Raw genomic sequence first — 57,671 nt, 5'->3', positions numbered from 1 at the left:
GTGACGAGTTGCAGCTTGATCTCTCAGCATGGCAGCATTATATGCATTGGTTTGGGGATTTATTACAACTCAAGTTAGGGCATTCTTTAGTATCTGGGCGCACGGTTTGGGCGGAAATATCACATCAGTTTGGACATACCCTTTCCCTTGCCTTTGTCGCATTGTGTTTTTCGCTGTTACTTGGCCCACCTTTGGGCTTATTTGCTGCGCGAAAACCTCATGGCTATATTGACCATATGACCCTATTAGGCAGCATATTACTGCGATCATTACCTACTTTTGTGATCGGAATTGGTTTGATGACCTTGTTTGCGGTGAAGTTAAACTGGTTGCCAGCTGCCGGTTATGGCAGTTTGGCGCATTTTATTTTACCCGCATTGACCTTGGCGTTCGGTCTGAGTGCGGTGTCTGTGCGAATTAGTCGGCATAGCATGGTGGCGGTTATGCAATCAGATTATTACCAATTTGCGCGCTTAAAAGGCTTGAGTGCATGGCAATGTTTTCGACGACATGGCTTGCGTAATGTGGCCATTCCTATTCTCGCTTATCATTCGGTACAGCTCATTTATTTGATTGAAGGGGTAGTTATTGTTGAAAGTTTGTTTGCATGGCCGGGTAGTGGACATGCCTTAGTGCATGCGGTTATTGCTCGAGATGTGCCCATGATTCAAGGAACCGCGTTAGTCATGGGGACAATTTTCGTTGGGTTAAATATGGTGGTGGATATGATCAGCACCGTGATTGATCCGAGAATCAAGGACAAGAGGGCAGAATAATGTGGAAATTAATGACCGCATCGCAAAAGAGCGGTGTGATTTTACTGATTTTTTTATGTGCTTTTGCTTATTTACAACCCTATTTTTATCCGATGGACGCGGGGTTTCAGAATTTAAATCAGGTATTGCAAAAACCGTCGGCGCTTTATTGGTTTGGTACGGATCATTTTGGCCGAGATATGTTATCACGCTTGGCTTCCGCCATTCGTCTTTCCTTTTCCTTAATTATAAGCTCTGTCTTTTTAGCGTTATTTGGGGGGCTATTATTAGGGATTTGGGCGGGTTATGCCGGTGGCAAAGTGGATGCGCTACTGCGTTTTTGTTGTGACATTATTATGGCATTACCCGGCTTGTTATTAGTGTTACTTTTTGCTGCGATTGCACCAAATAGCTTTTTAGCCTTGTATTTAGGCATTGCTTTAGTGATGTGGGTAGAGTTTTTCCGCGTAATTCGTCTGTTAAGCAGAAGCTTGGCGACAAGTCGAGAAGTGGAGGCATCGCGATTAATGGGGATGGGGCTATTTTATTGTATAAAACGGCATTTTTTGCCGAAACTCGCGCCGGTTATCTTGACATTAAGCGCTTTTTCCGCAGGCAATGCCGTTTTGGCATTGGCGACTTTAGGATTTATCAATGTGGGTTTACAGCCACCCACCCCTGAATTGGGATTGATGATGACAGAGCTTTTCCCTTATTACTATGAGGCGCCTTGGATATTGGTACAGCCAATTATCGCTGTTTTTTTATTGGTACTCAGTTTTCAATTAATTTCGGGGAAAGTAAGGTAATGGATAAATTAATTCGTGTCACCGATTTAACGGTGAAAACAGTCAAGGGTGAATGCTTAGTTGAGCCGATGAGCTTCAGTATTGGTCGAGGGCAAAATTTAACGATTTTAGGCGAAACAGGGTCGGGCAAAAGCTTATTAGCGCAAAGTATTATGGGGTGTTTAGCACCAGAATTAACCGCAACCGGAGAAATAAATATTGAGGGAGAAATGAAGTGTCAATGGGGGAGACAGCTGGCAATGTTGCCCCAAGAACCTTATCGTTCCTTAGATCCGACTATGCCAATAGGGAAACAAATTTGGGAAAGCCTATATTTTGTCGCAGGTGAAAATAAACAGATTGCCCAACAAAAAACGCAACAAAAACTGACCGCACTTGGATTAAATCAATTCGCTCAACATTATCCCCATCAGATTTCGGGCGGTATGGCACAACGAGTGGCTTTTGCCGCGGCCGTGTCAGGAGGGGCTTATATTTTAATTGCAGATGAACCAACAAAAGGGCTGGACTCTCACAATAAACACGCGGTTATTCAAATGTTGCAGTCAATATCTTCTCAAGGTGGGGCATTGCTTACCATTACCCATGATATTGACGTTGCGCAACAACTGGGGGGCGACATTATGGTGATGAAGCAGGGGAAATTGTTAGAGCAGGGAAAGGCCACACAAATATTGAGCAGACCTCATTCGGATTATGCCAAAGCGCTGATTGCAGCCGCTCCTACACGCTGGCCAGCACAACATAAGATAAGCTACTCCGATACGAATTTACTGACAGTAAAAGAACTGACCCTTGCTCGTGAGCAACACATCTTATTTCGCGGTGTAAATTTTTCCTTGAAGAAAGGCGAAATTTTGGGCGTGGTAGGGGAGAGTGGCGTAGGCAAAAGTTCATTAGGCGATGCCTTATGCGGTTTACTTGCGCCAAAGTGCGGTCAAATTACTTGGCATTTTTTGCCTCAACGCCATCAAGTATTAAAGTTATACCAAGATCCACCCGCAGCTTTTGCGCCTAACGTACCGTTACACATTTTACTGAATGACGTGATTAAGCGCCATCAACTCGATAGTCAGCGAATTCCCTATTTGCTTGAACAGTTGAATCTTAATCCTGATATTTTGCAACGAACGGCAGAAAATGTCTCTGGCGGTGAATTACAGCGTGTTGCGATTTTGCGTGCCTTGCTATTTCAACCGGTACTTTTGTTTGCTGACGAAGCCACATCACGGCTTGATCCTATTACTCAAAAAGACACCTTAGATCTATTGGTGGAACAATGCCGATTAACTCACTGCGCTTTGATTTTAGTGAGTCATGATCATGATTTAATTCAACATTATTGTCATCAAGTCATAGATTTAACGGCCTTTAGGGAGGGGTGATTGGGCTTAAGGAATAGGTTATTCCTCATTGCTCAACTTTTTAGCCTATTCCCGTATAAAATGATTTGGTAGAGCAAGCGTAGTGATATTATTTGGATTATAATCATAATGACCGTTTTGACCGAATTGTGAGGGAGTTATGCAAAAGCGCACCGATCTTATTTTACAATCAGTGAATTTGGCTGGAAAAATGCATGTTAACCAATTAGCAGAACAATTTGCAGTGTCTGTTGAAACCATACGACGTGATTTAAATTCACTTAGCAAACAAGGGTTGCTTTATCGCACTCATGGTGGTGCGGTTAGCCGAAAGACGAAGGATATTGGTAGTTCTTTTCAAAGCAGACAGCGTAGCAATTATGATGAAAAACGCCGTATTGCAGAGGCGGCAATCAGCTATGTGTTTGAAGGGGCAGTTATTGGTTTAGATGCAAGTTCGAGTAGTTGGCATTTTGCCCATCTGATTCCTGATATTCCTTGCACGGTAGTGACAAATTCAATGCATAATATTACCGCGTTGGTAAACAAAACCAATGTGACAACTATCGCGACTGGGGGCGTTTATTCAAGTAAGTATGATGCTTTTTATGGACCATTATCTGAGCAGTTATTACTTCGATTGCATATTGATATTGGCATTTTCTCATGTACAGGGCTAGATGAACAAGGCGATATTTGGGAATCCAATGAACTTAATGCTTCTGTAAAGCGTAAAATGATGGATGCGTCGGGGCAAAAATTTCTATTTGTCGATCATTCAAAATTTAATCAAAAGAATCTGATCAAACTAGCGACATTGGATCAAATGGATATTTTGTTTACCAATCAAAAACCGAGTACAGAATTGCAAACTTATTGTGATGCGCATAATGTGTTATTAACCCTTACTTAATATTTTTACCGAAATGCCCGAATTTAAGTGAGAAATGCTATTTTCGGGCATGATTCTTGTTTTAAACCGCCTGTTTTTTGTGATTCAGTTCTCAAAATTTATACAAGATCTGAAAATTTCTTTTTTCACTTACCTATTTTTACCACAATAAATCCAGCTTTTCTCAATCCCTTCAACTTCACTTATAGGAGAAGAATATGGCTATGTCAGTAAAAATTGGTATTCGTCCGACCATTGATGGTCGTCGTATGGGAGTAAGAGAGTCTCTTGAAGTTCAAACAATGAATATGGCGAAATCGGTAGCACGGTTATTAGAAAGCCACATTCGCCACCCAGACGGCTCTTTTGTTGAATGTGTTATTGCGGATTCAACTATTGGTGGTGTCGCGGAAGCAGCCGCCTGTGCAGAGAAATTTAAACTGAGTAATGTTGGTTTAACCATAACCGTCACACCTTGTTGGTGTTATGGTTCAGAAACCATTGATATGGATCCGCATATGCCAAAGGCAATTTGGGGATTTAATGGTACAGAACGTCCAGGCGCGGTGTATTTGGCGGCGGCTTTAGCGGGGCATTCACAGATGGGATTACCCGCGTTTGCTATTTATGGTGAAGAAGTTCAGGACGCAGATGATATTTCGATCCCTGATGATGTTCGGGAAAAGTTACTGCGTTTTGCTCGCGCAGGCCTAACTGTTGCGAATATTCGAGGCAAATCTTATTTATCTATTGGTTCGGTTTCCATGGGGATTGCCGGTTCGATTGTCGACCAACAGTTCTTTCAAGAATATCTAGGTATGCGCAATGAATATGTGGATATGACTGAGATTAAACGTCGTTTAGATCGTCAAATTTACGATGAACAGGAAGTAGAACTCGCAATGTCTTGGGTAAAAAGCTATTGTCAGGAAGGGATTGATGTGAATAATCGATCGCATCCATGCACGCCTGAAGAACGTGAAAAACTCTGGGAAGATGTAGTCAAAATGACGATGATTACTCGTGATTTAATGGTAGGGAATGCCAAATTAGCCGAGCTTAACTACATAGAAGAATCTTTAGGACACAATGCGATTGCGGCTGGTTTTCAGGGGCAGCGCCAATGGACAGATCATTTGCCGAATGGCGATTTTATGGAGGCTATTCTCAATTCAACCTATGATTGGAACGGTGTTCGTTCCCCTTATATTTTAGCAACGGAAAATGACAGTTTAAACGGCGTGTGTATGCTGTTTGGTAATCAATTAACTGGGCAGGCACAAATCTTTGCCGATGTGCGCACCTATTGGAGTCCAAGTGCGGTGGAAAAAGCAACGGGTTTTCGCCCTGAGTCGGGTTTTATTCATCTTATTAATTCAGGTTCAGCAGCCTTAGATGGCACGGGACAACATAGAGATAACAACGGTAAGCCGACTATCAAGCCCGCGTGGGAAGTCACAGAGGAGGAGGGTAAGCGTTGCCTTGAACATACCCGTTGGTGTCCTGCGGTACAGGAATATTTTCGTGGAGGTGGCCTGTCTTCCCAGTTTACGACAAAAGGTGGCATGCCATTTACTATGCATCGTATCAATATTATCAAAGGGTTAGGGCCGGTATTGCAAATTGCAGAAGGTTGGTCAATTGATTTACCAGAACATGTTCATGAAACCTTGATGAAACGCACCAATGAAACTTGGCCTTGTACGTGGTTTGTGCCACGCCTTACGGGTAAAGGCACCTTTACGGATATATATTCTGTTATGGCAAATTGGGGCGCGAATCATTGTGTGGCGACTTATGGGCATGTGGGCGCGGATTTGATTACGCTGGCTGCGATGTTGCGCATTCCAGTCTGTATGCATAATTTGACAGATAAAGAGATTTTTCGCCCAAGTGCTTGGAACAGTTTTGGGCAAGACAAAGAAGGACAGGATTATCGAGCCTGTGCTAACTTTGGCCCGCTATATAAATAAATCCTATCAGTAGGGACGTCCCTGCTTCCTAATCAATTTAGATAAAAAGTGCGGTTGTATAGACCGCGCTTAGGGAGTTTTTATGGCTATTGTTCTGATTTTTGACTGTGGTGCAACAAATTTACGTACTATTGCTATCAATGAAAAGGGCAAAATCTTGGCTTCTTGTCATTTGCCCAATGCTACTCAAACCGGTGCTGAACAGCCGAATTACCATGTTTGGGATTTTGAGGAAATCTGGCAAAAATTGCTCTATTGTGCGGAACGTACATTAGGTCAGCTTAAACAGCGTGCTGAACTTACAGAGGTTGTTGGTATTTCTGTGACGACTTTTGGGGTTGATGGTGCGCCTTTCGATCATAAAGGCAGACAGCTTTATCCTATTATTTCATGGAAATGTCCCCGTACTATTCCCATTATGGCTAACCTTAGCCAGTATCTTGATGTAGAAAAACTCTATCAGCGTAATGGAATCGGTCAGTACAGCTTTAATACATTATTTAAATTGCTGTGGCTAAAAGAGCGACAACCTGAAGTGTTTGCCAATATGGATAAATGGGTATTTATTTCCTCTATGTTAACTCAACGTTTGACAGGGGAATTTACTACGGATCGCACGATGGCGGGAACCTCAATGATGACTGAATTAGCGACCGAAAACTGGGATGTAGAGGTATTAGCCCAGTTGGGTTTAACGCCTAGTCACTTTCCTCGCATGGTCAACACGGGTGAAAAAATAGGTGAATTATCGACCGCACTTTGTAAACAGTTGGGGCTGCATTCTGTGCCTGTTATTTCCTGTGGTCATGATACCCAGTTTGCGATTTTTGGATCTGGGGCCGGGTTGAATCAGCCTGTTTTAAGTTCAGGCACATGGGAGATTTTAATGTCTCGTACTGCTCAAGCTAAGCCATCTTTCGAATTTATGTCACAGGGGTTAACAACAGAATTTGACATCAAACCTACTTATTTCACGCCAGCGGTGCAGTGGGTAGGTTCCGGTGTGATTGAATGGATCGGTAAGTTGCTGTTCCCTGATGTTTTCGGAACGAAAACCTATTACACCACAATGATGGCTGAAGGCGAAAATGCCCATCAAAGTGCGGTTAATTTTGATGGTATTTTTCACCAAATTGGTCAAGGCAAGATAACAGGGCTTTCGGTTTCTACTACGCGGGGTGAAGTCTATCGTGCCGCATTGGAATATATGGCAAATCAATTAAAAAATGGTTTGCAGATGTTACAACAAGTGAGCGATTTCAAGGCGACAAGTATTATTTGCGTAGGAGGCGGATCGAAAAATCCGCTTTGGAATCAAATTCGTGCCAATACACTCAATTTACCCATTGATATTGTTGATGTTGCAGAAAGTACGGTATTGGGTGCAGCAATGTGTACATTAGCCGCTGTTGGCGTTTATGGCTCTCCTGATGAGGCGCAGCAAGCCATGAAACCAAAATATTATCGTATTTATCCTAATCATCATTAAAGGAGGCGTTATGTTAAAAGGTATTCACCCAGCTATTTCACCTGAGCTTTTAAAAAACTTAGCAGAGATGGGACATGGCGATGAAATTGTGCTTGCTGATGCCCATTTTCCCGCACATCAACTACATCACAATGTGATTCGAGCCGATGGTATTACCGTGAGCACATTATTAACGGCAATAAGTCCATTATTTGAGTATGACAGTTATGTCGATGCACCCTTAGTCATGATGGATGCTGTCGATGGAGACAGTCTCGATCAGCAAGTTGAGCAAAACTACCTTCATGCCATTCAACAATCTGTAGGCGCAGCGCCTAATTTAGCACGAATAGAGCGTTTCGCTTTTTATGAACGAGCCAAGCAAGCTTACGTTGTTGTTATTACAGGCGAAACAGCGAAATACGGCAATATTATTTTGAAAAAAGGTGTCACACCTATTCAATAATATCAAGATGAGGAACAGAAAATGAATAATCGAGCAACTCTTTCACGTCAAATTATCCACACCTGTCTTGAAATGACAAGATTAGGGCTAAATCAGGGAACTGCAGGGAATGTTAGCGTACGCTACCAGGACGGTATGCTTATCACGCCAACAGGAATGCCTTATGAGCGTATGACCGAAGAGGCTATCGTTTATGTGGATCAACAAGGTAAACATGAGGCGGGAAAATTGCCTTCAAGTGAATGGCAGTTTCATTTAGCCGTGTATAACGCGCGTCAAGATGTGAATGCCGTTGTCCATAATCATGCCCTTAATTGTACTGCGGTCGCTATCTTGGGAAAACCTATCCCGCCGATTCATTATATGATAGCAGTCGGTGGTTCCGACCATATTCCCTGTGTCCCCTATGCGACTTTTGGCTCGCAGACGTTAGCTAATTATGTCTATGACGGTATTAAAACATCAAAAGCGATTTTACTGGCTCATCATGGCTTAATTGCAGCTGAAGAAAATTTAGATAAAGCCCTGTGGCTTGCTCATGAGGTAGATGTACTTGCCGCATGGTATCTCAAATTACTTGCCACAGGTTTAGACATTCCGGTTTTATCCTCCGAAGAGATTCAAGTTGTATTGGAAAAGTTTAAATCTTATGGACTAAGAATCGAAGAATAGTGATGTTTAACTCATTGTGTAAATTCATTTAAGAAGGAATATCCTATGACCGCAAAAGTACTTGAAAAGAAATATGTTATCCCTTTTATCTTAATTACCAGCTTATTTGCTTTATGGGGATTTGCTAATGATATTACAAATCCAATGGTGGCTGTATTCCAAACGGTAATGGAAATTCCGGCATCTGAGGCTGCCTTAATTCAATTTGCATTCTACGGTGGTTATGGCACGATGGCAATTCCTGCAGCAATTTTTGCTAGTCGCTACAGTTATAAAGCTGGCATTATGTTTGGTTTGGTGTTGTATGCCATCGGTGCGTTTTTATTTTGGCCGGCCGCAAGCTATGAGCAATTTATCTTCTTTTTATTCTCTCTTTATATTTTAACATTTGGTTTAGCGTTTTTAGAAACGACGGCCAATCCTTATATTCTTGCCATGGGCGATCCGCAAACGGCAACACGTCGTTTGAATTTTGCACAGTCTTTTAATCCATTAGGTTCGATCACGGGAATGTTTGTGGCTTCTCAATGGGTTTTGGCTAACTTGGAATCCGACAAACGAGATGCGGCGGGCAACCTCATCTTTAGCACTTTAGATACGGCACAAAAAGCGGTGATTAAAACCCATGATCTTGAAATTATTCGTAATCCTTATGTGATTTTAGGGGTTGTTGTCCTCGTTATTTTGATTGTGATAGGGCTTTATAAAATGCCTGCGGTGAAAGTGGAAGAAAATGCTAAAATTTCCTTTGGCGAAGGATTTAAACGCTTAGTCGCTAACACGAAATATCGTGAAGGTGTGATAGCCCAAGTTTTTTATGTGGGTGTACAAATTATGTGTTGGACGTTTATTGTACAATATGCAGAACGTTTAGGATTTACAAAAGCGGAGGGACAAAATTTCAACATTATTGCGATGGCATTATTTATCTGTAGCCGTTTTATTGCTACGAGTTTAATGAAATATCTTAAAGCCGAATTGATGTTGTTACTTTTTGCCTTAGGGGGCTTCTTGAGTATTTTAGGCGTTATTTTTATTGATGGAATTTGGGGCTTATATTGTTTAATTCTCACTTCTGGTTTTATGTCCCTTATGTTCCCAACGATTTATGGCATTGCATTACAAGGGTTACGAGAAGAATCGACACTGGGTGCCGCAGGATTAGTCATGGCAATCGTGGGTGGGGCGCTTATGCCGTCATTGCAAGGTATGATTATCGATCAAGGTGAAGTGATGGGTATTCCAGCGATTAATTTTTCTTTTGTCTTACCGTTGATTTGTTTTGTTATCATTGCTATTTACGGTTTCAGAACATGGAAAATATTAAAATAATATAAGAAAAAAGGAAGAAAATGTACCGCACTTTCTTCCTTATTTTTACTGTGAAATCACTACATCGAACTCATCTAATTCACCAATATAGGCTTTTTGTACTTTATTTATTTTCGATTGATCAAAGACTAGAATAGTTTGCTTGGCTTTTGCCATTGCCTGATGTTTGATTTTTACTTCATCAAAATTAAAACATGTGACACCGTGTTTTTCATCAACCCCAGCGGCGGAAATAAAGGCTTTAGAGGTGCAAATACTTTTTAATTCATTTGCGACACTGATAGGTGAAAAGAAGGAGTTGCTGCGTGAATATTGTCCCCCACACAAAATAACGTCACATTGGCTTTTTTCCTGCAAAATCATAAAGGTATTTATTGAACAGCAAACGGCTGTAAATTTGATGTCATTGGGGATTTGCGAGGCAATAAAAGGAATAGTCGAGCCGCAGTCGAAAAAAATAATATCATTTTCCTCCACTAAAGCTGCCGCTTTTTTCCCAATTTCCATTTTTTCCGCAATATGTTTGGTTTGTTGTTCTAGAATGAAGTAATTATGGGGATTAACGTGTTGTGAGTCTTTAACAATGTACCCTCCCAATAAAACGAGTGCGCTATTTTGTTGATTCAGATCGCGTCGAATGGTCATTTCTGAAACATTTAAAATTTCAGCCGCATCACGCAGATGGATTTTATCCATCTGCTTAAGCAAAAATTCTAATTTTTGGATTCTTGCACTTACTTTATTGTCCATGGCTAATCCCTAAAATGGTTAATAATTACTGGAATTATCCTGCAAACCGTGAACAATCGCAATCCCTGCACTGGCACCAATACGGGTCGCGCCAGCATTAATCATCGCCATAGCGGTTGCACTATCACGCACGCCACCAGAAGCTTTCACCCCAATATGAGGACCGACAGTATTGCGCATTAGGGCGATATCTTCAACAGTGGCGCCGCCCTTATTAAAACCTGTTGATGTTTTAACAAATCCCACATTCAATGCTTTGCAAATTTCACATGCTTGAATAATTTCTGCTTTGGTTAATAAGCAGGTTTCTAAAATAACTTTGAGCAATACACCGTTACAGGCTTTAAGTACTTGTTCAATATCCTCTTTCACGCCTTGCCAGTTACCCGATTTAATCCAGCCTACATTGATGACCATATCGATTTCCTCTGCGCCCATCTTAATCGCATCTTGGGTTTCAAATGCTTTCACCGCAGTGGAGTTTGCACCTAATGGAAATCCAATGACTGTGCAAATTTTCACATTGCTATGTTGTAGTTTTTGTTTTGCTAATGGAATATGACAAGGGTTAATACAAACAGAGTAAAACTGATGTTCTAGTGCTTCATCACATAATTTAATAATATCCTGCTCGTTTTTTTCCGCAGTTAGAGCCGTATGATCAATGTATTGCGCAATATTTTCTACTTGCATATCTCTTCTCCTTCTTTGAGATTATTTCAGGTTTATTTATATCATACACCATGAATTTTTCAAAACTGTGATCTGTGTAACTTTTTTAACATTTTATTTATTATATAGTATTTTTATTATTATTTGTTATTTTAATAACATTATTATCATTAGGAGGGTAACAATGGATATTGCTGTTATTGGGTCAAATATGGTTGATCTTATCGCGTATATTAATGATATGCCGAAAATGGGGGAAACCTTAGAAGCGCCTGATTTCAAAATGGGTTGTGGTGGTAAAGGGGCAAACCAAGCGGTTGCTGCAGCGACATTAGGGGCAAAGGTTATGATGCTGACTAAAGTGGGCGATGATATATTTGCGGAAAACACTATTCGAAATTTGAAACAATATGGGATTAATACGGACTATGTCGAATCCGTAGAGGGAGTGTCTAGCGGTGTTGCGCCTATTTTTGTGGATCAATCCTCGCAAAACCGGATTTTAATTATCAAAGGGGCAAATCAATATTTAAAGCCTGCTGATATTGATCGCGCAGCAGAGCAGTTAAAACAATGTAAACTCTTTATTCTACAACTCGAAATTCCGTTAGAAACTGTTTATTACGCCATTGATTTTGCCAATTCACATGGTATTCAAGTGATTTTAAATCCTGCACCAGCAAGTAAAACCTTAGATATTCGTTATGCTTGTCATTGTGATTTTTTTATGCCGAATGAAACGGAACTTGAAATTTTAACGGGCTTACCGGTACAAAGCATGGAGGAAATTCAAGCGGCTGCCAGTGTGCTCTTATCTAAAGGGTTAAAAAATTTGATTGTCACATTAGGGGATAAAGGGGCTGTTTGGTTAACGGAGGATAAGAAAGTCTTTATTGAGCCTTATCCGGTTAAGGCGGTGGATACGAGTGGCGCAGGAGATGCGTTTATTGGCTGTTTTGCTTATCACTATATCCAATCACACGATATTGCAGAATCAATGAAAATGGCGTCTTTATTTGCGGCATATAGCGTAACAGGACAGGGCACACAATCTTCTTACCCAAATAAAGATCAATTTGAACAATTGAAACAACAACATCAATGTTAGGGGGAGTTTATGAAAAATATCATTCAAATGCCGGATGGTTATTTAAATAGAACACCGCTTTTCCAGTTTATTTTATTATCTTGCTTATTTCCTCTTTGGGGCGCGGCTGCCAGCTTAAATGACATTCTCATCACCCAGTTTAAAAGTGTATTTACGCTCAGTGATTTCGCGAGTGCATTAGTGCAAAGTGCATTTTATGGTGGCTATTTTCTCATCGCCATTCCAGCTTCATTAGTCATTAAAAAAACCAGCTATAAAATTGCAATACTTATTGGGTTAACACTGTATATTGTGGGCTGTTCCATGTTCTATCCTGCTTCGCATATGGCAACCTATACGATGTTTTTAGCGGCAATTTTTTCTATTGCCATTGGTTTAAGTTTCTTAGAAACTGCGGCGAATACCTATAGTTCAATGATTGGCCATAAAGATTATGCTACATTAAGGCTTAATATCAGCCAAACTTTCTACCCTGTAGGCGCGATTGCCGGTATTTTGTTAGGAAAATATCTTATTTTCCAAGAAGGGGCGAGTTTGCATGAGCAAATGGCTGGTATGACACCTGAGCAAATTCATGACTTTAAATTGGCCATGCTAGAACATACGTTACAGCCCTATAAATATCTGATTTTTGTGCTCATTGGTGTGACTTTATTGTTTTTAATCACTCAATTCCCTAAATGCAAAACAGCGCAAGATACCCTCAATAAAAAAGATATTCATTTTATCGACACTTTAAAGTACTTAGCCAAAAATACACCGTTTAAGAAAGGAATCATCGCGCAATTTTTATATGTGGGAATGCAGGTGGCGGTGTGGTCTTTTACGATTCGTTTAGCGCTGACGCTAAGCGACATGAATGAACGGGAGGCCTCAAATTTTATGGTATATAGTTTTATTGGATTTTTTGTGGGTAAATTTGTAGCCAATTTCTTAATGACTAAGTTCAAATCTGAGTTAGTGCTACTTGGGTATTCCATTTTGGGGGTTATCGCCTTGGCATATACTGCGTTTATCCATGATTTCTCAGCGGTTTATGCGGCCATTTTCGCGAGCGTATTATTTGGGCCTTGTTGGGCAACGATTTATGCTTCAGTGTTAGAAACCGTTGAACAAGAACATCGCGAAGTTGCGGGCGCTGTGGTGGTGATGTCGATTATCGGTGCCGCCGTTGTTCCTGCGATTCATGGCTATGTTTCAGATGTACTCGGCTCATTGCAGCTTGCATTTATTGTGCCGTTATTTTGTTTTGTGTATGTGGGTTATTACTTCTTTGATAAGTATAGAACACAATAATCAGGAGGGAATATGTCTAGCTACATTTATTTATCAAAACAACAGTTTTCTGAAAAACCACAAATTATCTTTCGCAATGGGGAATTTACCGTAACAAGTTTCAAATTTTCTAGTGGTATCGAAGGGCTTAACCTATCAAATAGTCAAGGGTTTATCACTGTGTTACCTTTCTATGGCCAAATCATTTGGGAAGCGGAATTTCGAGGACATAATCTGAAAATGAAGAACATGTTCACCGAACCCAAATGGGGGAATAATATTATTGATACTTATGGTTGTTTCGCTTTTCATTCTGGTTTGATCCGTAATGGTTGTCCAAGTCCTGATGATGATCATGCTTTGCATGGTGAAATGCCTTGTGCGCCTATGGATAAGGCGTGGTTAATTCTTGAAGATAATCGTCTTGGTGTTGGTGGCAGCGTTGAATATGTGAAAGGATTTGGGGACCACTATCTTGCGGAACCTCAAGTTATGTTACATTCCCACAGTACTTTGTTTGATATACGTATGCAAGTCACGAACCTCGCGAATGTAGACATGCCTTTACAATATATGTGCCACATGAATTATTGTTATGAACACGGAGCAACATTTAGTCAAAATATCCCTGACAGTGCGATAGTTTTACGTGAAAGCATTCCGGCACATGTTACGCCTACTGCTCAGTGGTTAGCGTTCAATGAAAAATTGAAACAAGGTGAACATACTTTAAACGGCTTAGAAAATGATGCATTGTATAATCCTGAAATCGTGTTTTTTATGGATAACTTACAGCAATATCAAGCGCATTTAGAGTATAAAATGGTTTCACCGGCTGGGCATAGTTACGTTACACGTTTTTCTTCGGCACAATTTAATTATGCGACTCGTTGGATTTTATATAATGAGGATCAACAAGTGGGGGCTTTTGTTCTGCCGGCAACTTGTCGTCCAGAAGGTTTTTTAGCAGCCAAACAATCAGGGAGTTTGATTATGCTTAAACCACATGAAACGCGATGTTTTGAGGTGACGACTGGGATTGCTTAGTCCCCAGTAGGCAATAAAAAGAAGAAAATGCACCGCACTTTCTTCTTTTTTTAGGCATAGCCTTAGACTTCGTATTTACGCTTATCGCCAATATCAAAATGTAAAGGCATGCGCCATTTTTGTATGCTCAAGAGGAGTAAAAGGGCGGCGATAATGAGAGATAGAATTTGAACACCAATCATAAAATGGGCTTGGAGGCATAACCATAACAAAGCAAAAAATACACTTTGAGCGTTTAATCCGGGTATTCTGAAACAATAATATTCTTTAAAACATAACCCACCTAAGGTGACAAAAGCCCCATCTAACGCAAGATTTGGAAAGCCGAAAACAAAGAGGATTAAGGCGGTCCATGTTGCCATTTGTAGTAGCAAGCGAAATTGCTTGAGATAAATGTGTAATGAGGAAGCACAGCAGCTCGCAGCAAGTAAAATACCGAGTTCTGCACGTGGATAATAGGGCAGTAGTGCGACGGAAAGTGTCGCAATGACAAAGCCTGTGCGGTAAATGATTACGGTAAGATAATCCCAAATGTCCATCGGGGATTGAATATGTGGATCGGCCATAATGTCACCTTAATTTTGCTAATGTTAGATTTCTTAATATTCTCTTAATATTTATGACTATAATAAAACTCATCAAAGCACACAATGTGGTTTGTGTTATTATTCACTGATTTAGGAAATTTAGGAAATCTTTATGAAAAAATTATTAACTGTTACCGCACTTTTAGCGCTTTCAACAACAGCATTTGCAAATTTTAACGATAATGGACAAAACAATGGTGGGTTTGCCGGTCAAGTGCAACAAATGACCGTTGCGCAAGCATTAAAAGCAAAAGATAACAGCTATGTAAGCATTGAAGGAACCATTGCTAAACGTTTGGGCGATGATGATTACTTGTTCCAAGATAATACAGGTACGATTAAAGCTGAAATTGATGATGATGTTTGGCGTAATCAAACGGTAAATCCTACAGATAAAGTTCGTATTTATGGTGAAATTGATAATGAGCGTTTTGAAAAAACCACTATCGATGTGAAACAGCTACAAAAATTAAATTAATTGATGACGCACCGTTTGGTGCGTTTTTTTATATTCATGGAATTTTTTCAACTTTTTTTGAAAATTGCTTGATTTTATATGATATATCTTGTAATTAATGAGTTATGTAAACACATTTCGCATTTTAACTAAAAAAGGAAAGTATCATGAAAAAAGTAGGTTTTGTTGGCTGGCGCGGTATGGTTGGTTCAGTGTTAATGGATCGAATGGTTGAAGAACAGGATTTTGCGAATATTGCGCCAACTTTTTTTACCACTTCACAAGCGGGACAAAAAGCGCCATCATTTGGGGGCAAGGAAGCCGGTGTATTACTCGATGCTAATGACATTGAGGCATTAAAAACTCAAGATATTATCGTGACTTGCCAAGGGGGTGATTATACTAATGCCGTATATCCAAAACTGCGTGCTGCAGGTTGGGAAGGCTATTGGATTGATGCCGCTTCAGCATTACGTATGGAAAAAGAGGCTATTATTGTACTCGACCCAGTGAATCAACATGTGATTTCTGATGGTTTGAAAAACGGTATTAAAACCTTTGTCGGCGGAAACTGTACGGTAAGCCTAATGTTGATGGCAATCGGCGGTTTGTTTGAAAAAGATTTGGTGGAGTGGGTATCGGTTGCCACTTATCAAGCAGCTTCTGGTGCAGGCGCAAAAAATATGCGTGAATTACTCGAACAAATGGGCGAATTGCGTGATGCGGTAAAACCTGAGCTAGCGGATCCGGCTTCTTCTATTTTAGACATTGAACGTAAAGTCACCGCAACTATGCGCGCAGAAGACTTCCCAACGGCAAACTTTGGGGCGGCATTAGGTGGTTCATTGATTCCTTGGATTGATAAATTATTAGACAGTGGCCAAACGAAAGAAGAGTGGAAAGGTTATGCCGAAACCAACAAAATCTTAGGTTTAAGTGATGCGCCAATTCCTGTAGATGGTTTATGTGTGCGTATCGGTGCATTACGTTGCCACAGCCAAGCCTTTACCATTAAATTGAAAAAAGATTTACCATTGGCGGAAATTGAACAAATTATTGCTGCTCATAATGAATGGGTGAAAGTCATTCCAAATGACAAAGAAACGACCCTACGTGAATTAACACCGGCGAAAGTCACAGGCACATTGAGTATCCCTGTCGGTCGCTTGCGTAAACTCAATATGGGGCCTGAATATTTAGCGGCCTTTACTGTAGGGGATCAATTATTATGGGGAGCGGCAGAGCCAATTCGTCGTATTTTAAAACAATTGGTCGTTTAAATGAAAATGGGGTGTGGGGATCACACCCCGATTTATTAATACTCTTTTTATTTTGTGAGGGAATGTTATGCAAGGTCATTGTCTGTGTGGAGCGGTTACATTAACGGCACATTCTAATAAAGCACTCAATGCTTGTCATTGTGGGATTTGCCGTAAGCAAACGGGAGGCGGCGCTGCGTTTTCCCTTCATAGTGAGGGCATTCAGACCACTGGGGACGAGCATATTACCCATTATCAATCTTCTCCGTGGGCAAGTCGCGCGTTTTGTAAAAATTGTGGCACACCATTATATGTACATCTATTGGGGAGTAATGATTATTATGTGGCTGCAGGTATTTTTGATGAACCTGATTTCTCCTTAGCTGCACAACTGTTTATTGATAAAAAGGCGAATTATTATGCTTTGGCTAATGACACGCCTAAAATTACAGAAGCGGAGTTTTTGGCAAAAGTTGCAGCCAAAATGGCACAAAAATCGGAATAATGCACGATCACGATGAGCGTTTAATATGATACGAGAACCTCAATTTTGCGAATTTGCACTCAAAACTTTATTACCATTTGCAGAGCAATTCCCCATTCAGTATCTTCAAGGGCAGCGCCATGTCTCGATTGCTTATCGGCATTTTACCCATGATAGTCCGGAGGTCCGTAAATTATTGATTATTGTTAATGGCCGTGCGGAAAACATGCTGAAATGGACTGAGGTTGCTTTTGATTTTTATCATCAGGGTTATGATGTTCTTGTATTTGATCATCGTGGTCAAGGCTATTCACAGCGTTTGCTTGCGGATCCTGAAAAAGGGTATATCGATGAGTTTCGTTTTTACGCCGAAGATATGCATAAAATTATTGAAAATGTGACCGCACTTTTTCCGTATCAAAGCCAACATTTGCTGGCTCACTCTATGGGGGCATTGATTAGTAGTTTTTATCTGGCAAATTATGATCATCAAATAAAAAGTGCGGTCTTTTCTGCGCCTTTTTTTGGTTTATTATTGCAGCGCCCAATTATCGACGAGTTAGCAATCAATTTAATGATATTATTTGGACAAGGAAAACGTTATGTCTTCGGCAAAACCTCTTATAAACCAGCCCATTTAGACCACAATGATCTGAGTTTCTGTAAAACACGCATGAAATGGCATAATCGAATTCAACGTAAAAATAAGGTTATTCGATTAGGTGGGCCAACCTTTCGTTGGGTACATCTTTGTTTAAACGCCATTAAGCAGTTACCACAGATTTTACCTCGTATTGAAATCCCTGTGCTGATTGTACAGTCGGATCAAGACAAAATTGTGAATAATCAAGACTTGCCTAAATTAACTTCACTTTTACCCAAAGGAGAACTTTGGCGTATCACCGATACAAAGCATGAAGTGCTATTTGAACGTGATTGTGTGCGAGAACAGGCGCTGCAGCGTATTTTTGCGTTCTTTATGTAACAAGCCTAATCGTATATGTTAAAATTGTGTTTTCATTCAACGATAAAAGGGGAAATGCAGTGGCAACAAATACGACACAAAGCGCAGAAAAAATGGATATTCAAGCGCAAATTTCTGCGATTATGGAACAATTGGAGCATATGAACCTCCATTCCTTTTTAACAGATTGGGTTATCCCTTATGGCACAAAAATCCTTTTTGCCATTCTCATTTATTTAGTGGGGAAATCCTTAGCGCGAGTATTGAGCCGCGTGCTCGGCACAGCCGTTGGTCATTCAAGTAAAGATGACATGTTGCAAGGCTTCGTGACTTCAATTAGCTATTTTCTCTTTTTGCTGATTGTCATTATTGCAGCGCTTTCTCAAATCGGGATTAATACTTCCTCTTTAGTCGCTTTAATTGGTGCTGCGGGGTTAGCAGTTGGTTTAGCCTTACAAAACTCACTGCAAAATTTTGCGGCGGGTGTGATGATTTTAATTTTTAAACCTTTTCGTAAGGGAGACTATATCGAAGCCGGTGGGACGGCAGGGAGTGTCCGCCAAATTGGTCTATTGGTTTTAGAATTACGGACAGGGGATAATAAATCGGTATTAGTGCCGAATGGTAAAGTTTTTGCGGATCGTATTACAAATTATTCGCGCAACCAAACGCGACGTGTTGATTTAACATTTGATATTGCCTACGATGTGGATATTGCACAGGCTAAAGAGATTATCAAAAAATGCCTTGAGGAAGAGACACGAATATTAACGAATCCGGCGCCGCTCATTGTGGTGGGTGCATTGACAACCAATTGTGTTCAATTATTTGTGCGCCCTTGGGTGAGAACGGCAGATTATTGGGGCGTTTATTATGGCATAACCGAGAAAGTGAAATTAGCTTTTGATGAAGCCAATATTACGCGATATACCAAATAATTAACTGAATAAGGAATAGAAGTGCGGTCGTTTTTCCATTTATTTTCATTCAAAAAAGGGCTGAAAAATGCCATATTTCTATTACTTATCGTGCAAGGGGCGAGCTTTGCGCTAGATTGGTGGCGCCAGCCTAAAATTCCACAACAAGCGGACCAAATATTATGGCATGATTTGCAACAACGTCCGTTTTTTCTCGCTCAAATGAGTTATGAGCGGCCAACGTTGGTTTATTTTTGGGGAACATGGTGTGGCTATTGCCGGTTGACATCGCCAATGATAAACGAATTATCAGATTCAGGTATACCGGTGGTCACAGTTGCTTTGCGATCCGGCGATAATGCTGCGGTTCAGCACTATTTGGCTGAGCATCAATATCACTTCACAACTGTTAATGATCCCCTTGGACAAATTTCTCAACACTGGCAAGTCTCTGTTACCCCAACCATCATTGCAGTCAAAAACGGTAGAATGCTGTTTGCAACAACGGGGTTAACGAGTAAATGGGGATTAAAAGCGCGGTTATTTTTGGCAGAGTTTTTTGCCTAATACTCCCATGTATCAGGATCAATACCCATTTCACGCATCATGGTTTTCGCCTGCTCAGGGATTTCATCTGAGCGGTCTTTGAGTAAGTCTTGATCTGTTGGCAAAGGCTGTCCAGTAAAAGCATGCAAAAATGCCTCACATAACAACTCACTATTCGTTGCATGGCGTAAGTTTCGAATTTGACGGCGAGTCCGTTCGTTAGTCAAAATTTCTAATACCTTAATGGGAATAGAGACGGTGATTTTTTTGACTTGTTCACTTTTTTTGCCATGCTCTGCATAAGGACTAATATATTTTCCGTCCCAGTTTGCCATAACGTTATCCTAAAGAAATATGAAAATTGTGGATATTCTAAAGAAAAAAACAAAAAATAACAATCTAGACGTCTAGCTTGCTTTTTCTAAATTGAATGAACAGTGGTAAAATAAGTGGCATATCATGCTTAAAAAGCAATTATTCGGATAGCCGATATGAATAAGGTAAGTTTATGAATAGACAATTACATAAATTTGGCGTGACAACGCTTTCAGATGCTGATGGTATTAAACGTATTGTGAGTTTGCTCAAAAAATACGGTCAGCCGAATGATTTAATTGTTGTATCAGCAATGGGAAACACCACATCATTATTAATGAATTGGGTGAATTTATCGAAAGAAAATCCTGTTGAAGCGAACCGCACTTTACAGATGATTCGTCATCAATACCTTATTCATGCCTCAGCGTTATTGAAAAAACCAGAAAGTGTCACTTTGCCATTTTTAGATGATATTCTAACCCTCTCAGCACGATTAGACCAAACACTGACAGAGGCCACCTATGCTGAAATTGTGGGACATGGTGAAATATGGGCAGCACGTTTATTAACCGCCTATTTGAATCAACAGGGAATGCCCGCAGAGTTCATTGATGCACGTCGTTTTCTGACAGCTGAGCGCCATGTGTTACCGACACTCTTAACCGTACCTAGCCAACAAAAATTACAACCTATTTTAACGGAGCATGCGGATAAATACTTAGTGATTAGCGGTTATATCAGCCAAAATGATGCGGGCGAAACCGTCTTGCTGGGGCGGCATGGTGCAGATTACTCCGCAACGAAAACAGCCGCATTAGCAGATATTGAGCAGGTAACGATTTGGGGGGAAATTGCTGGCGTATATAGTGCAGATCCAAATTTAGTCAAAAATGCTTCCCTTCTATCCTTGTTGAGATTAGATGAAGCAACAGAATTGGCTCGCTTGTCAGCGCCTATTTTGCACCCTAACAGCTTGCAGCCAGTGAGTGAAGCGATGTTGAAATTGCGTTTGCGTAGTACGCGAGAGCCCGAAAAAGGGTTTACTCAAGTCGAGCATTTACTCGCTTCCTCTGCGCAAGGGAAAATTGTGACTCATCATAATCAAATAGGGTTGATTGAACTGGTAATTCCATTGAGCCAAGATATTAAACAATGGGAAAACCAATTTTATACTTGGTTGCAGCAGCTCCAACTCAATCCAATGGCACTGTCTCTAGATGAAAACGAGCGCACGTTGAAATTAGTTTATCCGAATGAATTAATTGATGATATTTTTATAAAATTCAAAGGATTGCCTTTGCCAACAGAATCTACGTCTATTCGATATGACTTAGCGATGTTAGGTATTATAGGGGCGAATATCTGTCAAAACTCCTTGCAGATGATGCGGTTTTTTCAGCAAATTAAAAATCAACCTATTGAGCTGATTTGGCAGTCACCACAGAATATTAGTGTTGTGGCTATTTTGAGACAGCCGGTGACACGAGAATTATTAAAGAACGTACATGATGATTTATTTCGCGCCCACAAAACCATTGGGCTTGTGGTATTAGGGAAAGGCGAAGTGGCGAAAACATGGTTACAGCTCTATCAACAAGAGAGAGAAAAAATGGCGGCACGTAGCCATTTTGATTTCACTCTAATGGGCATTGTGGCCAGCCAAAAAGCCTGGTTAGATTATCAAGGCTTATCTCATTTAACTGTGAATCACCTTGATCAACTTTTTGAACAGCATGCGAAAGAGTTACAACCGGCAGAATTGCTCAATTGGTTGAGCTTACACCCTTTTGATGAGTTAGTGTTATTGGATATTACCGCCAGCGATTTTATCGCAGAACATTATATTAATTATGCAAAGCATGGGTTTCATGTAGTGAGTGCAAATAAGCGAGCGGCGGCATTTCCGTTAGGGCGTTATCATCAAATTGAGGAAGCATTTAGCCTTGCGGGGAGTTATTGGCTATATAATGCAACAGTGGGAAGCGGCCTGCCAATTACAACTATTGTGCATGATTTAGTGGAAAGTGGTGACAAAATTCTGTCGGTTGAAGGCACGTTTTCAAACTCTTTAGCTTGGTTATTTTATCAATATGACGGTTCGACACCGTTTTCAGAATTGGTGGAACAGGCTTGGTTACAAGGCTTGATGGAACGTGATCCAAGAGAAGACTTATTCGGTTATGATGCCTTGCGTAAACTTGTGATTACTGCACGTTCTGCTGGCTATGCCTTAGATAATCATACTGTGAAGTGTCATGGATTGATTCCAAAGCAGCTAGCAGATCTTTCGATTACAGATTTTTTTGAACAATTAAGTCAAGTCGATGATGATATTTATCAACGTTATCAAGCCGCGCAAGAAGATGGTTTAGTATTACGCTACATTGCGCGGTTCCACGCGCCAAATCAAGCCACGATTCAACTTGAGGCGATTGATCCTGAAGATAATATCGCGAAAACGTTGCCTGGCGAAAATCTGTTTATGATTAAAAGCCAGTGGTATCGGGATAATCCTTTAGTGATTCACGGTCCAAGTTCGGGGAAAGCGATGACAGCGGGCGCAATTTTGAGTGATTTAAATCGTTTAACGAAATTAATTTAATGCGATTTATTGAAGTGGATATTCTCCCCTTCTAACGAGTCGGGGAGAATATGTTATGTTTAGAAGTCTAAATCTGACTCATCAACGTCATTGATAGCGTTCTCATCAGTTATATCCGCATTATGGGCTAATGCTTCGGGATTCGCTAATAATTCTGCGCGTAATTTGGCTTCTAATTCATCGGCCTGTTCAGGGTTTTCAGTGAGCCATTTTAGTGCATTGGCTTTACCCTGCCCGATTTTACTGCCGTTATATGCATACCAAGCACCGGATTTTTCAACCAATTTTTGTTTAACACCAAGTTCCAGTAATTCTCCGTTTTTAGAGATACCCTCACCATATAAAATATCAAAATCAACTTGGCGGAACGGGGCCGCGAGTTTATTTTTCACTACTTTTACGCGTGTTTCATTACCAATGACTTGATCGCCTTCTTTGACTGAACCTGTGCGACGGATATCAAGACGAACGGAAGCATAGAATTTTAATGCGTTCCCCCCTGTAGTGGTTTCAGGGTTGCCAAACATCATGCCAATTTTCATACGAATTTGGTTAATAAATACGACTAGGCAGTTGGCTGATTTAATATTTCCGGTTAATTTACGTAGCGCCTGTGACATTAAGCGAGCTTGTAGACCCATATGAGAATCCCCCATTTCGCCTTCAATCTCTGCTTTTGGTGTTAAGGCAGCCACAGAGTCTACAATAATCACATCTACAGCCCCTGAGCGCACTAATGCATCACAAATTTCAAGAGCTTGTTCTCCATGATCGGGTTGAGAAATTAATAATTCTTTAGTTTGTACACCGAGCTTAGTGGCATAAATTGGATCAAGAGCATGTTCAGCATCAATAAATGCACACGTTTTACCCGCTTTTTGTGCTTGTGCAATTAATTCTAAAGTCAGGGTCGTTTTACCTGAGGATTCCGGCCCATAAATCTCTACGATACGCCCCATTGGTAAGCCACCGATTCCTAAGGCGATATCTAAGCTTAAAGAACCGGTAGAAATTGATTCGACATCAAGAGTTTGAGTGTCGCCTAATTTCATAATGGATCCTTTACCAAATTGTTTTTCAATTTGGCCTAAGGCGGCTGCGAGTGCTTTTTCTTTTTCTTCTGGTGTGCCGACTTTTACTGTTTTTGTGCTGCTAGCACTGTTGTTTTTAGCCATATGGACCTCAAAATATCTTAACTCTGTGGTTTATATTGGGAGGTATTATACTGTATGTGAATACAGTATCAAGCGAATTTTTATTTTTTCACAAAATTTTTTGTTAGAATAAGTCAAAATTGTGATTTTCATTCCAAAAAGATATTTTTTATGAGCCAAAATGCACACCACACCCCAATGATGCAACAGTACTTACAACTTAAAGCAGAAAACCCAGATATTTTGCTGTTTTATCGCATGGGGGATTTTTATGAACTATTTTACGATGACGCCAAAAAAGCCGCAGCATTGCTAGACATTTCGTTGACTAAACGTGGTCAATCTGCTGGACAGCCTATACCAATGGCGGGTGTGCCTTATCATGCCGTTGAAGGATATTTAGCGAAATTAGTTCAGTTAGGCGAATCGGTTGCGATTTGTGAACAAGTCGGGGATCCGGCACTGTCAAAAGGGCCTGTGGAACGAAAAGTGGTGCGTATTGTGACACCTGGTACTGTGAGTGATGAGGCCTTGCTGCCTGAGCGACAAGATAATTTGATTGCGGCGGTATATCAGGAAAACTCACGTTTTGGCCTCGCAACATTAGATATGACCTCTGGGCGTTTTCAGCTGAGTGAGCAAGAAAGTGCGGTGAGTTTGCAAGCAGAATTACAGCGCATTGCGCCGGTGGAAATTCTGTATTGTGAAGATGTTGAGGATATGGCATTACTCAGTAATTATAAGGGATTGCGTCGTCGTCCGATTTGGGAATTTGAATTAGGGACGTCAATACAATTATTAAATCAGCAATTTGGCACCAAAGATTTACGTGGCTTTGGGGTCGAAAAAGCGATTCTTGGGCTTTGTGCGGCGGGCTGTTTATTACATTATGCCAAAGAAACTCAGCGCACATCTCTGCCACATATTCAAAGCATTAGTTTATTGCAAAATAGCGATAATATTTTGTTAGATGCGGCCACACGACGTAACTTGGAATTAACACAGAATTTGGCTGGTGGTACGGAACATACACTCGCTTCGGTGTTAGATCATTGTATTACTCCAATGGGGAGCCGTTTGTTAAAACGTTGGATTCACCAACCGATCCGCCAAGTCGAAAAATTACAAATGCGTCAACAAGTTATTCAAGCTTTGTTAGATTTAGATCTCGTTATGGCGCTACAACCGTTATTGCGCCAAGTTGGGGATATTGAGCGGATTTTGGCACGTGTAGCCTTGCGTTCAGCACGCCCGCGTGATCTCACACGTTTACGCACAGCATTGGAGCAACTCCCTTTTATTGTACCAATTTTAAAAAATTCGCCGAAATTAACCGCACTTTCCGCACAAATTGAGGAATTTCCAGCATTATTAGATTTGCTACAACGCGCAATTATTGATTCTCCCCCATTATTAATTCGTGACGGCGGAGTGATTGCGCCAGGTTATCACGCTGAACTTGATGAGTGGCGAGAACTATCGGAAGGGGCAACACGTTATTTAGAAGAACTGGAGATACGCGAACGTGAGGCGACGGGGATTGATACCTTAAAAGTCGGCTTTAATGCAGTACACGGTTATTATATCCAAATTAGTCAAGGCCAAGCCCATAAAGCGCCCATCCATTATGTACGCCGTCAAACGTTAAAAAATGCTGAACGTTATATTATTCCTGAACTAAAAACGTATGAAGATAAGGTATTAAAGGCGAAAGGCGCGAGCCTGGCTTTAGAAAAACAGCTGTATGAGGAAATTTTTGACCAAATCCTACCGCACTTAGGCCCATTACAGCGTACAGGCATGGCATTAGCTGAGCTGGACGTGTTAACGAACTTAGCAGAGCGTGCGGATACGTTGAATTATGTTATGCCAACTTTTAGTCATGAAGTGAAAATTGATATTCAAAATGGTCGTCATCCGGTTGTAGAACAAGTATTGAAAGATCCGTTTATCGCAAATCCTGTTCAATTGCATGATCAGCGCCATTTACTGATTATTACTGGCCCGAATATGGGCGGAAAAAGCACTTATATGCGACAAACCGCCTTGATTACACTCATGGCATATATTGGCAGTTTTGTACCCGCAGAAAGTGCGGTAATTGGTTCTATTGATCGCATATTTACCCGAATAGGGGCATCTGATGATTTAGCTTCAGGGCGCTCTACTTTTATGGTAGAAATGACGGAAATGGCCAATATTTTACATCAAGCAACAGCACAAAGTTTGGTGTTAATTGATGAAATTGGACGTGGAACCTCAACTTATGATGGCTTGTCTTTAGCGTGGGCTTGTGCAGAATGGTTAGGAAAAAAAGTGCGTTCATTAACACTGTTTGCGACACATTATTTTGAACTGACAGTCTTGCCAGAACAATTAGCTGGCAGCGCAAATGTGCATTTAGATGCTTTAGAACATAACGAAACAATTGCGTTTATGCATGCCGTACAAGAAGGGGCGGCTAGCAAAAGTTACGGGTTAGCGGTGGCCAGTTTGGCGGGCGTTCCGCAGGCAGTCATTAAATTAGCCAAACAAAAATTGCATCAACTGGAGCAAGTTTCTAACCAAAATGTGCTTGTACAAGATCGACAACAATCTCTTCAAAATCAAGCAGAATTACCGCTGATGGAAGACGATAGCCATAAAAATGTCATATGGGATATGTTAGAAAATTTAGATCCTGATGAACTCAGCCCAAAACAAGCTTTAGCTTATTTGTACCAGTTAAAGAAGATGGTATAAGCGATGAATGTGCGGTGTAATGGGTCATAGAAAGCTAAAAATAATCTATTTCTGACCGCACTTTTTGCGTTTAATTTTGGACTCTTAGGAAAGGCAGGAGTAACAATCCAATCGCAGAAGCTGCGCAGGCGATCACAACAAAAAAGCCGTCCCAATGGAAATACTGCATCACAATTGCAAGGGGATAGCCTGCTAGGGCTGCACCTAGATAGGCGAATAAGCCGACAAAGCCTGTGGCTGTACCTGCCGCTTTTTTGTGGGCGCATTCAGCGGCGGCCATGCCGATTAGCATTTGTGGGCCAAAGACGAAAAAGCCAATGGCAAAAAAGAGACAGCTTAGTAATAATTTTTGCTCTTCCGGCATGAGCCAAAGTGCGGTGATAGAGAAGAAAATACCAATAGCGAATAATAGTGCCATTGGCCCTCGATTACTGGAAAAAAGTTTATCCGATCCCCAACCTGCGACAAGTGAGCCCACAAAACCCCCTATTTCAAATAAAGATAAAGCGGTATTGGCTTCAACGAGGTTATAGTGATAGTTTTCAGTGAGATAAATATTTCCCCAATCGTTGATGGCAGTACGTACGATATAAACCAAAGTGTAGCTACAGGCGAGTAGCCAAATATATTTATTTAAAAAGACATAATCTCGTAAGATTTCACGCCAACTCCGATCTTTTCCTTCGTTTTCTTGCGCTAATTCAAGGGGATCTTGACGCCATTGTCCAACGCTGGGTAATCCCATGCTTTCAGGCGTACTACGTAGGCGCCATAATAAAAATAAACCAATGAGTAGCGCGATAATACCGGCGATGCTTAAGCCATGCCGCCAGCTGTAGTGTAAGGTAAGGTAGCCGACGATAAGAGGAATTAGTGCGCCACCTACATTATGCGCAGTGTTCCAAATTGCCCACCAATGTCCACGTTCGGTGCGGGAATACCATGTTGTTAATAGTTTTGAACATGGCGGCCAACCCCAACCTTGAAACCAAGCATTGATGACCCACAACGAAGTAAAAACGAAAATAGAGCTGGATAAACCGAAAAGAATATTGGTTATGCCTGTCATCATTAAACCAATCGCCATAAAATAGCGTGGATTGGTGCGATCTGAGTACATGCCTGATATAAATTTTGAAATACCATAAGTTAAGTAAAACAACGTGGCCATTAAGCCGATATCTTGTTTGCTGATCCCTAAATCAGAAATTAAGGCAGGGACGGCATAATTCACACTTTTTCGTGTGAGGTAAAAGCCAGCGTAACCGATATACATGGCGATCATTAAATGTATTCGCCAATATTGATATTGTTGATTTTGTGTGCTGATATTCATCTTAGAGGTAACCGAATTGTTATTATCGTGCCTTGCCCGAGTTCGGCGTGGAGCTGGAAATCCCCACCAAGCAATTTTACACGTTCACGCATTCCTTTTATGCCAAAACCATTGAAGTAATGGGTTGGGTCCATGCCGATACCGTTGTCTTCAATGCTGAGAAAAATGCTATTTGTGACAGATAATGAAAGCTTTATATGACTTGCTTGAGCATGTTTAATAATATTATTTAAACTCTCTTGGCATAGACGATATAAAGTCATTTCAGTGACGTGATCGAGTATGACGTCCTGAGGGTTGTGCCAAGCAAAATCGGTTTGGATATGTTGTTTTTCAAAACCGAGCGTGAGGAAGAGATCTTGAATAGATTGCTGTAAACCTAAATCGTCAAGGGATTTTGGACGTAGGCGATTTAATAAGCTTTTTGTGGTGTCATACACATTGAGAGAAAGTGCTTCAATTAAATCGGCGACTTTTGTGGTGGCCTCACTTTGTTTAAGGCGCTTGAGAATATTGGCTTGAGTGCGAATGGCCGTAATATTTTGGCCGATTTCATCATGTAATTCACGTGCGATTTCTTTACGAATAGTTTCTTCGGTATCAATTAATTGTGTGGTGAGCCACTTATTTTTACTTAATTCTATGGAAATACTGTGGTTGAGATCGCGTTGATATTGAATGGCTAGACCTAAAAAAATGCCTGTCACAGTTTGGGCAGACAAAGAGAGTAGTAAATCGGTCATTTCGACATTGGAAAAACCATGACTGGTTGCAATCAGGGCGATACTATTCAATAAAGTACCTAATAATGCGCCCTGCCAACCGTAATGAAATGCTAATAAAATAATAGGAATAGCAAGACAAAAAATGGCAAAGCGCATAAATTCGGAAGGTAGGGTGGTTTGAATATAAATATTCAGTATAAAAAGAAAGAGATAAATAAAAATATGCCGTGTGCGTAGGGAAATCGGTTTATGAATTAAATCTGCGGTTAATGGAATCCAACGATGCTTAAATAGGTATTCATAGATTAAATAACAGGCGGGTACGACAAGTAAGCCGCCGGTTAAACTCACTAAAAAAGTATAGCCAAAGTGATTTGTTGGCGCTAATAAGCTCGCATTCAGTAGACTAATGATAAAAATAAAGCCACCTTGTAAGCTAAGCTTTTGCCATTGTGTGCCTGTGTAATAGGGAAAGGCTTTAAAGCATACAAGATAAGAAAGTAGACTGAGGACATAGAGCCATTGAACAGATAAGTTAGGATAAGTGTGCCACAATAAACCAATAAGTAACCATTCACAAACATACGGAATGGCCCAAAATCGACGTGGTATATGTAGCACGATCCCTAAACGTAACGAACAGGGAAGAAAAAACAATGCTAATATGGGATCGTTAAGTAAATAATCACTAATGATCCATAGGCAGAAATTGCCACAAAAAATGCCGAATATACTGTAAAGTGCGGTCAAAAAAATCGCACTTTTTTTATTGAGCGTGCGCATGGAAAAAATTGACAAGTTCAACATTATTCTTCACATTCAGTTTTCCCATCGCGTTTGCGCGGTGGACATGCACGGTTTTGAAACTCAGTCCTAAGCGCTCAGCAATTTCTTTTGTTTCTAAACCAGAGACTAATAATTCACACACTTCCAGTTCTCGTTTGGTGAGCTGGGTTGATGGCATATGTGTATTGGGTGTCACTAATTTGATGGCAAGCTCAGGAGGTAAATAACAACCACCGGCATGGACGGTGTGAACGGCTTGGATTAATTCATCAGGGCTACAACGCTTACTTAAATAGCCTTTAGCGCCTAATTCAAACGCTTTACGTATGATTAAATCAGAATCGTTCACGCTTAGCATGATACAAGGAATGCCAGAGGGAATATCATTTAAGAGGGCTAAACCGCTTTCTTCAGGCATAGAAATATCAATAACACAGACATCAACATTTAGTCCGGGCATTTTTTGTCGTGTTTCACGAGCAGAACCAAATTCCGCAATAACCTGTATATCATCTTCAAGATTAAGGAGTTGAGCAAAACCAGAACGGACGATGACGTGATCATCAATGAGTACTACGTTTATTATCATACAGTAATAGCGCCTAATTTATTTTTTAATATTATGACATAATTATCATTAGGCACAATGAGATGAATAGGTAATATTTTCATTTCATCTTAATCATATTTTTGATGATTTTTAAGCCATAAATCTGGTGGCCGTTTATAACGGATTTTGATGAAATAAAAATTGATCTAACTCAATAAATACGTTGTTTTTTCCCGAAATACCCCCTACGAGTTATTATTTAATCTAGGCTTAAACAGGATAATAACGCCAGTTAAGAACAGCATAATAAAGAAAGTGAACCTGCGTGAGTCCTGAACATTCATTGCCTCGAAGACGGTTTTTGCGAGGTGAGTTTTTTACCTCCTTACAATCAAAAACCGTACAGCAACAAGGTTTTCAAGGTATCCGTCCTCCTTGGGCTGTGGATAATCAGCAGTTTATTGAAGATTGCACACGTTGTGGAGCGTGTATCCAAGCATGTGAAACCCGTATTTTAGTCAAAGGGGAGGGAGACTTTCCGGAAGTGCATTTTGACAGGGGAGCCGGAGAGTGTACGTTTTGTCAACGTTGTGTGACGGTTTGTCCACAACCGATTTTTCGTCCATTGACGGAACCCGCGTGGTTTCACCGTGTAGAGGTGAGTGAGGCTTGTTTAACCAAAAAAGGTATCGAATGCCGAAGCTGTGAAGATAGTTGTGAAATGCGGGCAATTCGGTTTAAACCTACATTAGGACAGGTGTCACAAATCAGTTTAAATTTAGAGGATTGCAATGGCTGTGGTGCTTGCCTAAAAAGCTGTCCGACATTTGCGATTAAAATTATTTATCCAGATCTAGTAGAACAATGCAAGAAAATATAAACGATATGAATGAATCACCAAATTGGCATGTTTGTGGTTTAGTGGTTCAGTGTAATCCTGAAAAAATTCAGGCCGTAAAGACCGCACTTTTAGCCATAACCCATACTGAAATCCCTGCGGTCGATGAAAAAATGGGCAAAATAGTTGCTGTTATGCAGTCTCATGATGAGCATATCTTACTTGATAATATGGAATCAGCTAAAAATATTGATGGCGTGATTGTTGTCTCGTTGGTTTATCACCAACAAGATGTGCAAAACGCTATGAACGATTAATCAAAATATAGTGGGGGAAACGCTATGAATTTAAGTCGTCGTGACTTTATGAAAGCCAATGCTGCGGCCGCTGCTGCAACAGTGGCGGGATTGACCATTCCTGTCAAAATGGTTGAGGCCGCAGATAATGATATTAAATGGGACAAAGCGGTTTGTCGTTTCTGTGGAACAGGTTGTGCGGTCTTAGTTGGTACTAAAGATGGACGTGTTGTGGCATCTCAAGGCGATCCAGATGCAGAAGTGAATCGTGGTTTAAACTGTATTAAAGGCTATTTCTTGCCAAAAATCATGTATGGTAAAGACCGTTTAACTGCGCCGATGTTACGTATGAAAAATGGTAAATACGACAAAGAGGGTGAGTTTACGCCTGTTTCATGGGACGTAGCCTTTACCACTATGGCGGAAAAATTCAAAGATGCTATCAAAAAACACGGTCCAAATGGTGTGGGCATGTTCTCATCAGGACAGTCTACAATTTTTGAAGGTGTTGCAAAATCAAAATTGTGGAAAGCCGGCTTCCGTTCTAACAATATTGACCCGAATGCACGTCACTGTATGGCCTCTGCTGCGGTTGCATTTATGCGTACTTTTGGTATGGATGAACCAATGGGCTGTTATAATGACATCGAAGAAGCCGAAGCCTTTGTATTATGGGGCTCTAATATGGCGGAAATGCACCCTATTTTATGGTCTCGTATTACCGATCGTCGCTTGTCTAATCCGGATGTTCATGTTGCGGTATTATCAACGTATGAACACCGCTCTTTTGAGTTAGCGGATAACGGCATGATTTTCACGCCACAGACAGATTTAGTCATTTTAAACTACATTGCTAACTATCTCATCGAGAATGATGCAATTAACTGGGATTTCGTGAATAAACACACAAAATTCAAAAAAGGTGATACTGACATTGGCTATGGTTTACGTGACGATAATCCGTTACAAAAAGCTGCTAAAAACCCAAATAGTGGCAAAATGCATGATAGTAGCTTTGAAGAATTAAAAGCATTAGTGTCTGAATATACCTTAGATAAAGCCCATGAGATGTCAGGTGTGCCGAAAGAGCAGCTTGAGGCATTGGCGAAGCTATACGCTGATCCGAACAAAAAAGTTGTTTCTTTCTGGACGATGGGTTTCAACCAACATACTCGTGGCGTATGGGCAAACCATTTAGTTTACAATATCCACTTATTGACAGGAAAAATCTCTCTTCCGGGTTGTGGTCCATTCTCTTTAACTGGACAACCTTCGGCTTGTGGAACTGCACGTGAAGTTGGTACATTTATTCACCGTTTACCGGCAGATTTAGTTGTAACCAATCCACAGCATCGTGAAACCGCTGAAAAATTATGGAAATTACCGGCAGGGATTATTTCTGAAAAATTAGGTTATCACACCGTTGCGCAAGATCGCGCCTTAAAAGATCATAAAATGGCAGTACTTTGGACGATGTGTAATAACAATATTCAAGCTGGACCAAACATTAACCAAGATCGTATGCCGGGCTGGCGTGATCCAGAAAACTTTATTGTTGTCTCAGATCCTTATCCAACAGCGAGTGCATTATCTGCTGACTTGATGTTACCGACATCTATGTGGGTAGAAAAAGAAGGGGCTTATGGTAATGCAGAGCGCCGTACACAATTTTGGCGCCAGCAAGTACAAGGTCCGGGTGAATCTCGCTCAGACTTATGGCAATTAGTAGAATTCTCTAAATATTTCACAACTGATGAAATGTGGCCAGCAGAGATTCTTGCGGCAAACCCTGAATATAAAGGGAAAACTTTATATGAAGTGTTATATCGTAACGGACAAGTAGATAAGTATTCCACTGATGAGCTAAATGGCCGTTTAAATGATGAGTCTTATCATTTTGGTTTCTATCTGCAAAAAGGTTTGTTTGAAGAATATGCTGCCTTTGGTCGTGGGCATGGCCATGACTTAGCGGATTTTGATACTTATCACCAAGCGCGTGGTTTACGTTGGCCAGTGGTGGATAATAAAGAAACATTATGGCGTTATCGTGAAGGGTACGATCCATATGTTAAAGCTGGAGAGGGTGTCAGATTCTATGGTTATCCAGATGGTAAAGCGATTATTTTGGCTGTGCCATATGAGCCACCTGCAGAAAGTCCAGATGAAGAATATGATTTATGGTTATCTACGGGGCGTGTTCTTGAACATTGGCATACAGGCTCGATGACACGTCGAGTACCGGAATTACACCGCTCATTCCCGAATAACTTAGTTTGGATGCACCCAAACGATGCGAAGAAACGTGGTTTACGACATGGAGATAAAATTAAAATTTCCTCACGTCGTGGTGAAATGATTTCTTATTTAGATACACGCGGACGTAACAAAGTGCCAGAGGGCTTAGTGTATACAACGTTCTTCGATGCGGGTCAGTTAGCCAATGTATTGACATTGGACGCAACGGATCCAATTTCAAAAGAGACCGACTTCAAGAAATGTGCGGTTAAAGTTGAAAAAGCAGCATAAAAGTGACCGCACTTTCAGAAAAAGTGCGGTAAGAAAATGATGAAAAAACCGACAATAACACCAGAAAGGCGCAAATTCCTAAAAGAAGCCACTCGAACAGCGGGTGGCTTGGCTGGGCTTGGCTTGTTATTAGGGTTACAGCAAAAACAAAGCCTTGCGCGAGAAGGGGTTGCATTACGTCCGCCTTTTGCGATTGAGGACGAGCAAAAATTTGCAGCCGCATGTATCCGATGTGGGCAATGTGTGCAAGCTTGCCCTTACGATATGTTGCATTTAGCGTCATTATTATCACCAATGGAAGCGGGAACACCTTATTTTATTGCCCGGGATAAACCCTGTGAAATGTGTGAGGATATTCCCTGTGCGAAAGCCTGTCCGAGTGGGGCGCTAGATGCTAATGCTGATGACATTAATCAATCACGTATGGGGTTATCGGTTTTATTGGATCATGAAACTTGTTTAAATTGGCAAGGATTGCGTTGTGATGTTTGTTATCGTGTTTGTCCATTAATTGATAAAGCGATTACCTTAGAATTACATCGAAATGAACGGACCGGAAAACACGCAATGTTTATTCCGACGGTACATTCTAATGCGTGTACAGGTTGCGGTAAATGTGAAGAAGCTTGTGTGCTTGAAGAGGCGGCGATTAAAGTGTTGCCATTGTCTCTAGCAAAAGGCATGTTAGGGCAGCATTATCGTTTAGGGTGGGAAGAGCAGGAAAAAGCAGGGCATAGTCTTGCGCCTAATGACTTGATTTCCTTACCGACAAGACGGCCTGAAACTGTACCTGAGTTTGTTCCTGAAAGCGCACCGCCCTTTCCAACGAAGGTGAAATAATGGCAAATGCTCCAAAATTCGCAGGGCGCGAAGCAAGAGAAAAATTGGGTTGGTGGCATGCAAATCGCTTTTTGTTTTGGCGGCGCCTAACACAGTTAAGTATTTTGGCAATGTTCCTGAGTGGGCCTTGGCTTGGTGTGTGGATTTTAAAAGGCAATTATAGTGGCAGTTTATTGTTCGACATTATTCCATTTAGTGATCCACTAATTACGGCAGAAAGTCTTGCTAGTGGACATATGCCGAGTTGGACAACATTACTTGGCGCGCTAATTATTGTGGCATTTTATGCCACTGTCGGCAGTAAAATATTCTGTGGTTGGGTATGCCCTTTGAATGTTGTCACAGATTGTGCGGCTTGGTTAAGACGTAAACTGGGTATTCGTCAAAGTGCAAAGCTTCCGCGTAATTTGCGCTATGGTATTTTGCTCATGATTTTAGTCGGCAGTGCGGTAAGCGGTATTTTAGTGTGGGAATGGGTAAACCCAGTTTCGGCCTTAGGGCGCGCACTAATTTACGGTTTTGGTGCAACAGCTTGGCTCGTTTTGACGGTTTTTTTATTTGATTTATTGATTGTTGAACATGGTTGGTGTGGACATTTGTGTCCGATTGGTGCGACTTATGGTGTGATCGGTGCGAAAAGCCTGATTCGGGTGAAAGTGATTGATCGCAGTTTATGTGACAATTGTATGGATTGTTATAACGTATGTCCTGAACCACAAGTGTTACGCACACCTCTTCATGGTAAAAAAAATGACAGTTTACTCGTGCTATCGAAAGATTGCATTAGTTGCGGACGTTGTGTAGACGTCTGTGCTGAAAAAGTATTCACGTTTTCCACTAGATTTTCTAAATAATTTAATCATTCGGGGGAATCAAAGATGATTAAAAAAACAATTTTAATTTTGACCGCACTTTTCGCGGGAAGTGTATTAGCAAATACGAATACAGCGGTACACCCTGTTGGCAATAGCTTAGAAGAGGGGGTTGAATATGTTGAACCTGCATTTACGATGCCAAAAAAAGAAGGTGAGTTGCCAGCATTAAATTATGTGAATCAACCACCTATGGTGCCACATGCGACAGCAAATTATCAAATTACAAAAAATGTTAATCAATGTATGAACTGTCATAGCGTTGAGGGTTCACGTGTTACTGGTGCGACACGTATTAGCCCAACTCACTTTGTGAGCCGTGATGGTAAAGTCAGTTCTGATGTGTCACCACGTCGTCAGTTCTGTTTACATTGCCACGTTTCGCAAGCCGATGTCGATCCTATCGTGCCAAATGAATTTAAACCGATGCCCGGTTATGGTCAATAATGTGGGGGAACTATGTTTAAGCTGATTAAGAAATTTTGGCGCTGGTTTAGAACGCCAAGTCGTATTGCAGTGGGAACTTTGTTAACCCTTGCGTTTATTGCCGGTATCGTGTTTTGGGGCGGCTTTAATACGGCGTTAGAATATACCAACACAGAAGAATTTTGTTCTGACTGTCATATGAATGATGTTGTGCCAGAATATCGTATGTCGGTGCATTATAACAACCGTAGTGGTGTGAAAGCAGATTGTGCCGACTGTCATTTACCTCATGATTTTGTGGGCAAATGGACACGTAAAATTGTCGCAAGCCGAGAGGTTTATGCGCATATTATGGGACATGTGGATACGAAAGAAAAATTTGAAGCCGCACGCTTGGAGATGGCGCAGCGCGAATGGGCGCGTATGAAAGCCAATGATTCTGCCGAGTGTCGTTATTGTCACAACTTCAATGATATGGACTATACACAACAAAAAACCGTTGCAGAAAAAATGCACCGTTTAGCGCAGGAAGAAGGCAAAACCTGTATTGATTGCCATAAAGGAATTGCCCACCAATTGCCAAATATGCATGGGGTAAAATCAGGCTTTACACAAAGTGAAAGTAAAGACGAGAAAAAATAAACTCGCTCTTTATCTTCCTATCTTTCTTTAATTGGGCGTATATTTTTACGCCCAATTGTGCTTAATATCACGCCTAACTTTGTTTCTTTTTCAGTTCATCACCTTAATTTCCATTGTCATCGTTTTCTGTCATCAAATTGTCATATTGATTTTATATATTACACTCGAAATCTGACAATAGGAGAAAGAAAATGAAGATGCGTTCTTTAGCATTATCACTAATGGCTATTTTGCCATTTGGTGTCACTGCTCAAACTATTTATCCTATCGATCGTGCAACGATGATGGTAGGTGGCTTATTTGACTTTAAGGTGGAATTTGATGAAGTTGTCGACCAAAATCAAGCGAAAGTATTGATTAACGGTAAGCCATATCAAGAGGTGTTAAAAGAAGGGAATGTGGAGTTTGTTGCCAATGAAGATGGTAAAGCGCATTCTGCACTTTGGGTTCGAAATACTTATTTAGATAACGCTGGAGAATTTAAAGTCGAAACGGAAGCGAATGGAAAAAAAGCGGAAGTGACGTGGCAAGTTTATGCCACACCTGATGTGCGTAAAGCCAAAAATGTGATTTTATTTATCGGTGATGGTTTATCTGTTGCACACCGTACAGGGGCGCGTATCCTATCAAAAGGGATTGCTGAGGGTAAGGCACATGGCAAACTAGCGATGGATTCATTGGAACATATGGGATTAATTGGTACTTCGAGTACAGATTCTATCGCAACAGATAGTGCAAATACCGCGAGCGCCTATATGACCGGTCACAAATCTGCAGTGAATGCTTTAGGGGTTTATGCAAGTCGCTCTGAAGACAATTTTAACCACCCGAAACAAGAAACCTTAGGTGAACTATTAAAACGTCGTACCAAGATGTCTATCGGTATTGTATCTGATTCTGAATTGCAAGATGCTACACCAGCAGCGGTCGTTGCCCATACTCGTCGCCGTTCAGAAAAAGCCGCTATCACCGAGATGTTATTTAATGTGAAACCTGATGTGATTTTAGGTGGCGGTTCCGCTTATTTTTTACCAAAAAGCACGCCGGGTTCAAAACGTAAAGACGATAAAAACTTTATTGAAATGTTCCAAAACGACGGCTATGAATTCGTGACTAATGGGACTGAACTCAATGGTATAGACAGTAAAAATACCAAGAAATTATTAGGTTTATTCCATACCGGAAATTTAAACACCGTATTAGATCGTCGTTTTTTAGCGAATGATGTGGCTAAAAAATTCCCGGATCAGCCGGATTTAACCGAAATGACCAAAATTGCGCTCGACGTGTTATCTCAAAACCCAGATGGTTTCTTCTTAATGGTGGAGTCTGCACATATAGACAAATCTTCACACCCATTAGATTGGGAACGTGCAATGGCAAGTACGATTATGTTAGACCAGTCAATCGAAGTCGCCCAAGAATTTGCGAAAAATAACCCAGACACCCTAATTATCGTCACAGGCGATCATACTCATGGTATTGCCATTATTGGTACGGTTGATGACGAAAAAGAGGGGGATATGCGAGAGAAAGTGGGAACCTATCAAAATGCAGGCTGGCCAAACTATACGGACGAAAATAACGATGGTTATCCAGATAAATGGGACGTGAGTAAACGCTTAGCCGTCTTCTTTAGTTCATTCCCTGATTATTATGAAACTTTCCGTCCAAAACTCGATGGGCAATTTGTGCCAGCGGTGAAAAATGAGCAAGGACATTATGTTGCGAACGAGACTTACAAATCTGTGGACGGCGCGGTATTCCGTGAAGGAAATATCCCTCGCTCTGGCGACACGGGTGTACATACTGTTGATGATATGATTATCCAAGCTTCAGGACCTGGTGCGGAAAATGTGCGTGGATATATGGAAAACTCCGATGTATTTAAAGTGATTGTTGATGCACTTGCGGTGAAATAAATGCAAAAAAGAAAATCAGTAAGAGCGGGAGTGATCCCGCTTTTTTTAAGTATATTCTTGTTTTTGGGGCTAAACACTCACAGCATGGCGAACAATACGTTAAATTTTGATCAGCTTTATGGTCAATTTTCCGTGACTGGCTTAGAGTTTAGTGACAAAGTGAAAGAACTTGAGGGAAAAAAAGTCACCATTCGAGGTTTCATGGCTCCGCCATTAAAACCGGATGCAAACTTTTTTGTGCTAACCAAAACCCCTATGGCCTTATGCCCATTTTGCGACTCTGATTCTGACTGGCCAGAAGATATTTTAGTGGTGTATCTCAAAAAACGGCAAAATTTTGTACAATTTAACGCCATTATTGAAGTAGAGGGCCGTTTAGAAAAGGGCAGTTGGACAGATCCTGATACGGGATTTGTCAGCTTATTACGGCTACGTGATGCGGTTTTTCGTGAATTATAGGATTGTTATGCAATTACATATTCAACAACTCAATATTACTGTCCCCAATCAGGAAAAGCCGTTACTTTCCATACCTGATTTCCAGCTGAACTCGGGAGAGCATTTAGCCATCTTAGGGCCGTCCGGATCGGGCAAAACGACCTTGCTTAATGCTATAACTGGACTTATTCCAGTCTCACCCAATCAAGTATTATGGGACAATACGGATATTCACCAACTTTCGGCTAGCCAATGTGATAACTGGCGTTTTGCGCATATTGGATTGATTATGCAAAACTTTCATTTAACAACAGGGCTCACCGCGCTAGAAAATGTATTGCTACCTTATAGTTTTCGTCACTGGACAATACCCACCGCAGTAAAACAGCGAGCTTATGCCCTATTAGAGAAAATGGATTTTCTTGCCCCTGATCGCCTTGTAGAAAGTTTATCACGTGGTGAGATGCAACGCGTGGCGATTGCACGAGCGCTTTTATCAAAACCGAAAGTGATTATAGCCGATGAACCGACCGCGAGTTTAGATCAAAAAAATGGGCAAATTATTACCGCACTTTTAAAGGACTTAGCAACGCAAGAAAAATGTAGCTTATTAGTTGCTACCCATGACTTACGCCTTGCAGATAGCCTCGCATTACGTATTTACTTACAAGATGGACAAATTCAGTATAAGGACGATTAAATGTTACGCCTAAAATTATTATGCCTGAATATACGTAAGCACCCGCTTGGTAGCCTAATGATTGTGTTGCTGATCGCTTTTTCAGTGGCGCTGAGTATGACGGTTAATTTACAGGAGCGCGCTTTTCGTGAAGGAAGCACGAAAGCAGCGGAGCGGTTTGATCTCGTTATTGGTGGTTTAGGTAGCGAAACACAACTAGTATTATCCACAGTATATTTACAGCCAGCAATGTTGCCACTTATTCCTACTCAACATTTAACCGAATTAGAGAAAAATCCACAGGTACAATGGGCTGCGCCGTTAGCCTTTGGTGATTTCTATCAAGGCATGCCACTGGTGGGGACTAATAAAGCCTTTATTGCGCACAACTATACCTTGCAGCAAGGGCGTAATTTCGAACAGCATTATGAAGCCGTAGTGGGTAAGAAAACCGGCTTGAATATTGGAGATGTTTTTTCTCCTGTGCATGGACAAATCGGAGAGAGTGGGGCGCATGCGCATGAGGCTGTGGAATATCGAGTGGTTGGCGTGTTACCCGAAGAACAAAGTATTTGGGATAGTGCCATATTAGTGCCAATAGAAAGTATTTGGGATATTCATGCACATCATGATCATGAGGACACACACGCACACGAAGATGCGCATGAACATGCTGATTTAGGGGTTTCTGCGATTATTGTTAAGCCCAAAACCTTTTCGGCCGCTTATAATTTACGTGCGCAATATCGTAATGAACATACTCAAGCCTTATTTCCTGCGGAAGTACTCGTTAAAATCTATAGTATTTTAGGAGACAGCAAAACCGTATTGACTTGGATTGCCAGTATTACTCAAATTTTGGTAGCGACTGCCTTAATGATGGTGATTGTCCTTTATTTTCGTCAGCAACAACGCCAAATCGCGGCTTGGCGTATATTTGGCGCGCCTCGCCATAAAATTTTATTATTCGCATGGTTAAGCTTGCTTTTATTAGTTGTGATCGCGATGGTGTTAGGAACTATGCTGGGTTATATGGTTGCTCAAGTGATTGCAAATGCACTGAGTGCAAAAAGTGGTTTTGCAATGCCAGTTTATTTACAAGGGGAGGATGCTTACCACTTATTCCTTTTATTTATCATTGCGATGTGTATCGCATTGATCCCATCGTTTATATTATATCGACAATCGCCAACACAGATCCTCAATAAAGATTGATTGATGTCGACTTTAAACATCGCTCTTATTTTTTATAAATAAGAGCGAAATAGGTGACATTTTCATTCAAATACGGGTTTACATTGCCTAAAAATGCCATTTCAAGGTAAACTATCACTTATCTTGTTTAGGATCCTCGAATCCTGATTATTTCATTTCAGAATTTCAAATTATGCGTATATTTATTTTTATCCTAGCTGGGCTTTTAGTCTATTTCCAATATAACTTTTGGTTTGGAAAAAACGGTTATTCTACCTATCGAAATATCGGGGAAGAAATTGCCATACAAAAAGCAGAGAATGAAAAACTTTCCCAACGTAATCAACTGGTTGCAGCAGAAATCAAAGATCTCAAAGAGGGGATTGATGCTGTAGAAGAGCGTGCGCGCCTCACCTATGAAATGGTAAAACCAGATGAAACTTTTTATCGTGTTGTAAAAGAAAATAAATAAAAATGACTGCACTTTCTCGAAATATTATTGCTGTCGTACCGGCAGCTGGGGTGGGAAGTCGTATGCAAGCCGATCGCCCAAAACAATACTTAATGTTACACGGAAAAACGGTGTTAGAGCATACCTTACAACGTTTATTAGACTATCCGATTATTGAAAAAATTATCTTAGCCATTGCGCCGAATGACAGGTTTATTGGACAACTACCGATTATTAAACACCCCAAAATCCAATTAGTTCAAGGGGGAGAGACCCGCGCCGATTCCGTGTTTGCGGGATTGTGTTGTATTGAAAATCCCGAACAGACGTGGGCATTAGTGCATGATGCTGCGCGCCCTTGTTTGCGCCATGAAGATTTGGACAAATTGCTGGCGGTTGATGATGAACATGGAGGGATTTTAGCGATCCCTGCGGTTGATACGATAAAAAGAGCGGTGGATTTTCAGCGAATTTTATGTACAGAAGATCGCAGCCAGTTGTGGTTGGCGCTGACCCCTCAATTTTTTAATGCTCGGCGCTTATTAGGGGCGCTCAAACAAGCAAAAGAAGCGGGCTGGGTGGTGACTGATGAGGCCTCAGCAATGGAATTTGCCGGTTTTCAGCCTCATTTGGTGGCAGGGCGTTCTGATAATATTAAAATCACACGCTCGGAAGATTTGGCTTTAGCGGAATTTTATTTAGGGAGAAGATAATGATACGAATTGGACATGGCTTTGATGTTCATGCGTTTGGGCAAGATCGTCCTTTGATAATTGGTGGCGTGGAAATCCCTTATCACACAGGATTTATTGCTCATTCCGATGGGGATGTCGCTTTGCATGCATTGACAGATGCTTTGCTTGGTGCGGTTGCATTAGGTGATATAGGCAAATTATTTCCTGATACGGATCAACAATTTAAAGATATAGACAGCCGTATTTTATTGCGTGAGGCTTTTCGTCAGGTTCAAGAAAAAGGCTATAAAATCGGTAATATTGATGTCACCATTATTGCGCAAGCGCCAAAAATGCGACCACACATTGATGCGATGCGTACGGTGATTGCCACCGATCTCGCTTGTCATTTAGATCAAGTGAATGTGAAAGCCACTACCTCCGAAAAGCTCGGTTTTACCGGACGTGGCGAGGGTATCGCTTGTGAAGCCGTCGTGTTATTACTGAAATAAATGGGCGGTAACGCCCAGCTAATGTGTAAAATAAAAATGATGCAACAACTTAATTATCTCCAAACACCTCCAGACCAGACCGCGCTGTTAAAGTCAGAATATAGAGATTTTATTGTCAAAGAAGAACTGGGCTACCCTTTATCGGGGGACGGTGAATTTGTTGCGGTTTATGTACGCAAAACCGATTGTAATACCTTATTTGTTGGGGAAAAACTGGCTGAATTCGCTAATGTGTCACCACGCAATATGAGTTATGCCGGTTTAAAAGATCGCAAAGGAATCACAGAACAATGGTTTTGTTTACAAATGCCAGGACAAGATACCCCTGACTTTACCCAATTTCATTTAGATGGCGTAGAAATTTTAAAAGTCACGCGACACCATCGTAAAATTCGCATAGGCAGTTTAGACGGTAATCATTTCGAGATCTTGTTACGTCATGTAGTCGAAACAGAATCCATGACAAAGCGTTTGGAAACACTAAAAATATCGGGTTTTCCTAACTACTTCACCGAACAACGTTTTGGACGAGATGGTCATAATCTAATCCAGGCTATGCGCTGGGCAAAAGGAGAAATTAAGGTTAAAGATCGTAAAAAACGTAGCTTTTATTTGTCGGCGGCGAGAAGTGAAGTATTTAACCTGATAGTGTCTCAGCGACTTGAACAAGCATTAGGCCATCAAGTATTGTTTGGTGATATTGTGCAACTGAATGGTTCCCATAGCTGGTTTGTGGTGGATGAACAGCAAAATTTAGCGGAATTACAGGCGCGATTAAACAAACAAGATATTCTCCTCACCGCCGCATTAATTGGCGAAAATTGGGAAAAAATGACCGCACTTTTTGAACAATCTATTGTAGTAGAGCATCAAGAATTGCTACATTTAATGCAACAAGAACGCTTAAAATCTGCGCGTCGCCCAATACTCATGCAGGCACAGAATTTTCAATGGCAGTTTGAGCCAGAAGGGTTACGCTTAGGTTTTTATTTACCTGCTGGCAGTTATGCAACAGCATTAGTACGTGAATTAGTGATGTTTGAAGAATAAATATCTGAATGATTTATTTAGTTTTGTATATATTTTGATTTTTTTAGGATACCAATTATGAACAACCAAATCTTCCGCGTTATCTTTAGTCGCACCTTACAACGCCTTGTCGTCACCTCCGAATTAGCTAAATCGGCGGGTAAAGCACACAGCGAATCAACGGGAGGATTGGGACACCAAAGTGCGGTGTTAAAACCCTTAATTTTTAGTTTATATTGTGCCTTAGGATTTGTGGCATTTTCTTCCAGCGCATTGGCCGAAACCCTCATTATTAAAGCTGACCCCAATGCCCCGAAATCCCAACAGCCCATTATTCTCCAAACCGCAAATGGCCTTCCTCAAGTCAATATTCAAACCCCAAATGACAAAGGCCTTTCCCATAATAAATACCATGATTTCAACGTGGCCGAAAAAGGCGCTATTTTAAATAACAGCCGCAAAGCCACTCAAACCCAACAAGCCGGCCTGGTGCAAGGTAACCCTTATTTAGCTAGAGGGGAAGCCAAAGTGATTTTAAATGAAGTCACGTCGAATAACCCCAGTGTGATGAAAGGTTATGTGGAAGTGGCGGGGAAAAAAGCCGAAGTGATTATCGCCAACCCTAACGGGTTACATTGTGACGGCTGTGGGATTATCAATGCAGACCGAGCCACGATTACCACCGGAAAACCTCAAATCCATCAAGGCGATATTGACAGCTACCGCGTAGAAAAAGGAAAAGTAAAAGTAAGCAGCAAAGGCATGGACAATAGCCGGGTGGATTATACGGATATTTTAGCCCGTGAAGCGGAAATTAATGCGGGTATTTGGACGGGGAAAAAGTTAAACGTTGTCACCGGGCAAAATCAAATCAAACGGGGAAGCACAGACCAAGATTTACAAATTAACCATATTAAAACCAGTGAAAAAAATCCCCAAAATACACCGCACTTTGCTTTAGATGTGAGTGAATTAGGGGGCATGTATGCCGGCAAAATTCACTTGGTAGGTACCGAGCAGGGATTAGGTGTGCGCAATGCGGGGCATATTGGGGCCTCTGCTGAAACGCTGGTGATTGATTCGCAAGGTCGGGTTGTCAATAGTGGGACATTAAATGCACAAGGAGAAGTAAATATCACCGCTCAGCACGGGGTGAGCAATACGGGCAAAATTGAAAACCGTCAGGGGAATATTCGCCTGAATAGCCAAGGGGATATTCAACAAGATGGCTCCATTGTGGCGAGAGGGGGAGAAGTACAAGGCAACACCAAAAACACCCTTCGTCAAAAAGGGGAAACCGTTGCAAAAAACGCGATTCGTTATCGCGCCAAGTCCATTGAGGCGGATAAAACCGCCTTACTTGCTGCAGGCGTTTCGGTGAATGATACTGCACAAGGCGAAGTCCGTACTTTATCTGCGCAATCTGCACAAGGGGCGGATATTACGATACAAGCTGATGAGAAAGCCACATTACAAGGACGGCATCTCGCCGCCGGTAAGGTGCAACTTACGGCCTCAGAAGTCGATTTAAACCATAGCCAAACCTCTGCTTATGGGTTGAATGTTAAAGCAGCTCAAGGTGAGATTCAGGCGAATCACGCAGTTATGATTGTTGAAGATAATTTAAATCTGACAACGCCAACATGGTTACAAACTCAGGCGAGTTATCTGAGAGGGAAAAAAATTACCACTGAGCAACGCACCCTTGATACTCGAAATGCGGTTTGGGAACAAACGGGGAAAGATCCGTTTACCCTTGAAGTGGCAGGAACACTGGAAAATAAAGGTGGACAGTTTAAAACACAAGGGGATTTCACCATTAAGTCGCAAGGTGTCAATAACCGTGAGGGAAGCTTAATTGCGAATGGTAAGCTCTCCATCTATGCTGGCAAGGGGCAAGTGGATTCAACGGGTGGCGCGCTATTAGCCGCAGACGACCTCAATATCACCTCAGGTGCATTAATCAATAATCATGGTGTGATTCAATCGAACCAAAATGTGACACTACACACACAAGGACAGGCGCTATTTAATCAACAAACCTTGACCAATGAACAAAATAAAGGGATTGTGGCGTTAGGCACATTAACGCTTCACGCTGCAGATGTACACAATCAACAAGGCCGAATATTGGCTAAACAGGCATTAAATCTTTCGGCTCAACAGATTGCGAATCAACAAGGTGATATGAGGAGTGTGGAGAGTGTATTGGATATCAATACCCATCAACAAACCTTTAATAATCAAGCTGGAAAACTCTACGCAAAATCCACGTTATCCATCAATAGTGGAACCTTAGAGAATACACAAGGCGCGATCTTGAGTGAACAAGATATATCACTTAATACTCACGCTCATGCGCTGATCAACCAAGACACGCAATCATCAGACAGAGGCATTATTGCCTTAGGCAAACTTGGCTTACAAAGTGCCGAGTTTGATAATCAACAAGGGTATTTGGCAAGTGGTGATCACTTAACCCTCTCTGCAAAATCGGTGGGGAATACAGACGGGGTAATCCAATCCGGTCAAGGGTTAAAGCTGATTGCCGATGAGGTGAGCAATCATCGTGGATTGATTTCCGTTAAAACAACAGCCGAGATTGCCGCGCACAATTCTTTTGCGCAAACACAAGGGCAATTAGGGGCCAGTGAGCTGAATTTGAAAACGGGGTATTTAAAGAGTGAACAACAAAGCTTAATTACCGCTGATCGCGCTCATCTTCAGGTGAGCGGACAATTTGACCATCAGCAAAGCCGCTTAAATACTCTTGAGCAATTAACCATTCAAAGCCAAGCCCTGAATAACCGTTTAGGGATAATGAATAGTGTTGCAGGCAATGTGAATATTCATACTCAACAGCAACAACTTGATAATACTCAAGGTCAGATTACCGCAAAAGGCGATGTCTTATTAGACACAGGCGCATTAGATAACCGCGCGGGATTGATACATGGGCAGCAAACTATTCATATTGACACCCATGCTCAACGGTTAATTAACCAGCAAACTCAAGGAAAAAATCAAGGGATTTTGGCTAATGGCCGTTTAACTCTCCGTGCGGGAGAAGTGGATAATACACAAGGCACCATTGTCGCGAAATCGGACATGGTAACGGTCAATACCCCTCGTTTACTCAACCAGTCGGGCATTTTGCAAAGTGGGGGCGATCTGTCGCTGCAGACACAGCGTATTGAAAATAGTCAAGGCTTGATTTCAGGTGTTCATCGAGTGGACTTAACCGCAACAGATGGCTTATTACAAGCCGCTGGTAAAATCGGTGCGGGCGAACTTGTTCTCAATGCCGGGACGTTACAATCAACAGAAAATAGCCTGATTTCCGTTGAGAATGCCACAGTGAATGTCACCCATGAATTAGTAAATGCCAAGAGTGAAATCTCCGCCACAAAACAAATTCGCCTTATCAGCCAAGCCTTAAATAACCAGCAAGGTTTATTGCTGACGAAGCAAGGCGATATTGCTATTGATACGCAATTATATGGATTAGATAATCAACAAGGCAAAATCCTCGCGGGACAGGGCGTGACCATTGACAGCGGGGCATTTAATAATCAATTTGGTGAAGTCGTTGGCAAAACCGGTATGGCGTTAAATACCCACCGCCAAACCCTCAATAACCAGGCGGGAAAATTATTAAGCCAACGACATTTGACTATTCGCGCCGGTGAATTAACGAATGAACAAGGCTATATTCAAGCCACACAACAGGCTGATATTCAGCTTGGCAGTGCCACGCTAAATAACCGATTAGGCGTGATTGCCAGTGGCACCGATTTGCGTTTAACCGCCGGCACGGTACATAACGATAAAGGGGATATGAGCGCACGTCATCTTAACGCGGAGATTGCCCATCTTTATCAACAAAATGGCGCGATTCAAACCGATGGACGTTTTATCTTGCGTGCGAGTGGCGAGGTATTATCCACACATTATAGCCGCTTAAGCGGTGAAGAAATTGATATTCAGGCGGGGGGACAACTGGATAATGCCCAAAGTGAAATCATTGCGAAAAATCAAGGGACCATTCGTAGCCAACAACTGAATAATACCGCCGGCGCTTTAGTGGCAGAGCAAGGGGATTTGACCATAGACACGCAAAAACAACAGGTGGTCAATCAACAAGGCAAACTCAGTGCGGGCAATCGACTTAGCATTCAAAGTGGTGAATTAGATAACCAACAAGGGTTGATACAAAGTCGCGTAGGCATGGTTATCCATACCCATCAAGGCAATCTAAATAACCAAAATACACAAGGCGAGCAACAAGGTATTATTTCTTTGGGAACATTGGCGCTAACCACACAGCAACTGTTGAATCAAACCGGCTATCTTTTAAGTCAAGCAGACCAAACATTGCATACCCAGTCGATTGACAATACGCGTGGAGTATTGGCTTCATTCGGTAATCAAACCCTAGATGCTAAGCAACATATCCGCAATAATTCAGGGCGTATCAGTGGCGAAACTACACATATCACCGCACAATCGTTGGATAACCAAGCGGGCTTGGTGCAAGGCAACGCTGAGCTTGATATACAGGTGCAAGGGGCCCTGAATAATCAACAAGGGCAAGTGAAAGGCAAAAACCGTGTTGAGATTGTTGCAGGTTCAGTGGATAACTCCATGACGGGGCAAATTCGCGCGGTAGAGGGACGTTTGTCACTTTCATCGGTAGGTCAGCTGAATAATGCGCAAGGCTATATCACTGCCCAACAACAAGCGATCTTAAAGGCTCAAAGCTTAAATAACCAACAAGGGACTGTCTATAACGAACAAGGCTCCTTAGATGTCGCGATAGCACAACACCTGGACAACCAACAAGGCCGTGTAATCGGCAAAGATAAGTTGCGTATCACAAGTCAAAGCTTGTTAAACCAACAAGGGGCGTTGTATGCAGAAACACAAGGCAACTTACACATCACAGGGCGCTTAGACAATCAACAAAACGGCAAGATTCACGGTTTAGGCGATATGGCTATTGAAGCGGATTATCTTGATAACCGAGGCGGTGAAATTCGAGCCCAAGAGACATTAGATTTACGGATTAACACCGCCATTGATAACCAAAAAGTAGCCGCAACGGGTTCGTTTATTGAAAGTGGTAATAAACTGATTTTACACACTCAGTCTTTAAATAATGCCCAAACACGCGCCGCCTCAGAAACCATGACACAAGGGATTTTAGCCTCAGAGATGACGCTATCGGCTCAACGTGTTAATAACCAACAAGGCAAAATCCATGTGCGCACGCAAGGCCATTTGAATATCGCACAAGTCTTGGAGAATCAATTAGGCGATATCACAGGTGGCGCCCTTACCATTGAAGGCAAAGCCTTAGGCATTAATAATCAAAACGGTCGCCTACAGGCAGAGCGTGGGTTGTCGATTACGGTAGATCATGTCAGCACAGACGGCCATTTGGAAGGGCAAGATATTCACATTCGCCAACAAAAAGATTTTGTGACAAACGCGGGCATTCATGCCGATCGCAGCCTCACCATCTCAACGGCAGGTGATGTCATTAACCGACACCAGCTCTATGCGGATGAGCGGGTTCATCTCAGCGGACGACATATTACTAACGAGGTCAATGGCCGGATCAGCAGCGCTTATACGCACTTAACCGCCAAAGAGGATTTAACCAATGAAGGGTTAATTAATAGTGTCAGCGCCGATGAAAACGGCAAAACCGTGCTGCAAGTGGGCGGTAAGTTACTGAATACGGGGAAAGGCCGAATCTATGGTGATCATATCGCTCTTGAAGCCGATGTTATCGAAAACCGAGATAAAGCGTATGACAAAGACAATATATTGTCTGCCGTGGTAGCCTCTCGTGGGCGCTTAGATTTGGCGGCACGTGAAATTTATAACCAAACCGACCATTATTTATCGGATAACCAAACTGGCGCAATGCTCTTTAGTGTGGGCGAAATGACCTTGGGGAGACGTTTAAATAGTGAACATCGTGCGCAAGGCAAGGCGGATGCTCTCTATAATAACAGCAGTATTATTGAAACGGAAAGTGGCGGTATTGCGCTCAATATCACACGCATAAATAATAAAAATATCCATTTTGATGTTGAGCATGTACAAACGGGCAAAGCCCCAACGGACATCACCAAGCGTGATGAAAAAAAGCTTAACCAGACCTATATTGTGCCAATGGGGAGTAATGAACGACACAAACTAGAAGATTATCACCTTAATCCATTAAATGGGGATAATCGCGAAGTCAATATTGATAATCCTTATATCCCAATGAGCCTATTGCGTTGGGCGGGCTGGAGCCGCGCGGGCCAACTTGTCTATAAAGGAGATGGGGCGGAGCCTGTGGTATTAAAACCGGGAGATGTGATTACACCTGACACGCCATTGGCAATACGTGACGAAATGCATTGTGAGTACTCCAATGGCAAAGAAAGTTGCGCCTATATTCCAGCCGGTCAATATGGCATGGATAGCCCGATTTGGGCGCATTTTGGTGTGGAGCCACCGCAAGAGCCTCAACCGCCTTTCCCGTTTGATGACTTAGTTGAACAGCCTTGGTTTGTGCAAGAAGAGTGGTTTACGGAAGATAACGAGTTCATTCCCCCGAAAAAACCGTCCATTTTGAAGATGAGTCCGGCGGAGTTTGAGGCTCGCTGGGTGAAATGGAGTTATTATGTGAAACACATTAGACCACTAGAAAACTGGGAGCGTAAATATCAAACGAGCCTTGAGGCGGTGGATAAGGGTATAGAGGAGCATAATAAAAAGCGCTTAGGCGCGCTTGCCGATAAACATTACCGAAGTTTCTGGCAATTACATTTCAACCATCACCGTGTTGATGAAAGTACGGTATTAAAAACCGTGCCAGGCCAAATTCTCGCGGGCGGTAAACTGGCTTTTGACAGCGAATCCTTTGTCAACGATCGCAGTGTGGTGATCGCAGGGCAAACCTTGTCATTAAAAGAAGACATTGAAAATATTGACGAGGAAGGTTTACACCGCGTGACAGATAGCGGCCGTAAAGTCTTTACTTTTGGTAAATGGCGCGGCGGATTTAGACGCTATATCCAACGTCGATGGGAAAATAGCGGGGAGTATGTCCGCCAAATTGAAACGCCGTTTGATATGCATATCTTCCGTGTCGAAGAAAATGTGAACTATGGTGATAATAAACGCGCAGATGACAGCCTGAAAAACAAGGTTCAGCATACGCTAGTATTAAGTGATGTGAATGCACAAGCCGATGCCCTCTCCGCACAAGGGCTGCTCGGGCTTGGTGCATTGAATACCTATGGCGCAGGGGCATTTACCTCTATCGCGAATCAAGCGCGCGAGGTTGAACAAACCACATCCGCTGGAGAAAACGGCCAAACCGTTAACCCAACCCCATTAACCGGCGCACTAGAGGCTTTCCACGCCTTAGATTCGACAGGTGAAAAAACCATTACCCCAATGGACAGCATGCGCCAGTTAACGCGTATTGAACTCAATGCAGAGCAGGAAGTCCGCAGCATTCAGCCAAATTTAGTGATACCGAATAATGTCCTCTATCGGCTTAATGCAGCGCCGAATAGCGGTGTATTAGTGGAAACCGATCCGGATTTTACCCAGCAAAAACGCTGGCTTAGCACGGATTATATGTTTAATGCTCTACGCTATGAGCCAAACCAAAGCCAAAAACGGTTGGGCGACGGGTTTTATGAGCAACGTCTTGTGCGTGAACAAATTAACCGTCTAACCGGCCGTCATGGATTGGGTCACAATCAAGAATTTGAAGCGCAATATCGCCGCTTAATGGATGCGGGCGTCACCTTTGCACAGCAATTTAATTTACGTCCCGGTATCCGCTTATCACCAAGCCAAGTGGCGCAATTGACCAGCGATATTGTGTGGTTAGAAAATGAATCTGTGCGCCTGCCAAATGGCGAAATTGCACAAGTCTTAGTGCCTAAAGTCTATGCGGTGGTGAAAAAAGACGATGTCACGGGCAATGGCACGCTACTTTCCGGTCAACAAGTCACCCATCAAGGCGGCAACGTGGAGAATAGCGGCACGATTTTAGGCCGTGAATTAGTCCGTTTTGATAGCGAAAGTATTCGTAATACGGGGAATATCAGTGGAGATGCCATCATCGGACAGATCAAAGGCAATATGGATAATATTGGCGGTAGCCTAGAAGCGGATAAAGGGATTTTACTGAATATTGCAGGGAACTTTACCCACAGCAGCACAACCCATACCAGCCAATCAAACGTTGCCGGCCATCAGCGCACCGATACCATTATTGGGCGTAAAGGCTTGTTACATGTGAAAGGCGAAGACGGTGTATTACAGATTAACGCCAACAATATAGACATTCAAGGCGCAGATATTCTTAATGAGGGACAAGGACAAACCCGCTTAACCGCAAAAAATCAGTTAAATTTAACCGCACTTTCAGTGGGATTTGATGAAAAACTTGGCGGCGGGAACCATTATCGCCATGAACAAGTCAGCGAAGCCGTCACTGCACGCATTAAAGGTCAAGGCGACGTGGTGTTACAAGGCCGAGATATTTACAGCGAGGGAGCGAAGCTCGATGCGCAAAAACGTCTAGTGGCCTTAGCGGAAAATGATGTGGTATTAGACGGTGCTAAAAACAGTACGCATTTTGAGGAGTCGCACCGTTATAAGAGCGGTAGCGGATTAAGTCGTTCAAGAAAAGAAACCTTTGATAGTGTGTCACGAGAGTTTCAACAGGGAACCACTTTAGTGGGCAGCAGCATCCATGTTTCAGCAGGGCATGATGTTAAAGGGCGAGGTTTAGGCGCGTTGGCGACAGAAGGGGATATTGTTATTCAAGCGAAAAATAACCTCACCTTAGATAGTGATACCAACACACTTAACGAAACCCATTGGGAAAAACGCAAAAAATCCGGCTTAAGCGGTTCCCTTAAAGGCGGTGTGGCGGAAATTGGGATTGGGACTTCGCGGGAGAAAAAACAGGAAACTGGGGCGCAAACTCAATTAAGCCAAAGCCATTTAATTGCTCAACAAGGTAACTTAACCCTTGTGGCGAAAAATCAGGTGAATTTATCGTCAGTGGTGGCTGAGGCCGATAAGGATATCCACATACAAGGGGCGGAGGTGTCGATTTTAGCCGCAACGGAAAGCCAGCAGAGCCAATATAAACACGAGCAACGCTCAGCCGGTGTAGGCACGAATATGGTTTATAACCCGGTACAATTGGCGAAGAGCTTGTATTCACAGCGTGAACAAGAGGGCGCGACAAATAGCCTTGTTGGAAAAAGTGTAACTGGAGAGGAAGTCTTTAGAAAAACCCTTGAGCGCACGTTAAACGGGGCCTCTCCTTATTTGCGCGCGAAACGGCAGAGCTTAAATCAAGAGGGGTATCAAGAAACGGCCATTGGCAGTGAATTACGCGCGGGAGGTAATTTAAGTGTAGTTGCCACCGAAGGGGATATTACCATGCAAGGGGGCGTATTAACCGCAGGCGGTGATGCCCTGTTCCAGGCGAAGCATAATGTGACCTTTGATGTGGCCACCAATACTCAACACCAAACAGCACAAAAACGGGCTACCGGTGGGGAAATCAATGGCATGAAAGAGCCAAGTACATCAGTGAGTGGCTACCATAACAAAAACTTGGCTGAGGGCGAAACCCGTCATGAACAAGGCGCGGTATTGTCAATTGGTGGTAAAACACAGGTGATTGGTCAACAAGGCAATGTGACCTTTAAAGGCACCAATTTGGTCAGTGAAGGCGATATTGATGTATATGCGGGCAAAGATATTAATATCACCACCGCAGAAACACGCACGCGCCAATCAGACAACCTACGCAACTACGGTCGTGGTGAGGCGGTGATTTCTGAAACCGAGCGTTTTTCGGGTTACAGTCGCCAAATCAATAACCAAGACGGCGAAACCGTCACCCACAGTCAAAGCCGTTTAGCCAGCTTAGGTGGAAAAATTCATGCCTATGCCGGTCAAGATTTTAATCAAAAGAGCGGTCAATTATTGGCGAAAAATAAGATTGAGATAAGCGCGGAGCAAATCAATCTGACCACAGCGCATAATACGCAAACGGAAAAACAACATGGCAGCGATTTAAAAATCGGCAACTTCTCCCGTGTTAGCAGTCCGATAATTGATTTGGTCAACACAATGGAAAACACCTATCGCACGGCGAAAGACAAAGAGGCCAGTGACCGGTTAAAAGCGGCCGATCTACTTGGCTTAGCGGCACAGGGTTATACCTTAAATAATGCGGTCAATAGTGTCCTAAACGGCACACGAGAGGCGACATTATTCCGTGCGGAATCTGGGATTGGGTACAACCATAGTCGAACAGACCAAACCCTTGCCCAATCGCAAAGCTTAAGTAACAGTTTAAACAGTAAAGCGATTACCCTACAAAGCCGTAGTGGGGACATTAACCTTGCGCATACGGAATTAACCTCAAGAGATGAACAAGGCAATCGCATTCAAGGTAGCCGTGTCACCTTAGATTCGGCGAACCAACTCAATATCACAGCCGGCGAACACCAGTTTACACAAACGGGTCGCAGTCAATCCGTCGGCGAGGAAGTGGGCACGGCATTTAGCGCTGGGGCGCAAACGGGTTGGTCGGTGTATGGTAAAGCGGGTTATGGCAATAGTCGCTCACAGGATAACCGCACTACCTATCAAAATAGCCTAATAGACACAGAGCAGCTTAACCTTCGCAGTCAAGGGGAGACTAACTTGACCGGTGTTACTGCCCTGGCTAAACGCATTGATACAGATATTGGTGGCAATCTCACCATTAAAAGCTTACAAGACCAACAACAGCAATCCAGCTCTGGTATGAATGCGGGAGTAAAAGTAGAGTTTGGTTTTGGTACCGCCTGGAACCTAAGCCTGAGCGCAAGTGGCAACAAAGCCCGCAGCCATTTTGAACAAGTGGGCAATCAGTCGGGGTTATTTGCTGAAGAGGGTGGCTATCATATTCAGGCGAAAAATGTGCACCTTGAAGGTGGGACAATTAGTAGCACCAACCCGGATAACAGCGAGTTAGCCACTAACCAGCTGACCTTTAAGGATATCCACAACCAAAGCCGTCTGCAGGCGATGTCTGCTTCCGGCAGTGCGGCCTACGGCAATGACACTTACTCCGGCAAAGACATTACCGGCGCCTCACCGGGCTTACCGCTGCTTAGCCAAGAGCATGCCCAAAGTGTCACCAAAGCGACCCTAACAGAGGGTAATATCACCCTAAACAAAGACAGCGCCCCTATCCACACCAGTGCAAACGCTTTAGGGATTAATACAGACCTCTCGAAAGCCAATCCACAATTGAATGGGCCAAAAGACATTCACAAGACATTGGCAGAACAAAGCAAGCTCAGTGATTCTGTGGGTAAAATCGCCAGCGCCAGCCAAAGCTATGCAAGCCAACGGGCAAAACAAGCGGCAGAAAAAGGCGATACAGAAGAAGCGAAAAAATGGCAAACCGGTGGCGAATATAAACGCAACCTAGATATGGCCACCGCTATCCTCACAGGCGCTCTTGCAGGACAAAGCGTAGAGTCCATCGCTGCCAAAGGCGCTTCCCCACTGGTTAACAACGCCATTAAACAGGCCACAGAGGGCAACCCGGAGGCGAATATTTTAGCCCACACTTTATGGAGCGCTATTGAAACCCACTTAAGCGGTGGTAACGCCCTAGCGGGCGCCGTAGCCGGCGGCAGCGCAGAAGCTCTCGCCCCAATCTTAGCGGAAAAACTTTACGGCAAATCCGCCAGCGAACTGACGGAGGCAGAGAAACAACATATTGTCGGCTTAAGCAGTATCGCAGGGGGAATACTCTCTGCTGCAACCGCCCATACCGGCGACACCAGCAGCACAGTTACCACTCTTGCCAATGCAGCATTGGGGGCAGATACAGCGAAAAGCGCGGTGGAGAATAATTTCCTCAAGCCAATAATGGAAAGCCAAGAACAAGTCATTCAATGGAAGCTATTAGGTGAAGGAAATAATATAAAGAAAAGCTTAGAAGAGCAGGTAGTGGGTGAAATAAAAGAAGATGCGGTTGATGCTATTGATAAATATGCTCCACACTATATTTCTTTAGGCATACAAATTTATGGAGTAGGAGGGAAATCAGCAATTAATCTTAGAAATGGAGATGTTGTAACAGGCTGGTCGTTTTCATCTGTTGTTCTTCCAAATCGAATAGGTTTATCAAGTAATGCTAATTTAGGGTGGATTGCAAATTTAGAACCATCTGATCTTAAAACTGTAAAAGGAGAGCGGAATACCGGTAATACTATCACTAGAACAATTGAGGGAAATTCAATAGGTGGCAATGCTTGTTATAAATTAAGCTGTATTGGATATAGTCAGACAATAACTAATAATAAAAACGATAAAAAATTTCATACCCTTGAAATAGGAATAGGGATGGGAGGAAGTGGGATAGGAATAGGTCAGGAACGAACTTATAAAATAGGAAACATTCTTGGAAATAAATAATGAAAAAATCCTATTTTAAAATTATTGCCGTAATATACATTACGCTTATTTATAGCTATATTTTTTTTGGTGGTGTAGCGAAAAGAGATTTGGTTATACAAGAGGATACTAAACAAGTTTATGATGCATTAACTAAGGAGATTATCTCTATGAAAGGTGAGTATAGACAATATGGTGGGCAAGTTATTCATGGGTTTATACTAGAAATAAGTTTTAAAAACTCAATGGATTATAATGAGGAAAGGGTTTTTAAGAAAATTGAAAGTTTAGGGTTTTATTTGCAAAATGTAGAGAAAAATAAATTCTATCTTTTTTGTGAAAAAAATAAAGAACATAATCGAGGTTTTCTTGTTGCGAAAGAATCTAGACTTAAAATTATGTATGAAAATAGTATGATTGATTGTGTTAATTAGCTAAATGCGTATCAGTATTCAGACGGCAAAACGGGGATTGACATATTGGGCGTAAAAGACACTTACGACAGCCGTACCACCAATAAGAGCCACAGTGCGAGTGTGGGGGTATTTGTAGGCTTTAACGGTAATAGTATGGGGATTGGTATAGAGGCTGCAGCACAGGTTGGCAGAGGAAAAGAAAACACCAGTAGTGAGACCTGGCAAAATAGCCAACTGAATACCGGTAAACTGATTACGAAGAGCGAACAAGGCAAACTAACCCTTGATGGGGCTAATGTTAACACAAATCGCTGGGAGGCTGATATTAAAGGCTTAGAGATTACAAGTCGCCAAGATACGGAGAAATATCACTCGGAACAAACCAGCGTAGGCGGTAGTGTGTCCATTACCTATGGTTCTGGCGGTGGCGGCAGTGTGAACGCCAGTCATAGTAAAGCGAAAATGGATTACGCCCAAGTTAATCAGCAATCAGGCATTCGCGTGGGTACTGGGGGAATGAACGTCAATGTAGACGGACATACTCAACTGAATGGCGCGGTGATTGAAAGCAAAGCGGCAGCGGAAGATAACCAGTTCAACACCAAAACGCTTAGCACGACGGATATTCACAATCACAGCGAAGTTAAAACCGAAAGTGTGAGTGTGAGCAGTGGCGGCATGGACGCGATGATGAGTGCAGCCATGAGCTTATTGGGCAATCGTAATGAAAGTGAGCACAGTACCACAAAATCAGCGGTATCGGCGAATATCAATCTCAATGTGGAAAATGGCGAAATACCGACCGCACTTTCACGGGATACGGAAAATGCCAATCAGAAAGTGGGCCAACAGGATTTACAGGCTATTCGTGAACAGCAAGAAATGGCGAAAGTGATTGGTGAAATCTCGGATAGCGCAGTGAAAATTGCGGCCCATAAAGAGCTGGAAGCCATTGAGCAGGCTAATCTTGAGCTTGGCAAAGTCAAACAACAAGCGAAAGATGAAAATTGGTCGGCAGAGAAAATGGAAAGTGACCCAACACTCAACGCGGCTCAAGTTAAAGCGGAACAAGCGCAAGAGGCTTACAACCAACGCTATGGCATAGGCAGCACACAAGGGCAAACAATTAAGGCGGTTACTGCAGCTTTACAAGGCTTAGCGAATAAAAGCCCTGAACAAGCGGCGGTGGCATTAGCTAGCCCATATATTAATCAACAAATTCATAAAGCGACCCAAAATGCTGACGGCACAACAAACAAAACGGCCAATCTTGCGGCTCATGCGGTTTTGAGCGCTATAGAAGCGCAAATCACTGGCAATAACGCCTTAGCGGGAGCAGTGGCCGGTATCGCAGGAGAGGGAACAGCCATGTTGATTGCTGAAAAACTCTACGATAAGCCAG

Annotated in this window: 46 protein-coding genes (1 of these 46 running past the window's edge); 38 read left to right on the top strand and 8 right to left on the bottom strand. The window is 42.1% G+C overall.

The genetic code is table 11. The features are described from left to right. The 9 genes from CVP05_RS02215 to fucP (CVP05_RS02175) all read left to right on the top strand — a co-directional run. Positions 1-776, top strand: partial view of an ABC transporter permease gene (locus tag CVP05_RS02215; protein ID WP_100287936.1) — the 3' portion only. The gene continues 169 nt to the left of window position 1, outside the view; only the last 776 of its 945 coding nucleotides appear in the window; its start codon lies off the left edge, out of view; it ends in the stop codon at positions 774-776. Beyond that, positions 776-1,564, top strand: a complete 789-nt coding sequence (locus CVP05_RS02210; protein ID WP_100287935.1) for an ABC transporter permease — start codon at positions 776-778, stop codon at positions 1,562-1,564. The genes CVP05_RS02215 and CVP05_RS02210 overlap by 1 nt, the downstream gene beginning before the upstream one ends. Beyond that, positions 1,564-2,949, top strand: coding sequence for an ABC transporter ATP-binding protein (locus CVP05_RS02205; protein ID WP_100287934.1), 1,386 nt, complete (start codon positions 1,564-1,566; stop codon positions 2,947-2,949). The genes CVP05_RS02210 and CVP05_RS02205 overlap by 1 nt, the downstream gene beginning before the upstream one ends. 139 nt (positions 2,950-3,088) lie before the next feature. Continuing rightward, the gene (locus CVP05_RS02200; RefSeq protein ID WP_100287933.1) at positions 3,089-3,841 is read left to right on the top strand and encodes a DeoR/GlpR family DNA-binding transcription regulator; all 753 of its coding nucleotides are present in this window, start codon (positions 3,089-3,091) and stop codon (positions 3,839-3,841) included. 197 nt (positions 3,842-4,038) lie between these two features. Continuing rightward, positions 4,039-5,793: an L-fucose isomerase gene (gene fucI, locus CVP05_RS02195; RefSeq protein WP_100287932.1), complete on the top strand. Its 1,755-nt coding sequence runs from the start codon at positions 4,039-4,041 to the stop codon at positions 5,791-5,793. Positions 5,794-5,875: 82 nt separating this feature from the next. After that, positions 5,876-7,282, top strand: coding sequence for an L-fuculokinase (gene fucK, locus CVP05_RS02190; RefSeq protein WP_100287931.1), 1,407 nt, complete (start codon positions 5,876-5,878; stop codon positions 7,280-7,282). 10 nt (positions 7,283-7,292) lie between these two features. Further along, a complete protein-coding gene (gene fucU, locus CVP05_RS02185; RefSeq protein WP_100287930.1) occupies positions 7,293-7,727 on the top strand; it encodes an L-fucose mutarotase in 435 nt (144 codons plus the stop codon). A 21-nt stretch (positions 7,728-7,748) separates the two neighbouring features. Then, a complete protein-coding gene (fucA, locus tag CVP05_RS02180) occupies positions 7,749-8,399 on the top strand; it encodes an L-fuculose-phosphate aldolase (protein WP_100287929.1) in 651 nt (216 codons plus the stop codon). A 45-nt stretch (positions 8,400-8,444) separates the two neighbouring features. Continuing rightward, positions 8,445-9,731, top strand: coding sequence for an L-fucose:H+ symporter permease (gene fucP / locus CVP05_RS02175; RefSeq protein WP_100287928.1), 1,287 nt, complete (start codon positions 8,445-8,447; stop codon positions 9,729-9,731). A gap of 45 nt (positions 9,732-9,776) precedes the next feature. Here the strand turns inward: fucP (CVP05_RS02175) and deoR are convergent, their stop codons facing one another. Both deoR and deoC read right to left on the bottom strand, forming a co-directional pair. Beyond that, positions 9,777-10,481 (bottom strand): DNA-binding transcriptional repressor DeoR, encoded by a 705-nt coding sequence (gene deoR, locus CVP05_RS02170; RefSeq protein ID WP_100287927.1) that lies wholly within the window; start codon positions 10,479-10,481, stop codon positions 9,777-9,779. Positions 10,482-10,499: 18 nt separating this feature from the next. Next, positions 10,500-11,174: a deoxyribose-phosphate aldolase gene (deoC, locus tag CVP05_RS02165; protein WP_100287926.1), complete on the bottom strand. Its 675-nt coding sequence runs from the start codon at positions 11,172-11,174 to the stop codon at positions 10,500-10,502. Between the two features lie 163 nt (positions 11,175-11,337). On the opposite strand from deoC, the gene rbsK reads away from it, so the two are divergent. Genes rbsK through CVP05_RS02150 form a run of 3 tightly spaced genes read left to right on the top strand, consistent with a single transcriptional unit; the run spans position 11,338 to position 14,583 of the window. Next, positions 11,338-12,261, top strand: a complete 924-nt coding sequence (rbsK, locus tag CVP05_RS02160; protein ID WP_100287925.1) for a ribokinase — start codon at positions 11,338-11,340, stop codon at positions 12,259-12,261. Positions 12,262-12,270: 9 nt separating this feature from the next. Next, complete coding sequence (gene fucP, locus CVP05_RS02155; RefSeq protein WP_100287924.1) at positions 12,271-13,557, top strand: L-fucose:H+ symporter permease; 1,287 nt, start codon at positions 12,271-12,273, stop codon at positions 13,555-13,557. A 12-nt stretch (positions 13,558-13,569) separates the two neighbouring features. After that, positions 13,570-14,583, top strand: coding sequence for an aldose 1-epimerase family protein (locus tag CVP05_RS02150; protein WP_100287923.1), 1,014 nt, complete (start codon positions 13,570-13,572; stop codon positions 14,581-14,583). A 62-nt stretch (positions 14,584-14,645) separates the two neighbouring features. Here the strand turns inward: CVP05_RS02150 and CVP05_RS02145 are convergent, their stop codons facing one another. Next, positions 14,646-15,149, bottom strand: coding sequence for a DUF2301 domain-containing membrane protein (locus CVP05_RS02145; protein ID WP_100287922.1), 504 nt, complete (start codon positions 15,147-15,149; stop codon positions 14,646-14,648). Between the two features lie 133 nt (positions 15,150-15,282). On the opposite strand from CVP05_RS02145, the gene CVP05_RS02140 reads away from it, so the two are divergent. From CVP05_RS02140 to CVP05_RS02115, 6 genes are all read left to right on the top strand, one after another. After that, positions 15,283-15,648, top strand: coding sequence for a NirD/YgiW/YdeI family stress tolerance protein (locus CVP05_RS02140; RefSeq protein WP_100287921.1), 366 nt, complete (start codon positions 15,283-15,285; stop codon positions 15,646-15,648). 146 nt (positions 15,649-15,794) lie between these two features. After that, positions 15,795-16,907 (top strand): aspartate-semialdehyde dehydrogenase, encoded by a 1,113-nt coding sequence (gene asd / locus CVP05_RS02135; RefSeq protein ID WP_100287920.1) that lies wholly within the window; start codon positions 15,795-15,797, stop codon positions 16,905-16,907. Positions 16,908-16,974: 67 nt separating this feature from the next. Beyond that, a complete protein-coding gene (locus CVP05_RS02130; protein WP_100287919.1) occupies positions 16,975-17,391 on the top strand; it encodes a GFA family protein in 417 nt (138 codons plus the stop codon). A 25-nt stretch (positions 17,392-17,416) separates the two neighbouring features. Continuing rightward, positions 17,417-18,355, top strand: coding sequence for an alpha/beta fold hydrolase (locus CVP05_RS02125; RefSeq protein WP_100287918.1), 939 nt, complete (start codon positions 17,417-17,419; stop codon positions 18,353-18,355). A 122-nt stretch (positions 18,356-18,477) separates the two neighbouring features. Beyond that, positions 18,478-19,272, top strand: a complete 795-nt coding sequence (locus tag CVP05_RS02120; RefSeq protein ID WP_423739118.1) for a mechanosensitive ion channel family protein — start codon at positions 18,478-18,480, stop codon at positions 19,270-19,272. A 21-nt stretch (positions 19,273-19,293) separates the two neighbouring features. Then, a complete protein-coding gene (locus CVP05_RS02115; RefSeq protein ID WP_207761340.1) occupies positions 19,294-19,818 on the top strand; it encodes a protein disulfide oxidoreductase in 525 nt (174 codons plus the stop codon). On the opposite strand, the gene metJ is transcribed toward CVP05_RS02115, so the two are convergent. Then, positions 19,815-20,132 carry a met regulon transcriptional regulator MetJ gene (metJ, locus tag CVP05_RS02110; RefSeq protein WP_100287917.1) on the bottom strand — a complete coding sequence of 106 codons (318 nt, stop codon included), beginning with the start codon at positions 20,130-20,132 and terminating at the stop codon, positions 19,815-19,817. The two genes, CVP05_RS02115 and metJ, sit on opposite strands and share 4 nt — an antisense overlap. Positions 20,133-20,305: 173 nt before the next feature. Here metJ and metL point away from each other — a divergent pair, with 173 nt between their 5' ends. Then, the gene (metL, locus tag CVP05_RS02105) at positions 20,306-22,717 is read left to right on the top strand and encodes a bifunctional aspartate kinase/homoserine dehydrogenase II (RefSeq protein ID WP_100287916.1); all 2,412 of its coding nucleotides are present in this window, start codon (positions 20,306-20,308) and stop codon (positions 22,715-22,717) included. 59 nt (positions 22,718-22,776) lie between these two features. Here the strand turns inward: metL and recA are convergent, their stop codons facing one another. Beyond that, positions 22,777-23,892: a recombinase RecA gene (recA, locus tag CVP05_RS02100; RefSeq protein ID WP_100287915.1), complete on the bottom strand. Its 1,116-nt coding sequence runs from the start codon at positions 23,890-23,892 to the stop codon at positions 22,777-22,779. Between the two features lie 150 nt (positions 23,893-24,042). Between recA and mutS the strand changes: the two genes are divergently transcribed. Then, complete coding sequence (mutS, locus tag CVP05_RS02095) at positions 24,043-26,613, top strand: DNA mismatch repair protein MutS (protein ID WP_100287914.1); 2,571 nt, start codon at positions 24,043-24,045, stop codon at positions 26,611-26,613. A gap of 70 nt (positions 26,614-26,683) precedes the next feature. Here the strand turns inward: mutS and uhpC are convergent, their stop codons facing one another. Genes uhpC through uhpA form a run of 3 tightly spaced genes read right to left on the bottom strand, consistent with a single transcriptional unit; the run spans position 26,684 to position 30,049 of the window. Next, entirely contained in the window at positions 26,684-27,949 is a 1,266-nt protein-coding gene (gene uhpC / locus CVP05_RS02090; RefSeq protein WP_100287913.1) for an MFS transporter, read from the bottom strand. Next, on the bottom strand, positions 27,946-29,481 hold the full coding sequence (gene uhpB, locus CVP05_RS02085) for a signal transduction histidine-protein kinase/phosphatase UhpB (RefSeq protein ID WP_243389190.1): 1,536 nt from the start codon (positions 29,479-29,481) through the stop codon (positions 27,946-27,948). Before uhpB ends, uhpC begins: the two co-directional genes overlap by 4 nt. Beyond that, on the bottom strand, positions 29,441-30,049 hold the full coding sequence (gene uhpA / locus CVP05_RS02080) for a response regulator transcription factor UhpA (protein ID WP_341476350.1): 609 nt from the start codon (positions 30,047-30,049) through the stop codon (positions 29,441-29,443). Before uhpA ends, uhpB begins: the two co-directional genes overlap by 41 nt. Before the next feature lie 286 nt (positions 30,050-30,335). Between uhpA and napF the strand changes: the two genes are divergently transcribed. The 18 genes from napF to CVP05_RS01990 all read left to right on the top strand — a co-directional run. Beyond that, positions 30,336-30,890: a ferredoxin-type protein NapF gene (gene napF / locus CVP05_RS02075; RefSeq protein WP_100287911.1), complete on the top strand. Its 555-nt coding sequence runs from the start codon at positions 30,336-30,338 to the stop codon at positions 30,888-30,890. Next, complete coding sequence (locus tag CVP05_RS02070) at positions 30,875-31,165, top strand: chaperone NapD (protein WP_165773110.1); 291 nt, start codon at positions 30,875-30,877, stop codon at positions 31,163-31,165. The genes napF and CVP05_RS02070 overlap by 16 nt, the downstream gene beginning before the upstream one ends. A 24-nt stretch (positions 31,166-31,189) precedes the next feature. Next, the gene (gene napA, locus CVP05_RS02065) at positions 31,190-33,670 is read left to right on the top strand and encodes a nitrate reductase catalytic subunit NapA (RefSeq protein WP_100287910.1); all 2,481 of its coding nucleotides are present in this window, start codon (positions 31,190-31,192) and stop codon (positions 33,668-33,670) included. Between the two features lie 39 nt (positions 33,671-33,709). Next, positions 33,710-34,510, top strand: coding sequence for a ferredoxin-type protein NapG (gene napG, locus CVP05_RS02060; protein WP_100288163.1), 801 nt, complete (start codon positions 33,710-33,712; stop codon positions 34,508-34,510). Then, positions 34,510-35,364 (top strand): quinol dehydrogenase ferredoxin subunit NapH, encoded by an 855-nt coding sequence (napH, locus tag CVP05_RS02055; protein ID WP_100287909.1) that lies wholly within the window; start codon positions 34,510-34,512, stop codon positions 35,362-35,364. Before napG ends, napH begins: the two co-directional genes overlap by 1 nt. 24 nt (positions 35,365-35,388) lie before the next feature. After that, on the top strand, positions 35,389-35,829 hold the full coding sequence (locus tag CVP05_RS02050) for a nitrate reductase cytochrome c-type subunit (protein WP_100287908.1): 441 nt from the start codon (positions 35,389-35,391) through the stop codon (positions 35,827-35,829). Positions 35,830-35,850: 21 nt separating this feature from the next. Continuing rightward, complete coding sequence (locus CVP05_RS02045; RefSeq protein ID WP_100288162.1) at positions 35,851-36,450, top strand: NapC/NirT family cytochrome c; 600 nt, start codon at positions 35,851-35,853, stop codon at positions 36,448-36,450. Between the two features lie 191 nt (positions 36,451-36,641). Continuing rightward, positions 36,642-38,372: an alkaline phosphatase gene (locus tag CVP05_RS02040; RefSeq protein WP_100287907.1), complete on the top strand. Its 1,731-nt coding sequence runs from the start codon at positions 36,642-36,644 to the stop codon at positions 38,370-38,372. Beyond that, on the top strand, positions 38,373-38,831 hold the full coding sequence (locus tag CVP05_RS02035) for a hypothetical protein (RefSeq protein ID WP_100287906.1): 459 nt from the start codon (positions 38,373-38,375) through the stop codon (positions 38,829-38,831). Positions 38,832-38,838: 7 nt separating this feature from the next. Next, entirely contained in the window at positions 38,839-39,510 is a 672-nt protein-coding gene (locus CVP05_RS02030; RefSeq protein ID WP_207761339.1) for an ABC transporter ATP-binding protein, read from the top strand. Continuing rightward, the gene (locus CVP05_RS02025; RefSeq protein WP_100287904.1) at positions 39,511-40,704 is read left to right on the top strand and encodes an ABC transporter permease; all 1,194 of its coding nucleotides are present in this window, start codon (positions 39,511-39,513) and stop codon (positions 40,702-40,704) included. Positions 40,705-40,876: 172 nt separating this feature from the next. Beyond that, positions 40,877-41,155 (top strand): cell division protein FtsB, encoded by a 279-nt coding sequence (gene ftsB, locus CVP05_RS02020; RefSeq protein ID WP_100287903.1) that lies wholly within the window; start codon positions 40,877-40,879, stop codon positions 41,153-41,155. A 2-nt stretch (positions 41,156-41,157) separates the two neighbouring features. Beyond that, a complete protein-coding gene (ispD, locus tag CVP05_RS02015) occupies positions 41,158-41,847 on the top strand; it encodes a 2-C-methyl-D-erythritol 4-phosphate cytidylyltransferase (protein ID WP_100287902.1) in 690 nt (229 codons plus the stop codon). Further along, positions 41,847-42,320 carry a 2-C-methyl-D-erythritol 2,4-cyclodiphosphate synthase gene (gene ispF / locus CVP05_RS02010; RefSeq protein WP_100287901.1) on the top strand — a complete coding sequence of 158 codons (474 nt, stop codon included), beginning with the start codon at positions 41,847-41,849 and terminating at the stop codon, positions 42,318-42,320. Before ispD ends, ispF begins: the two co-directional genes overlap by 1 nt. Before the next feature lie 39 nt (positions 42,321-42,359). After that, a complete protein-coding gene (gene truD, locus CVP05_RS02005) occupies positions 42,360-43,370 on the top strand; it encodes a tRNA pseudouridine(13) synthase TruD (protein ID WP_100288161.1) in 1,011 nt (336 codons plus the stop codon). A 57-nt stretch (positions 43,371-43,427) separates the two neighbouring features. Next, complete coding sequence (locus tag CVP05_RS02000; RefSeq protein WP_100287900.1) at positions 43,428-55,874, top strand: two-partner secretion domain-containing protein; 12,447 nt, start codon at positions 43,428-43,430, stop codon at positions 55,872-55,874. Next, a complete protein-coding gene (locus CVP05_RS01995; RefSeq protein ID WP_100287899.1) occupies positions 55,874-56,287 on the top strand; it encodes a hypothetical protein in 414 nt (137 codons plus the stop codon). The genes CVP05_RS02000 and CVP05_RS01995 overlap by 1 nt, the downstream gene beginning before the upstream one ends. A 45-nt stretch (positions 56,288-56,332) precedes the next feature. Further along, the coding region (locus CVP05_RS01990) for a hemagglutinin repeat-containing protein (RefSeq protein WP_243389189.1) at positions 56,333-57,671 on the top strand (1,339 nt) is incomplete at its 3' end.

Origin of the sequence: Conservatibacter flavescens, from assembly GCF_002795425.1 — a bacterium.
GTDB classification, from domain to species: domain Bacteria; phylum Pseudomonadota; class Gammaproteobacteria; order Enterobacterales; family Pasteurellaceae; genus Conservatibacter; species Conservatibacter flavescens.
This window is presented reverse-complemented; position numbering and strand designations above follow the sequence as displayed.

What these genes read in the sequence shown, in the direction of transcription:
- mutS (WP_100287914.1), top strand. Translation starts at nt 24,043, where the DNA reads ATGAGCCAAAATGCACACCACACCCCAATGATGCAACAGTACTTACAA.
- uhpA (WP_341476350.1), bottom strand. Translation starts at nt 30,049, where the DNA reads ATGATAATAAACGTAGTACTCATTGATGATCACGTCATCGTCCGTTCT.
- CVP05_RS02205 (WP_100287934.1), top strand. Translation starts at nt 1,564, where the DNA reads ATGGATAAATTAATTCGTGTCACCGATTTAACGGTGAAAACAGTCAAG.
- deoR (WP_100287927.1), bottom strand. Translation starts at nt 10,481, where the DNA reads ATGGACAATAAAGTAAGTGCAAGAATCCAAAAATTAGAATTTTTGCTT.
- rbsK (WP_100287925.1), top strand. Translation starts at nt 11,338, where the DNA reads ATGGATATTGCTGTTATTGGGTCAAATATGGTTGATCTTATCGCGTAT.
- truD (WP_100288161.1), top strand. Translation starts at nt 42,360, where the DNA reads ATGCAACAACTTAATTATCTCCAAACACCTCCAGACCAGACCGCGCTG.
- CVP05_RS02140 (WP_100287921.1), top strand. Translation starts at nt 15,283, where the DNA reads ATGAAAAAATTATTAACTGTTACCGCACTTTTAGCGCTTTCAACAACA.
- fucP (WP_100287924.1), top strand. Translation starts at nt 12,271, where the DNA reads ATGAAAAATATCATTCAAATGCCGGATGGTTATTTAAATAGAACACCG.
- CVP05_RS02025 (WP_100287904.1), top strand. Translation starts at nt 39,511, where the DNA reads ATGTTACGCCTAAAATTATTATGCCTGAATATACGTAAGCACCCGCTT.
- fucA (WP_100287929.1), top strand. Translation starts at nt 7,749, where the DNA reads ATGAATAATCGAGCAACTCTTTCACGTCAAATTATCCACACCTGTCTT.
- uhpC (WP_100287913.1), bottom strand. Translation starts at nt 27,949, where the DNA reads ATGAATATCAGCACACAAAATCAACAATATCAATATTGGCGAATACAT.
- napA (WP_100287910.1), top strand. Translation starts at nt 31,190, where the DNA reads ATGAATTTAAGTCGTCGTGACTTTATGAAAGCCAATGCTGCGGCCGCT.
- fucK (WP_100287931.1), top strand. Translation starts at nt 5,876, where the DNA reads ATGGCTATTGTTCTGATTTTTGACTGTGGTGCAACAAATTTACGTACT.
- CVP05_RS02150 (WP_100287923.1), top strand. Translation starts at nt 13,570, where the DNA reads ATGTCTAGCTACATTTATTTATCAAAACAACAGTTTTCTGAAAAACCA.
- fucI (WP_100287932.1), top strand. Translation starts at nt 4,039, where the DNA reads ATGGCTATGTCAGTAAAAATTGGTATTCGTCCGACCATTGATGGTCGT.
- fucU (WP_100287930.1), top strand. Translation starts at nt 7,293, where the DNA reads ATGTTAAAAGGTATTCACCCAGCTATTTCACCTGAGCTTTTAAAAAAC.
- recA (WP_100287915.1), bottom strand. Translation starts at nt 23,892, where the DNA reads ATGGCTAAAAACAACAGTGCTAGCAGCACAAAAACAGTAAAAGTCGGC.
- deoC (WP_100287926.1), bottom strand. Translation starts at nt 11,174, where the DNA reads ATGCAAGTAGAAAATATTGCGCAATACATTGATCATACGGCTCTAACT.
- CVP05_RS02000 (WP_100287900.1), top strand. Translation starts at nt 43,428, where the DNA reads ATGAACAACCAAATCTTCCGCGTTATCTTTAGTCGCACCTTACAACGC.
- ftsB (WP_100287903.1), top strand. Translation starts at nt 40,877, where the DNA reads ATGCGTATATTTATTTTTATCCTAGCTGGGCTTTTAGTCTATTTCCAA.
- CVP05_RS02130 (WP_100287919.1), top strand. Translation starts at nt 16,975, where the DNA reads ATGCAAGGTCATTGTCTGTGTGGAGCGGTTACATTAACGGCACATTCT.
- asd (WP_100287920.1), top strand. Translation starts at nt 15,795, where the DNA reads ATGAAAAAAGTAGGTTTTGTTGGCTGGCGCGGTATGGTTGGTTCAGTG.
- CVP05_RS02050 (WP_100287908.1), top strand. Translation starts at nt 35,389, where the DNA reads ATGATTAAAAAAACAATTTTAATTTTGACCGCACTTTTCGCGGGAAGT.
- CVP05_RS02035 (WP_100287906.1), top strand. Translation starts at nt 38,373, where the DNA reads ATGCAAAAAAGAAAATCAGTAAGAGCGGGAGTGATCCCGCTTTTTTTA.
- fucP (WP_100287928.1), top strand. Translation starts at nt 8,445, where the DNA reads ATGACCGCAAAAGTACTTGAAAAGAAATATGTTATCCCTTTTATCTTA.
- napG (WP_100288163.1), top strand. Translation starts at nt 33,710, where the DNA reads ATGAAAAAACCGACAATAACACCAGAAAGGCGCAAATTCCTAAAAGAA.
- napH (WP_100287909.1), top strand. Translation starts at nt 34,510, where the DNA reads ATGGCAAATGCTCCAAAATTCGCAGGGCGCGAAGCAAGAGAAAAATTG.
- CVP05_RS02040 (WP_100287907.1), top strand. Translation starts at nt 36,642, where the DNA reads ATGAAGATGCGTTCTTTAGCATTATCACTAATGGCTATTTTGCCATTT.
- CVP05_RS02145 (WP_100287922.1), bottom strand. Translation starts at nt 15,149, where the DNA reads ATGGCCGATCCACATATTCAATCCCCGATGGACATTTGGGATTATCTT.
- CVP05_RS02125 (WP_100287918.1), top strand. Translation starts at nt 17,417, where the DNA reads ATGATACGAGAACCTCAATTTTGCGAATTTGCACTCAAAACTTTATTA.
- CVP05_RS02200 (WP_100287933.1), top strand. Translation starts at nt 3,089, where the DNA reads ATGCAAAAGCGCACCGATCTTATTTTACAATCAGTGAATTTGGCTGGA.
- uhpB (WP_243389190.1), bottom strand. Translation starts at nt 29,481, where the DNA reads ATGTTGAACTTGTCAATTTTTTCCATGCGCACGCTCAATAAAAAAAGT.
- CVP05_RS01995 (WP_100287899.1), top strand. Translation starts at nt 55,874, where the DNA reads ATGAAAAAATCCTATTTTAAAATTATTGCCGTAATATACATTACGCTT.
- metJ (WP_100287917.1), bottom strand. Translation starts at nt 20,132, where the DNA reads ATGGCAAACTGGGACGGAAAATATATTAGTCCTTATGCAGAGCATGGC.
- CVP05_RS02030 (WP_207761339.1), top strand. Translation starts at nt 38,839, where the DNA reads ATGCAATTACATATTCAACAACTCAATATTACTGTCCCCAATCAGGAA.
- CVP05_RS02210 (WP_100287935.1), top strand. Translation starts at nt 776, where the DNA reads ATGTGGAAATTAATGACCGCATCGCAAAAGAGCGGTGTGATTTTACTG.
- ispD (WP_100287902.1), top strand. Translation starts at nt 41,158, where the DNA reads ATGACTGCACTTTCTCGAAATATTATTGCTGTCGTACCGGCAGCTGGG.
- ispF (WP_100287901.1), top strand. Translation starts at nt 41,847, where the DNA reads ATGATACGAATTGGACATGGCTTTGATGTTCATGCGTTTGGGCAAGAT.
- CVP05_RS02070 (WP_165773110.1), top strand. Translation starts at nt 30,875, where the DNA reads ATGCAAGAAAATATAAACGATATGAATGAATCACCAAATTGGCATGTT.
- metL (WP_100287916.1), top strand. Translation starts at nt 20,306, where the DNA reads ATGAATAGACAATTACATAAATTTGGCGTGACAACGCTTTCAGATGCT.
- CVP05_RS02120 (WP_423739118.1), top strand. Translation starts at nt 18,478, where the DNA reads ATGGAACAATTGGAGCATATGAACCTCCATTCCTTTTTAACAGATTGG.